General features: G+C 46.5%; 54 protein-coding genes (2 of these 54 running past the window's edge). 19 read left to right on the top strand and 35 right to left on the bottom strand.

Features of this window, described 5'->3' with window-relative positions; all coding sequences use genetic code 11:
• The 4 genes from arsJ to J4N45_RS02375 form a co-directional block, all read right to left on the bottom strand.
• Positions 1-521, bottom strand: partial view of an organoarsenical effux MFS transporter ArsJ gene (gene arsJ / locus J4N45_RS02390; protein ID WP_252013382.1) — the beginning only. Its footprint begins 700 nt before the window's first position; 521 of the gene's 1,221 nt are visible here — the first part of the coding sequence; it begins with the start codon at positions 519-521; the stop codon falls past the left edge of the window.
• A gap of 94 nt (positions 522-615) precedes the next feature.
• Positions 616-1,110: a cyclin-dependent kinase inhibitor 3 family protein gene (locus J4N45_RS02385; RefSeq protein WP_234496128.1), complete on the bottom strand. Its 495-nt coding sequence runs from the start codon at positions 1,108-1,110 to the stop codon at positions 616-618.
• Positions 1,111-1,112: 2 nt separating this feature from the next.
• Positions 1,113-2,117, bottom strand: a complete 1,005-nt coding sequence (locus J4N45_RS02380) for an ArsJ-associated glyceraldehyde-3-phosphate dehydrogenase (RefSeq protein ID WP_252013379.1) — start codon at positions 2,115-2,117, stop codon at positions 1,113-1,115.
• A gap of 47 nt (positions 2,118-2,164) precedes the next feature.
• Positions 2,165-2,494, bottom strand: coding sequence for a metalloregulator ArsR/SmtB family transcription factor (locus J4N45_RS02375; RefSeq protein WP_128647956.1), 330 nt, complete (start codon positions 2,492-2,494; stop codon positions 2,165-2,167).
• 214 nt (positions 2,495-2,708) lie between these two features.
• Between J4N45_RS02375 and J4N45_RS02370 the strand changes: the two genes are divergently transcribed.
• Positions 2,709-3,458, top strand: coding sequence for a metalloregulator ArsR/SmtB family transcription factor (locus J4N45_RS02370; RefSeq protein ID WP_252013377.1), 750 nt, complete (start codon positions 2,709-2,711; stop codon positions 3,456-3,458).
• Positions 3,459-3,473: 15 nt separating this feature from the next.
• Here J4N45_RS02370 and J4N45_RS02365 read toward each other — a convergent pair whose 3' ends face one another.
• Positions 3,474-4,142: an HAD-IA family hydrolase gene (locus J4N45_RS02365; protein WP_252013375.1), complete on the bottom strand. Its 669-nt coding sequence runs from the start codon at positions 4,140-4,142 to the stop codon at positions 3,474-3,476.
• A 533-nt stretch (positions 4,143-4,675) separates the two neighbouring features.
• Here J4N45_RS02365 and pykF point away from each other — a divergent pair.
• Positions 4,676-6,088, top strand: a complete 1,413-nt coding sequence (gene pykF, locus J4N45_RS02360) for a pyruvate kinase PykF (protein ID WP_042475922.1) — start codon at positions 4,676-4,678, stop codon at positions 6,086-6,088.
• A 154-nt stretch (positions 6,089-6,242) separates the two neighbouring features.
• The gene (locus J4N45_RS02355) at positions 6,243-6,926 is read left to right on the top strand and encodes a GntR family transcriptional regulator (protein ID WP_128647997.1); all 684 of its coding nucleotides are present in this window, start codon (positions 6,243-6,245) and stop codon (positions 6,924-6,926) included.
• Positions 6,927-7,382: 456 nt separating this feature from the next.
• Here J4N45_RS02355 and sspB read toward each other — a convergent pair whose 3' ends face one another.
• The 8 genes from sspB to zapE form a co-directional block, all read right to left on the bottom strand.
• Positions 7,383-7,874, bottom strand: a complete 492-nt coding sequence (gene sspB, locus J4N45_RS02350; RefSeq protein ID WP_252013373.1) for a ClpXP protease specificity-enhancing factor — start codon at positions 7,872-7,874, stop codon at positions 7,383-7,385.
• Between the two features lie 24 nt (positions 7,875-7,898).
• A complete protein-coding gene (gene sspA / locus J4N45_RS02345) occupies positions 7,899-8,534 on the bottom strand; it encodes a stringent starvation protein SspA (protein WP_042475917.1) in 636 nt (211 codons plus the stop codon).
• A gap of 86 nt (positions 8,535-8,620) precedes the next feature.
• Complete coding sequence (locus J4N45_RS02340; RefSeq protein ID WP_252013371.1) at positions 8,621-9,358, bottom strand: cytochrome c1; 738 nt, start codon at positions 9,356-9,358, stop codon at positions 8,621-8,623.
• Positions 9,355-10,620, bottom strand: coding sequence for a cytochrome b (locus tag J4N45_RS02335; RefSeq protein WP_042475912.1), 1,266 nt, complete (start codon positions 10,618-10,620; stop codon positions 9,355-9,357). Before J4N45_RS02335 ends, J4N45_RS02340 begins: the two co-directional genes overlap by 4 nt.
• Positions 10,620-11,210, bottom strand: a complete 591-nt coding sequence (gene petA / locus J4N45_RS02330; RefSeq protein ID WP_234494549.1) for a ubiquinol-cytochrome c reductase iron-sulfur subunit — start codon at positions 11,208-11,210, stop codon at positions 10,620-10,622. Before petA ends, J4N45_RS02335 begins: the two co-directional genes overlap by 1 nt.
• 464 nt (positions 11,211-11,674) lie before the next feature.
• Positions 11,675-12,067: a 30S ribosomal protein S9 gene (gene rpsI / locus J4N45_RS02325; RefSeq protein ID WP_042475909.1), complete on the bottom strand. Its 393-nt coding sequence runs from the start codon at positions 12,065-12,067 to the stop codon at positions 11,675-11,677.
• A 15-nt stretch (positions 12,068-12,082) separates the two neighbouring features.
• A complete protein-coding gene (rplM, locus tag J4N45_RS02320; protein ID WP_234494550.1) occupies positions 12,083-12,511 on the bottom strand; it encodes a 50S ribosomal protein L13 in 429 nt (142 codons plus the stop codon).
• 211 nt (positions 12,512-12,722) lie between these two features.
• A complete protein-coding gene (gene zapE / locus J4N45_RS02315) occupies positions 12,723-13,826 on the bottom strand; it encodes a cell division protein ZapE (RefSeq protein ID WP_252013368.1) in 1,104 nt (367 codons plus the stop codon).
• Positions 13,827-13,967: 141 nt separating this feature from the next.
• Here zapE and zapG point away from each other — a divergent pair, with 141 nt between their 5' ends.
• From zapG to degS, 3 genes are all read left to right on the top strand, one after another.
• On the top strand, positions 13,968-14,444 hold the full coding sequence (zapG, locus tag J4N45_RS02310) for a Z-ring associated protein ZapG (RefSeq protein WP_252013366.1): 477 nt from the start codon (positions 13,968-13,970) through the stop codon (positions 14,442-14,444).
• A gap of 116 nt (positions 14,445-14,560) precedes the next feature.
• The gene (locus J4N45_RS02305; protein ID WP_234496129.1) at positions 14,561-15,928 is read left to right on the top strand and encodes a Do family serine endopeptidase; all 1,368 of its coding nucleotides are present in this window, start codon (positions 14,561-14,563) and stop codon (positions 15,926-15,928) included.
• A gap of 232 nt (positions 15,929-16,160) precedes the next feature.
• Positions 16,161-17,225, top strand: coding sequence for an outer membrane-stress sensor serine endopeptidase DegS (gene degS, locus J4N45_RS02300; protein WP_252013364.1), 1,065 nt, complete (start codon positions 16,161-16,163; stop codon positions 17,223-17,225).
• Between the two features lie 68 nt (positions 17,226-17,293).
• Here degS and parC read toward each other — a convergent pair whose 3' ends face one another.
• The 6 genes from parC to nudF all read right to left on the bottom strand — a co-directional run bounded on the left by parC (position 17,294) and on the right by nudF (position 24,201).
• The gene (parC, locus tag J4N45_RS02295) at positions 17,294-19,570 is read right to left on the bottom strand and encodes a DNA topoisomerase IV subunit A (RefSeq protein ID WP_252013363.1); all 2,277 of its coding nucleotides are present in this window, start codon (positions 19,568-19,570) and stop codon (positions 17,294-17,296) included.
• Between the two features lie 2 nt (positions 19,571-19,572).
• Positions 19,573-21,453 (bottom strand): DNA topoisomerase IV subunit B, encoded by a 1,881-nt coding sequence (gene parE, locus J4N45_RS02290; protein WP_234494557.1) that lies wholly within the window; start codon positions 21,451-21,453, stop codon positions 19,573-19,575.
• A 222-nt stretch (positions 21,454-21,675) separates the two neighbouring features.
• Positions 21,676-22,263 carry an esterase YqiA gene (gene yqiA, locus J4N45_RS02285; RefSeq protein ID WP_252013362.1) on the bottom strand — a complete coding sequence of 196 codons (588 nt, stop codon included), beginning with the start codon at positions 22,261-22,263 and terminating at the stop codon, positions 21,676-21,678.
• Positions 22,263-23,087, bottom strand: coding sequence for a 3',5'-cyclic-AMP phosphodiesterase (gene cpdA / locus J4N45_RS02280; RefSeq protein ID WP_252013361.1), 825 nt, complete (start codon positions 23,085-23,087; stop codon positions 22,263-22,265). The genes yqiA and cpdA overlap by 1 nt, the downstream gene beginning before the upstream one ends.
• A 31-nt stretch (positions 23,088-23,118) precedes the next feature.
• Positions 23,119-23,565: a DUF1249 family protein gene (locus J4N45_RS02275; protein ID WP_042475892.1), complete on the bottom strand. Its 447-nt coding sequence runs from the start codon at positions 23,563-23,565 to the stop codon at positions 23,119-23,121.
• A gap of 12 nt (positions 23,566-23,577) precedes the next feature.
• Positions 23,578-24,201: an ADP-ribose diphosphatase gene (nudF, locus tag J4N45_RS02270; RefSeq protein WP_252013360.1), complete on the bottom strand. Its 624-nt coding sequence runs from the start codon at positions 24,199-24,201 to the stop codon at positions 23,578-23,580.
• A gap of 236 nt (positions 24,202-24,437) precedes the next feature.
• Between nudF and tolC the strand changes: the two genes are divergently transcribed.
• The gene (gene tolC / locus J4N45_RS02265) at positions 24,438-25,757 is read left to right on the top strand and encodes an outer membrane channel protein TolC (RefSeq protein ID WP_252013359.1); all 1,320 of its coding nucleotides are present in this window, start codon (positions 24,438-24,440) and stop codon (positions 25,755-25,757) included.
• An 81-nt stretch (positions 25,758-25,838) separates the two neighbouring features.
• On the opposite strand, the gene hldE is transcribed toward tolC, so the two are convergent.
• The 5 genes from hldE to J4N45_RS02240 all read right to left on the bottom strand — a co-directional run bounded on the left by hldE (position 25,839) and on the right by J4N45_RS02240 (position 33,926).
• Complete coding sequence (gene hldE, locus J4N45_RS02260; protein ID WP_234494562.1) at positions 25,839-27,269, bottom strand: bifunctional D-glycero-beta-D-manno-heptose-7-phosphate kinase/D-glycero-beta-D-manno-heptose 1-phosphate adenylyltransferase HldE; 1,431 nt, start codon at positions 27,267-27,269, stop codon at positions 25,839-25,841.
• Between the two features lie 154 nt (positions 27,270-27,423).
• Positions 27,424-30,279, bottom strand: coding sequence for a bifunctional [glutamate--ammonia ligase]-adenylyl-L-tyrosine phosphorylase/[glutamate--ammonia-ligase] adenylyltransferase (gene glnE, locus J4N45_RS02255; protein WP_252013358.1), 2,856 nt, complete (start codon positions 30,277-30,279; stop codon positions 27,424-27,426).
• 116 nt (positions 30,280-30,395) lie between these two features.
• Positions 30,396-31,166: an ABC transporter permease gene (locus J4N45_RS02250; RefSeq protein WP_042476118.1), complete on the bottom strand. Its 771-nt coding sequence runs from the start codon at positions 31,164-31,166 to the stop codon at positions 30,396-30,398.
• A gap of 5 nt (positions 31,167-31,171) precedes the next feature.
• Positions 31,172-32,092, bottom strand: coding sequence for an ABC transporter ATP-binding protein (locus J4N45_RS02245; RefSeq protein WP_042475882.1), 921 nt, complete (start codon positions 32,090-32,092; stop codon positions 31,172-31,174).
• A 187-nt stretch (positions 32,093-32,279) separates the two neighbouring features.
• A complete protein-coding gene (locus tag J4N45_RS02240; protein WP_252013356.1) occupies positions 32,280-33,926 on the bottom strand; it encodes a SulP family inorganic anion transporter in 1,647 nt (548 codons plus the stop codon).
• A 233-nt stretch (positions 33,927-34,159) separates the two neighbouring features.
• Between J4N45_RS02240 and can the strand changes: the two genes are divergently transcribed.
• Entirely contained in the window at positions 34,160-34,819 is a 660-nt protein-coding gene (can, locus tag J4N45_RS02235; protein WP_128647944.1) for a carbonate dehydratase, read from the top strand.
• 78 nt (positions 34,820-34,897) lie between these two features.
• On the opposite strand, the gene hpt is transcribed toward can, so the two are convergent.
• Positions 34,898-35,428, bottom strand: coding sequence for a hypoxanthine phosphoribosyltransferase (hpt, locus tag J4N45_RS02230; RefSeq protein WP_042475879.1), 531 nt, complete (start codon positions 35,426-35,428; stop codon positions 34,898-34,900).
• Between the two features lie 525 nt (positions 35,429-35,953).
• Between hpt and J4N45_RS02225 the strand changes: the two genes are divergently transcribed.
• Positions 35,954-36,574, top strand: coding sequence for a LuxR/HapR/OpaR family quorum-sensing transcriptional regulator (locus J4N45_RS02225; RefSeq protein ID WP_042475876.1), 621 nt, complete (start codon positions 35,954-35,956; stop codon positions 36,572-36,574).
• 76 nt (positions 36,575-36,650) lie between these two features.
• Here the strand turns inward: J4N45_RS02225 and lpdA are convergent, their stop codons facing one another.
• From lpdA to ampD, 5 genes are all read right to left on the bottom strand, one after another.
• Entirely contained in the window at positions 36,651-38,078 is a 1,428-nt protein-coding gene (lpdA, locus tag J4N45_RS02220) for a dihydrolipoyl dehydrogenase (protein WP_042475873.1), read from the bottom strand.
• 278 nt (positions 38,079-38,356) lie between these two features.
• The gene (gene aceF / locus J4N45_RS02215; RefSeq protein ID WP_252013354.1) at positions 38,357-40,270 is read right to left on the bottom strand and encodes a pyruvate dehydrogenase complex dihydrolipoyllysine-residue acetyltransferase; all 1,914 of its coding nucleotides are present in this window, start codon (positions 40,268-40,270) and stop codon (positions 38,357-38,359) included.
• A 30-nt stretch (positions 40,271-40,300) separates the two neighbouring features.
• The gene (gene aceE / locus J4N45_RS02210; RefSeq protein WP_252013352.1) at positions 40,301-42,964 is read right to left on the bottom strand and encodes a pyruvate dehydrogenase (acetyl-transferring), homodimeric type; all 2,664 of its coding nucleotides are present in this window, start codon (positions 42,962-42,964) and stop codon (positions 40,301-40,303) included.
• A gap of 56 nt (positions 42,965-43,020) precedes the next feature.
• Positions 43,021-43,788, bottom strand: coding sequence for a pyruvate dehydrogenase complex transcriptional repressor PdhR (gene pdhR, locus J4N45_RS02205; RefSeq protein WP_042475867.1), 768 nt, complete (start codon positions 43,786-43,788; stop codon positions 43,021-43,023).
• A 410-nt stretch (positions 43,789-44,198) separates the two neighbouring features.
• Positions 44,199-44,780 (bottom strand): 1,6-anhydro-N-acetylmuramyl-L-alanine amidase AmpD, encoded by a 582-nt coding sequence (gene ampD, locus J4N45_RS02200; RefSeq protein WP_252013350.1) that lies wholly within the window; start codon positions 44,778-44,780, stop codon positions 44,199-44,201.
• Positions 44,781-44,914: 134 nt separating this feature from the next.
• Between ampD and nadC the strand changes: the two genes are divergently transcribed.
• From nadC to yacG, 8 genes are all read left to right on the top strand, one after another.
• Positions 44,915-45,805: a carboxylating nicotinate-nucleotide diphosphorylase gene (gene nadC, locus J4N45_RS02195; protein ID WP_234494573.1), complete on the top strand. Its 891-nt coding sequence runs from the start codon at positions 44,915-44,917 to the stop codon at positions 45,803-45,805.
• A gap of 261 nt (positions 45,806-46,066) precedes the next feature.
• The gene (locus J4N45_RS02190) at positions 46,067-46,498 is read left to right on the top strand and encodes a pilin (RefSeq protein WP_252013347.1); all 432 of its coding nucleotides are present in this window, start codon (positions 46,067-46,069) and stop codon (positions 46,496-46,498) included.
• An 8-nt stretch (positions 46,499-46,506) separates the two neighbouring features.
• Entirely contained in the window at positions 46,507-48,192 is a 1,686-nt protein-coding gene (gene pilB / locus J4N45_RS02185) for a type IV-A pilus assembly ATPase PilB (RefSeq protein WP_503056846.1), read from the top strand.
• A gap of 12 nt (positions 48,193-48,204) precedes the next feature.
• Positions 48,205-49,431 carry a type II secretion system F family protein gene (locus J4N45_RS02180; RefSeq protein ID WP_252014637.1) on the top strand — a complete coding sequence of 409 codons (1,227 nt, stop codon included), beginning with the start codon at positions 48,205-48,207 and terminating at the stop codon, positions 49,429-49,431.
• Positions 49,432-49,473: 42 nt separating this feature from the next.
• Positions 49,474-50,346 (top strand): prepilin peptidase, encoded by an 873-nt coding sequence (locus J4N45_RS02175; protein ID WP_252013343.1) that lies wholly within the window; start codon positions 49,474-49,476, stop codon positions 50,344-50,346.
• Complete coding sequence (gene coaE / locus J4N45_RS02170; protein WP_252013341.1) at positions 50,346-50,954, top strand: dephospho-CoA kinase; 609 nt, start codon at positions 50,346-50,348, stop codon at positions 50,952-50,954. The genes J4N45_RS02175 and coaE overlap by 1 nt, the downstream gene beginning before the upstream one ends.
• 31 nt (positions 50,955-50,985) lie before the next feature.
• A complete protein-coding gene (gene zapD, locus J4N45_RS02165; RefSeq protein ID WP_234494579.1) occupies positions 50,986-51,726 on the top strand; it encodes a cell division protein ZapD in 741 nt (246 codons plus the stop codon).
• A 36-nt stretch (positions 51,727-51,762) separates the two neighbouring features.
• The gene (yacG, locus tag J4N45_RS02160; RefSeq protein WP_128647938.1) at positions 51,763-51,957 is read left to right on the top strand and encodes a DNA gyrase inhibitor YacG; all 195 of its coding nucleotides are present in this window, start codon (positions 51,763-51,765) and stop codon (positions 51,955-51,957) included.
• A 254-nt stretch (positions 51,958-52,211) separates the two neighbouring features.
• Here the strand turns inward: yacG and rplS are convergent, their stop codons facing one another.
• The 5 genes from rplS to ffh all read right to left on the bottom strand — a co-directional run bounded on the left by rplS (position 52,212) and on the right by ffh (position 55,843).
• On the bottom strand, positions 52,212-52,565 hold the full coding sequence (rplS, locus tag J4N45_RS02155) for a 50S ribosomal protein L19 (protein ID WP_006074418.1): 354 nt from the start codon (positions 52,563-52,565) through the stop codon (positions 52,212-52,214).
• A 42-nt stretch (positions 52,566-52,607) separates the two neighbouring features.
• Positions 52,608-53,357 (bottom strand): tRNA (guanosine(37)-N1)-methyltransferase TrmD, encoded by a 750-nt coding sequence (trmD, locus tag J4N45_RS02150; RefSeq protein WP_252013339.1) that lies wholly within the window; start codon positions 53,355-53,357, stop codon positions 52,608-52,610.
• A gap of 35 nt (positions 53,358-53,392) precedes the next feature.
• Positions 53,393-53,923 carry a ribosome maturation factor RimM gene (rimM, locus tag J4N45_RS02145; protein WP_042476112.1) on the bottom strand — a complete coding sequence of 177 codons (531 nt, stop codon included), beginning with the start codon at positions 53,921-53,923 and terminating at the stop codon, positions 53,393-53,395.
• Between the two features lie 46 nt (positions 53,924-53,969).
• Complete coding sequence (gene rpsP, locus J4N45_RS02140; RefSeq protein ID WP_042475851.1) at positions 53,970-54,218, bottom strand: 30S ribosomal protein S16; 249 nt, start codon at positions 54,216-54,218, stop codon at positions 53,970-53,972.
• A 239-nt stretch (positions 54,219-54,457) separates the two neighbouring features.
• Positions 54,458-55,843 carry a signal recognition particle protein gene (ffh, locus tag J4N45_RS02135; RefSeq protein WP_042475848.1) on the bottom strand — a complete coding sequence of 462 codons (1,386 nt, stop codon included), beginning with the start codon at positions 55,841-55,843 and terminating at the stop codon, positions 54,458-54,460.
• 173 nt (positions 55,844-56,016) lie between these two features.
• Between ffh and J4N45_RS02130 the strand changes: the two genes are divergently transcribed.
• The gene (locus tag J4N45_RS02130; protein ID WP_128647936.1) at positions 56,017-56,811 is read left to right on the top strand and encodes a cytochrome C assembly family protein; all 795 of its coding nucleotides are present in this window, start codon (positions 56,017-56,019) and stop codon (positions 56,809-56,811) included.
• A gap of 97 nt (positions 56,812-56,908) precedes the next feature.
• Positions 56,909-57,671, top strand: the 5' portion of a protein-coding gene (locus J4N45_RS02125; protein WP_042475840.1) for an HlyC/CorC family transporter. The gene runs 506 nt beyond the window's last position; the window shows 763 of its 1,269 coding nt (coding positions 1-763); the start codon lies at positions 56,909-56,911; the stop codon falls past the right edge of the window.

Raw genomic sequence — 57,671 nt, 5'->3', positions numbered from 1 at the left:
GCTACGGCATACTGAAAGCCTAAGACCGACAGCAATAAGCCACCGATAAAGAAACCCGCACCTTTCAGTGCATTTTTAGAGCCAGTAAGAATCGCAACCCATTTATAAAGCGCCCCTTGCTGCTCATCAGGCACCAAGGTCTTGATGGCACTTTTCGCACTCATCTTGTTCAGGTCCTTAGCAATACCTGACAGCGCTTGTGCGGCCATGACCCATGGAATGGTTAGCCAAGCACTCGGAACGGCCAGCATTAACAATGCAAAGATCTGCATCCCAAGCCCGATATTCATGGTGCGATTAAGCCCTAAACGTGCTCCTAGCCACCCGCCAATGAGATTGGTGACCACACCGAAGAACTCGTAGAAAAGGAACAGGGATGCGATGGCGAGCGAGCTGTATCCGAGATCGTGGAAGTAAAGCACCACCAACATTCGCAATGCACCATCGGTAATGGTGAAATTCCAGTAGTTAAAGGTCACCAACATATACTGGCGAACGCTTTTGCTAAGGTTAGACAACATAATTCTTCTGCCTAATAACAAGGGATAAGTGTTGAGAAATAGAAGCCCTCATTTGAGGGCTTCTATTTAGGTTTACTCACGGCGAGTGCTGCGCCTAGAACGTCGCTGCAAGTTTTTCTACATAGTCAATTTGAGGCTGCTTAGTGAAAGCCCCCGGGCGTAGTGCCTGAACTTCACGGCGAATCGTCTCAAGATCCCAGCCTTTCTCAAGCAAAAGGTTTGCCGCAAGAAGACCAGTACGACCAGAGCCGCCCATGCAATGCATAGCAATTTTCTCGCCCGCTTCAAGCGCTTGATGAAGCTCTGGTGAGATAGCTTTCCAGCCTGCTGCAAACTCAGAACCAGGAGCGCGATCATCTTCAATTGGCGTTTGGAACCACTTGATGCCTAGAGCCTGTGCTTTTTCTCCAAGCTCAGCAACGCCTGCTTCTGCCATCTCGTGATTATCCAAAGCCGTCACGATTACCGTAACACCTTGCTCTTTAAGTTGCGCTAGTGAGTCATCTAATGATGCTTCTTTGGTACCTGGACAAGGCGTTAATACCAAGGCTGCATTATCTACGTTTAGTTCCCATGTTGGATGCATCATCATTACCCCGCTAGACCGACTTTACGAACCAATTCTGCTGTGCGTGTTGCATAGCCCATTTCATTGTCATACCACGCATAGATTTTCACCATTCGAGAGCCAACGACCATGGTAGATTGTGCATCAACGATGGTTGAGCGTTGGTCACCGCGATAATCGATAGAAACCAGCGGACGCTCTTCAAAACCAAGGATGCCTTTTAGCTCGCCTTGTGATGCTTCTTTAAGAAGTGCGTTAACCTCTTCAGCCGTGGTATCGCGCTTAACGTCAAAGATAATGTCAGTGAGTGATGCATTCGCTAGAGGTACACGTACCGCGTGGCCGTTAATCTTGCCTTTTAGCTCAGGGAAGATTTCAACGATAGCTGTTGCGCTGCCGGTAGTAGTTGGGATAAGGCTCATGCCGCATGCGCGAGCACGACGCAAATCTTTGTGCGGCGCATCAAGGATAGTTTGCGTGTTGGTTAGGTCGTGGATAGTCGTGAAAGACGACTGCTCGATACCCAGTTTCTCGTGAATCACCTTCACTACAGGCGCAATGCAGTTCGTGGTACAAGATGCCGCTGTCACGATTCGGTGAGCCGCTGCATCAAAGATTTCGTCATTCACACCGACAACGATGTTGGCAATGCCTTCTTCTTTCACTGGCGCAGACACCACGACACGCTTAACGCCTTGATCTAGGTATTTGTTTAGGAATTCAGTTTTACGGTGCACACCTGTTGCTTCAATGACAACATCACAGCCAGACCAATCGATCGCGTCGATATCGCGCTCTTGGGTCGTTTTAATGCGCTTACCGTTCACCACAAGCTCATCACCTTCAACGGCTACACCGTGATGCCAAGTACCTTGTACTGAATCGAACTCCAATAGGTGACCTAGTGTGGTTGCATCACCTGCAACATCATTAATCAAAACAAACTCAAGTTCGTCCCAATCAAATGCTGCGCGAAGCGCCAAACGGCCAATTCGACCAAATCCGTTAATGCCTACTTTAATCGCCATAACTCAATCTCTTAATTACGTAAAATTTTCGGTTGTACCGTCAAGCTTTAAGCATCGTTCGATGATGACACAAGCTCGTTAAAGTTTAATTGATAAGCACTTTGCAAACAGTTCGACTGTTCAAGCCCTTTCAATGTTCGATAGAGCCAACCAGGCAATCCTTCAGCTAAGCTGTAAAAGACGTGCTGCCCTTGCCTCGTATCCTTGAGCACACCTGCTTGTCTAAGCATAGCTAAATGTCTCGATACTTTAGGCTGGCTCTCTCCCAATGCCTCCACCAGATCGTTGACACAGACCGAGCCGTTGGCCGACACCCAAAGCAGGGTTCGAATACGGGTTTCATCAGACATCAATTTGAAAAACTCATGTGGAAGCATCTTTAAATACTCATATATGGATATGCGTATATATTAAAAAATATCACGAACGAGTCAAGGATCTTTTTGAACTGTCATAAAAGCTTCATACAGAATGTAGCCGATACTGGTTGAAACGATTTGGGGGCAACGGAGGGATACAATGCTTTCATTCGCACCGATAAGCTTTCATAATATTGTGTGCGCTAATACAAGCCGATTTGATGAGGACACCATGACAAAAAAAATACTCTTTGTTTGCAGAGGAAACTCGGCACGCTCGCAGCTCGCAGAGGCGATCGTCAACAGAGATTATGCGGACCAATACCAAGCATTTAGCGCTGGTAGCAATCCAAGTCATGTAGACAATAGAACGTTAACCACACTCAAAGAGTCTGGTTTTGATAGCGAGGGTCTGCGCTCGAAGTCGGTAGAAGAGTTCGACGGACAGCATTTTGATTATGTCATTACGCTATGTTCATCAGCGCACAAAGAATGCGGGGTATTTGAAAACAGCCAAGAGAGCCTTTTTTGGGATCTTCCCTCCCCCACCTCTTTATCAGAGACTTCTTTTGACGCCTCTTTATATGATCTGTACAAGCGAATCGAACTGTTTGTGGCCGTGCACAGTGACAGTAACGATTTAGATTTTGACCCACTGGTGATTCATAAGTGTCTGAGCGACCAAACAAGGCTTCTCATTACCTTAATGATATTTACCGAAGTGGAGCTCAGTGTGGGTGAGTTGTGCGACGCGCTGCAAGAATCTCAACCAAAGATCTCTAGAGCGCTCGGCGTACTTCGAAACTGTGGGGTAGTTAGCGATAGACGCCGAGGACAATGGGCGTTTTATTCCATCTCAGATAAGTTACCGCTATGGGCTATCGACATACTGGATGCATCCGTTGTCAGCATGCGTAGCAAGTTACTCGCGGCTAATCAGTTACTCAACCAATCTGCCAATCGCCCAGACAAGCACAACTAACCTATGCTTTTAAGATCATTGAACAAAGGCCAGCAATTGCCTCATATCGGAGATGTAGTGTAGGTAAGGGCTATCAATTTCAATCTTTTTATGAGGCTCTGCATGTGAGAAATACAAGGTGGTGACTTGTGCTCCTATGCCCGCTTGAACACCGACAAGAGAGTCATCAATAAATAGACACTCTTCTGCTCTCACTTGCATTTTATCCATGACAAAGTGCAGAAGTTTAGGGTCTGGCTTCCAGGCATGTGCATCTAATGCGCTGTACACCGTGCCCTCGAAATAGTGGTCGAGTTTTGTCAACGGTAAGGTAAACGCCATCTTTTCGTGAGGGGCATTGGACGCAATGCATATGGCAATGTTGTTGGCTTTGAGCTCATCTAAAACCTCATAGACGCCATCAATGACCGTGAGCTGCTCAGTGAACAGCTCCTGACAGCGCTGACGATAATGGCGAACAAGTCCTGTTAAGCTGTCATCACTAAGCAATGAGCTATCAGCGATAAGCTCGCCAAAGATCTTTTCAAGCTTTACCCCTTGGAACTGATCTTTCACCTTCTCATAATCAACATTAACGCCAACGCTCTCTAGTACTTCGACGATTGCCTGTATACATAAACGTTCGCTATCGATTAGCGTGCCGTCACAATCAAAAATCACACATTTGATGCGGTTTGAAGCCATATTTTACTACACCTCACGATTCCAACTGGCTATTTTTGAACAGTAAACAGCCATACTGAGTACACAATATCACCAGCAATGAGCCTCTTCAATGGACAGGATTCTGTACCGTATTGGTAACCATTTTGAAAAAAAGTTACCAAATGGTGTCGATTCATCCGGTTTATTTATTTTGATCCAAAAATTAAATCTTAAGCGCCGAAACCTTGCTCTAAAACAAGTTATGCACAGTGAAATCCGATCAATTCAGTGGTAGAATTCGTGCCCGAAAAGAAAATAAATTACAGAATTAGTGGTTATTTTTTTGTAATCTTACTGAATTATCTTAGTGAGAGCCCAAAAAAGTGGCCTAGAAAGCGCCTCAATCAGTCATAAAATGACTAAACTTGATGAAAGACTTTCATTTCTAGAAGAAGCGAAACTAGAGAAAAGATTGATAGCTCATGTGAATTATTTGTGGGCATCCCTAGCCTTCTAGAGAGACTAATACTAACTTTCAAATTGCAATTATATTTACTCGGAGAGTATCTTCCATGAAAAAGACCAAAATCGTATGTACGATCGGCCCTAAAACTGAGTCTGTAGAGAAACTGACTGAGCTAGTAAACGCAGGCATGAACGTTATGCGCCTAAACTTCTCTCACGGTAACTTCGAAGAGCACGCGAACCGCATCTCTAACTTCCGTGAAGTAATGGCAAACGTTGGCAAGCAACTAGCAATTCTTCTAGACACTAAAGGTCCAGAAATTCGTACTATCAAACTAGAAGGCGGCAATGACGTTGATCTAGTAGCTGGTCAAGAATTTACTTTCACTACTGACGCTTCTGTAGTTGGTAACAAGGACGTTGTAGCGGTAACTTACCTAGGTTTCGCTAAAGACCTATCTGCTGGTAACACTATCCTAGTAGACGACGGCCTAATCGAAATGGAAGTTATCTCAACAACTGAAACTGAAGTTAAGTGTAAAGTTCTTAACAACGGTGCTCTAGGTGAGAACAAAGGTGTTAACCTACCAGGCGTTTCTGTACAGCTTCCAGCGCTTTCTGAAAAAGACAAAGCTGACCTGAAATTTGGTTGTGAGCAAGGCGTTGACTTCGTTGCTGCTTCTTTCATCCGTAAAGCTGCAGACGTTAAAGAAATCCGTGACCTTCTTGACGCAAACGGCGGCGAGAGCATCCACATCATCTCTAAGATCGAAAACCAAGAAGGCGTTGATAACTTCGACGAGATCCTAGAGCTTTCTGACGGTATCATGGTTGCGCGTGGCGACCTTGGTGTTGAAATCCCAGCTGAAGAAGTAATCTTCGCTCAGAAGATGATGATTGAGAAGTGTAACCGTGCTCGTAAGACAGTTATCACTGCAACTCAAATGCTTGACTCTATGATTCAAAACCCACGTCCAACTCGTGCAGAAGCGGGTGACGTTGCGAACGCAATCATGGACGGTACAGATGCAGTAATGCTTTCTGGTGAAACAGCGAAAGGTAAGTACCCTGTTGAAGCGGTAACTATCATGGCTCAAATCGCTAACCGTACTGACGGTGCGCTAAAAGCTGAACTAGGTTCTCGTCTAGACAGCCCACGTCTACGTATCACTGAAGCAGTATGTAAAGGTGCAGTAGACACAGCTGAGAAGCTAGCTGCTCCACTAATCATCGTTGCTACTGAAGGTGGTAAGTCTGCACGTTCTGTACGTAAATACTTCCCAACAGCAAGCATCGTTGCACTAACGACTAACGCTAAGACAGCTGCACAGCTAGTTCTTACTAAAGGTGTTCGTCCAGTTCTTGTTGACTCAATCGACAGCACTGATGAATTCTACAAAAACGGTAAAGAGTACGCTCTAGAATCTGGTTTTGGTAAGAAAGGCGACATCGTAGTTATGGTTTCTGGTGCACTAGTAGCATCTGGTACAACGAACACAGCATCTGTTCACGTACTATAATTCCGACGAGTTATACAAAATATCTATAAAAAGAGGGCTTCTGCCCTCTTTTTTTTATAATTGCCTTGCCCATTTTTTCAACACGCTGTACTATCAAAAACAGGTTTACAACATGGCATACCGCCATAGTTTTCCAACTATTGTTTTTAAAGTTATGAGGTGCATCGTGTCTAGCCCAACATTGACAGACAAGGTCGCAAAATTGATCTGTCAGGACATTCTTTCTGGAGAACTTAAGCCAAACCAAAAACTGGTAGTAGCAGAGCTTAAGGAAAAGTATAACGTCGGAGCCTCTCCGATAAGAGAAGCTCTCATACAGCTTTCTTGGATTAAATACGTCAAGCTTGAGCCGCAAAAAGGCTGCTGGGTCGCTCCAATCTCGAAACTGGAGTTATATGATCTTTATGAGAGTCTTAAGGTGGTGTCTTCTGTGCTGCTTGAGAAGTCTATTCAGCAAGGCAATGAAGGCTGGGAGCTAGAGATCCTAACCGAGTTCCACAAGCTATCTCGATTCAAATTCCAAGGTGATAACTTTAATTGGGTTGAGTGGGAAGAGCGTCAAGAAGCTTTCTATAGTTCACTACTTAGTGGATGCTTTTCAAAGAACATGCTCGATTTCTTCAACGATATCATTCGCCAAGTTAAGCGCTACCGTCGCGTCTCATTAAGCCACTCGCCTAAGCCATTTGCCGAGCTATTTAATCTTGAAGAGCACGAAAAGATGATGAAGCTGACACTCGACAAAGACCTAGACGGCGCTCGTCAGCAGCTTACTCAATACCTCACCGATATGATGAAGGATATCGAATCAACGGTAAATGAGATTGAAATGAAATAAAAAAATCGGGGCTAGCCCCGATTTTTACCATCCAAAGAATTCTTTGTGATGTGTGTTGAGTAGCAGCACCATAGGCAAAAAGTATAATGCGCTCAACTTGATACCTAAAACGACTAATGCGCCGATGGTAAGCCTTACCAAAAAGTGATTGTACATAACAAACCTCTATCACCTAACTCATTGACATCCAAGATGATCTTGTCCAATCAAAGCAGAATTCCATTCTAGAGGAAGGGAAAAATGTGTACTAAAAAGTGTGACCTTTCTCCAAGAACGCCTAGTTTACTGATTACACTAAGATGGTCAAGTTTTAATCAGCATTAGACTAAAGTCTAATACAGTGGCACGTCTTTTACATGTCTCAGAATAAAGAAGAGATCAACTCAAGGCAGGATAGCGAGGAAGGTGTACCCTTGTTACGCATTAAAAAAGCCGCATATTAAATGCGGCTTTTTGTTATTTGACTACTCGAAGACTTGGTCGCCCTTTTGGTTTAGGCGGTTCATCGTCTCCGTTAGGCTCTTCATTGGTTTGCTCTGGCTGTTCCGTCTCAGCGGCAACAGACAAGCCTGTTGTCACTTCCGGCTGAGTGATGTCTTCTTCTTCTTCAATAGAAAGGTAAGCATCTTCAGGCTCGAACATAGTTCCAGCGCCGTTTTCACGGGCATAGATAGCTTGTACAGAGTACAGCGGAGCAATCACTGAGTGCGGTTTGCCACCAAAACGAGCGTGAAACGTAATCGCTTCGTTGCCCAGTTCCAGTTGTCCAACCGCTCTAGGAGCAATGTTAAGAATGATCTGACCATCCTGGACAAACTCCAAAGGAACTCTAACACCCGGCATGTTTGCATCAACAACAATATGCGGTGTCAGATCATTTTCAACAAGCCAATCATAAAATGCACGAAGCATATATGGTCGGCGAGGTGTCATTTTTTCAATATCCATCGTCTCAGGAGAAACCTATAAGGACTAGCGAACCAAACGCATCTCACGCTCAGCTTCTGTTAGAGAAGCTAGGAATGAATCACGTTCAAATACACGGTTCATGTACACTTTGATCTCTTTTGAGCCAGGACCAACTAGCTCGATACCCATTTCAGGTAGACGCCACAATAGTGGTGCTAGGTAGCAATCAATTAGGCTAAACTCTTCGCTCATGAAGTACTCATACTCAGCAAAAATAGGTGCCAGAGTCAGTAGGTCATTGCGAAGTTTATTACGAGCCGCTTCTGCTTCTTCAGCAGAGCCTTTCATTACTTTCTCAGCAAGTGAGTACCAGTTACGCTCAATACGATAAATCATCAGGCGGCTGTTACCACGAGCTACAGGGTATACTGGCATTAGCGGTGGATGCGGGAAACGCTCATCAAGGTATTCCATGATGATCTTTGAATCGTAAAGGGCTAGCTCACGATCGACCAAAGTTGGCACTGTCTTGTATGGGTTTAGTTCAGCAAGCTCAGCTGGGATGTTTACATCATCCACTAACTCGACTTCAACACTAACCCCTTTTTCCGCTAGAACGATTCGAACCTGGTGGCTATATAAATCAGTAGCACTGGAAAAAAGAGTCATCACAGAACGTTTATTGGCAGCTACAGCCATGGAGCCCTCCGGGATACTTACAAAAAACAATGGAGGCTGTGCCTCCATTGTGAACAAATTGGAATTAACGCGCTATGATAGCACAATTAGTGAACATCGCGCCAATACTCTTTCTTAAGCAGCACAACGACGATAGTAAAGATGACTAGGAACGCCATCACCCACCAACCTAGCGCATGACGCTCAAGCTTCACTGGGTCACCTGAGTATTCAAGGAAGTTGACGAGGTCACGTACTGCATCGTCATACTCACTTGAGCTCAGCTCACCACGACCATCGGTTTGAGTGCCAACAATCACTTGTACTTCCTCACCATCAACGATCTTAGTCTCGAAGATTGGTGTCGGGATACCTTGCAGCTCTTCAAGAACATGCGGCATACCCACATTCGGGAAGGTGGTATTGTTCACGCCAAACGGACGACTTGGATCGACATAGAAAGTACGTAGGTATGTGTATAGCCAGTCTACGCCGCGAACACGAGCAACCAAGGTTAGATCCGGTGGCGCTGCACCAAACCAAGCCGCGGCTTGTTTCTGAGGCATAGCGTTAACCATCAAATCACCGATCTTAGCTTCTGGGTCGAACACTAGGTTCTCTTTTGCAAGATCAACCGGGATACCCAAGTCAGTCGCCACACGCTCATAGCGTTGATACTGCGTCGAGTGACATGCAAAGCAGTAGTTCATAAACAGCTTGGCACCGTTTTGAAGCGACGCTTTGTCCGTCAAATCATTGTTTGCTTTATCAAGATTTACATTGCCACCAGCCGCTAGTGCTAGAGATGGCAGCAATGCGAAAAGTACTACAATCCACTTTTTCATTTGAATGTCACCCTCTCTGGCAATGGCTTGGTGTTCTCATTTTTACTGTAGAAGAACAGCAGAACGAAGAACATGAAGTAACCTAAACTGAAGATCTGAGCCAGTAGCGTGTACGTCGGCGTCGCTGGTAGCGCCCCAAGAATACCCAAAGCAATAAAGCTAATGGTGAACTGGATGATGTTGATTAGGTGAATCTTACTTCTGTAGCGATAAGAGCGAACTTTACAGCGATCGAACCAAGGAAGTAGGAATAGGAACACAATCGATAGACCCATTGCTACCACACCCAACAGCTTGTCCGGAACCGCACGCAGAATCGCGTAGAACGGCGTGAAGTACCATACCGGAGCAATGTGCTCAGGAGTCTTCAGCGGGTTCGCTGCTTCAAAGTTAGGTGGCTCAAGGAAGTAACCGCCCATCTCTGGGTTAAAGAACAACACATAACAGAACAGGAAGAAGAAGCCAGCCACACCAACAAGATCTTTTACCGTACCGTAAGGATGGAAAGGAATCGAATCAATGATGTCGTATTTCTTACTGTAGTAATCGTGGAACTTGAACTGCGTCTTGTAGTCGTCGCCCATGCTGCCTTTAGGAAGCTTAGTCTCAATACCATCAGGGTTGTTTGAGCCTACTTCGTGTAGAGCGAGTACGTGCAAGACAACAAGAAGTAGCAGCACGATTGGCAGAGCAATCACGTGAAGCGCGAAGAAGCGGTTAAGCGTTGCACCAGAGATAATGTAATCACCACGGATCCAAAGCGTTAGGTCATCACCGATAACGGGAATAGCACCAAAGAGCGAGATGATTACCTGTGCACCCCAGTAAGACATTTGTCCCCAAGGAAGTAGGTATCCCATAAATGCTTCTGCCATCAACACAAGGAAGATCAGCATGCCGAATACCCACAGCAGCTCACGCGGCTTCTGGTAAGAACCGTAGATAAGACCACGGAACATGTGAAGGTAGACAACAACGAAGAAGGCCGAGGCGCCCGTTGAGTGCATATAGCGGAGTAGCCATCCGTATTCCACATCACGCATGATGTATTCAACAGAGGCAAATGCACCTTCGCCAGAAGGTACGTAGTTCATTGTTAGCCAAATACCCGTTAGGATTTGGTTAACCAGCACTAGCATGGCTAGTGAGCCAAACAGATACCAAAAGTTGAAGTTTTTTGGCATTGGGTATTCGGATAGATGCTTTTTATAAGCATTCATCGCGGGTAGACGTTTTTCTACCCAATCAAGTAACACTTGCATTATGCATCCCCCTCATCAACACCAATAAGGATTCTGGTATCGCTCAAGTACATGTGTTTAGGAATGACAAGGTTGAGTGGCGCTGGTACGTTTTGGAAAACACGACCAGCCATATCAAACTTAGAACCATGACACGGGCAGAAGAAACCAGACTTCACACCTTGAACTTGTTCACTAAAGGAATCAGCAAGATAGGTAGGCGAACAACCTAGGTGGGTACAGAAACCAACGGCAACAAAGTACTCCGGTTTAATGGAGCGGTACACGTTTTGTGCATACTCTGGCTGTTGTTCTTCAGCGGAGTCTGGGTCACGTAGCTGATTGGCTAGGTTGCTTAGGTTGTCCACAACAGATTGCGCGCGACGCACAACCCATACCGGCTTACCCTGCCATTCAACACGAACCATTTGACCTTCTTCAAGCTTGCTGACGTCCACTTCAACAGGGGCACCAGCAGCTTTTGCTTTGGCACTTGGGTTCCAAGATTTAATAAAAGGAACGGCGACTGCAGCTGCTCCCAAACCACCGACAACCGCAGTTGTCGCAGTAAGGAAACGCCTGCGACCGTTATTTAAAGGCGCATTGCTCATCCAACATTTCTCCCATTTGCTCCTTTGGGTCAACACTGAGCGAATCCAAGTTGCTCTTTTAGATGGAATAACCCATTGGGGAACCATTCCTTGGGCTATTTTCCTTCAAATTGAACGAGCCAATAGTACTAATTATTTTGGCTACTTGAGTCTGCTCAGACATCGATTCCGACCAGTAGAGCATGGCTAACAAAATACGAATTTTAGTTGTATTTATTTGATAGCAAATGATAAAGAAAACCCTACTTTTTGACAAGATAAAGCTACCTTTTCGTAACATCTATAGCAGGAAATCGCTTGCTAGTTCACAAAAGGAGGGAAAAGGAGAGAGTGAAGATCAGAGTTTCTGAATTTAATGAGGTTATTGGACGTATAAATACAAAAAAGCCCAGCCGAAGCTGAGCTTTTTGATTCCACGTTCCAGCATAAAACTGGAAAGCATAATCTTCTCGGTAAGGAGAAAATTAACGCTTAGAGAACTGTGGACGACGACGTGCTTTACGTAGACCAACTTTCTTACGTTCAACGCAACGAGCGTCACGCGTAACGTAGCCAGCTGCACGTAGAGCAGGACGTAGAGTCTCATCGTATTCCATTAGCGCGCGAGTGATACCGTGACGGATAGCACCTGCTTGACCAGAAATACCGCCACCTTTTACAGTAACGAATAGGTCTAGCTTCTCAGTTAGTTCAGTTAGCTCAAGAGGCTGACGAACTACCATGCAAGAAGTTTCGCGACCGAAGTAAGTTTCTAGTTCACGCTTGTTAACTACGATATTGCCAGTGCCTGGTTTGATGAAAACACGAGCAGCTGAGCTTTTGCGACGGCCAGTGCCGTAGTATTGATTCTCTGCCATTTTCGAAATCCCCGATTAGATGTCTAGTACTTGTGGTTGTTGAGCAACATGGTTGTGCTCAGCGCCAGCGTAAACTTTAAGCTTACGGTACATAGCACGGCCTAGAGGACCACGTGGTAGCATACCTTTAACCGCTAGCTCAAGAGCCATTTCAGGCTTACGATCGATCAGCTTTTCAAAAGTGATTGATTTTAGGCCGCCTGGGAACTCAGAGTGACGGTAGTAAACTTTGTTCTTAGCCTTGTTACCAGTTACAGTAACTTTCTCAGCATTAACAACGATGATGTAATCACCAGTGTCAGTGTGAGGAGTGTATTCAGCTTTGTGTTTGCCACGTAGGCGAGATGCAATTTCACTTGCTAGACGGCCAAGAGTTTTACCTTCAGCGTCTACAACGTACCAGTCGCGTTTTACAGTTTCTGGTTTAGCAACGAAAGTTTTCATGCTAATAATAACCCGTTAATTAAATTTACACTTAAGGAGCTTTCGCTCCCACTGTCTAAGAGCCCATACATCACCCCTTCGAGTGTTGAAACTCTCGGCATCGTTCCTCAAAAAGTTTGAAGAAACTCGCCTGCAGTAACGGTGGGTCGCAGGATTATAGAGAAGCTCGAGGAAAAAATCATCTATTTTTTGGACAAATTTACCAAAAACATCAAGGTAGATGCTCTGAAGCTAAATAGTCATGGCTTTGCATCTCTGTAAGACGCGAGATACAGCGCTTGAACTCAAACTCCAACTGACCTTGGGTGTACAGCTCTTCCAGTGGTACCTCTGCAGAAATAATCAGTTTTACCCGTCTTTCATAGAATTCATCCACTAAGGCAATAAACCGCCTCGCAGCATCATCCAGTTTGGCATCCATCTGCTTAACATCGGCTAACAGCACTGTGTGGTAGATTCGAGACATCTCAATGTAGTCATTTTGACTGCGCATGGTCTGGCAAAGCTGCGCGAAACTAGCAAATAAGACGTCATCGGCAGCGGCAAAGACTTCAATATCGCGATGATTGATATCAATTCTTGCTTCGTGAACGCGATCGTCCACCACCAGTTGATTGAAGTAACGCTCTAGGTTTTGGTTTGCGGCTTCATCTAATGGGAAATGGTAGATTTCGGCCTGTTCCAGGGTTCGAAGCCGATAATCGATACCACTATCTACATTCAGCACCACACATTGACTCTGAATAAGGGTAATTGCAGGCATGAATCGAGCGCGCTGCAGGCCATTACGATACAGATCTTCAGGAGGGATGTTAGAGGTAGCGACCAGTACAACACCACGCTTAAAGAGTGCTTGTAACAACGTCGCCAAGATCATGGCGTCCGTTATGTCCGAAACAAAAAACTCATCAAAACAGATAATCTTCGCTTCAGCTTCAAACCTATCGGCAACTTTCTCAAGTGGGTTTTCCACATCACCAAGCTGTTTGAGTTCATCGTGAACTCGATACATAAAGCGGTGAAAGTGGACACGCATCTTTTTCGTGGTCGGTAAGCTGTCGAAAAACGCATCCATCAAGTAGGTTTTACCGCGCCCTACTCCTCCCCAAAAATAGAGACCTTGCGGTGGCGTCGCTTCTTCAGGCTTCTTACCTAGCAGTTTTTGCATCATCGATAGCGCAGGCGCTTCAAACTGTAAGTAATCGTTAAACTGATGATGCAACCTATCTAAGGCTTCCACAGCAGCCCGCTGGGCTGGGTCTGCTTGAAAACCATTCATTTTTATATCATGTTCGTATCTTTCTATGGGCGTCATGGATTACTCGCAACACTGATCCAAGGGCTGGAGAGCACGTATTTTTGCTTTATTGGCTCTAAATCTCATAGTAACATGGCTAAACGACGTGTGTAACCGCTTGGTAACGCGCATGTTAATAATCATTATAAAGGAGCTGTTATGCCTTGGATATATGCCATTGTCGGCTTGCTAGTTGGTGCTATTCTCGGAATCGTAATTTCCCGACTAACTACTCCACAATACAAGAAACAAAAGACGCTACAGAAAGACCTTGAATCCGCAAAGTTTGCACTTGAGCAGCAACGTCAAGAACTCTCAGACCACTTTGCTCAAACCGCAGAGATGCTTGATACACTGGGTAAGGATTACACAAAACTGTATCAACACATGGCAAAGACCTCGACTGAGCTGATGCCTAACTTGCCAGAGCAAGACAATCCTTTCGTTAAGAAGATTGCCGAGCATAATGTGGAAACTATCGAAGCCAACGCTGAGGTTGAGCATCCACCGAAAGATTATGTCAACGGTGCAACTGGACTTCTTACTGAAGAAAAGAAAGAAGTCGTTGAAGCGCCCGAAGCTGTCGGGCAAGAATCTGTTGTACAAGAACCCATGACAACAGCAAAAGCGTCTTAGTAGACAAGTTACCACGGCCAGTAATTGAACAAATTACTGGCCGTTTTTACATTCAGGATGAACTTTACAACTTTCGTTGAGTCATAAACCTTACTGATCCAAAGAGGAGTTTTATGATGAAAAAACCAGTACTTGCATTAACTGTCCTTTCGTTAAGTCTGAGTGCAATCATCGCCCCGCTACCTGCAACCGCTGCATTACCGCTGTCCGTAAACGGCGAACAGCTCCCTAGTCTAGCCCCTATGCTGGAAAAGGTGACACCCGCTGTCGTCAGTATTGCAGTGGAGGGTACACAAGTTTCTCGACAGCAATTGCCAGAGCAGTTTCGCTTCTTCTTCGGCCCTGACTTCCCAACCGAACAGCTTCAAGAGCGACCGTTTAGAGGTCTCGGCTCTGGTGTCGTTGTCGATGCGGACAAAGGCTATATTGTCACTAACTACCACGTGATTAATGGTGCGGAAGAGATTCGTATCAAACTTGGCGATGGACGTGAGTTCGATGCTGAGCTGGTTGGCGGCGATGAAATGTCAGACGTCGCGCTGCTAAAGGTCGATGGTGCCAAGAACCTCACCGAAATTAAGGTCGCGGACTCTGACGAACTTCGCGTCGGTGACTTTACCGTTGCAATTGGTAACCCATTTGGACTCGGTCAAACAGTTACCTCAGGTATCGTTTCAGCCCTTGGGCGCAGCGGGCTCAACCTAGAAAACTTTGAAAACTTCATTCAAACAGATGCTGCGATCAACAGTGGTAACTCAGGTGGCGCGTTGGTGAACCTTAATGGTGAGCTCATCGGCATCAACACTGCGATTCTCGGTCCTAACGGTGGTAACGTGGGGATTGGCTTTGCGATTCCATCTAACATGATGAAAAACCTCACAGACCAAATCATCGAATTTGGCGAAGTGAAACGTGGCATGTTAGGTGTACAAGGCGGAGAGGTCACCTCTGAGCTCGCTGAGGCGCTGGGTTACAACTCCAGTAAGGGTGCGTTCGTTAGCCAAGTGATTCCTGACAGCGCTGCGGACAAAGCGGGCCTTGAAGCCGGTGACATCATCGTCTCTGTTAACGGTAAGAAGATCTCTACCTTTAGCGAGCTTAGAGCAAAAGTCGCCACCTTGGGTGCTGGCAAAACCGTGACGCTAGGTATCGTTCGAGACGGCAAAGAGAAGTCTTACGATGTGACATTATCAGAGGCAGCGAAGACCATCACCAAAGCCGACAAACTTCACGAAGGCTTAACGGGTGCAGAGTTTGCTAACACCGACAGCAGCGACCCAGTTGAGGGCGTCAAAGTGAAATCTGTCGAGGAAGGCTCAGCGGCCGCTCAATATGAGTTGCAACAAGGTGACATTATCATCGGTGTTAACCGCGCTCGAGTGAAAAACGTGGGTGAACTGCGTAAGATCCTAGAGAAGAAACCTGGTGTACTTGCTCTAAACATACAGCGTGGTGACAGAACCATTTACCTCGTTGTGCGTTAACGATAAATAGACTGAGTTAATTTTGTGTCATAGAGCAGCCGAATAGAGGCTGCTCTTTTATTATCTGCAGCAGAAATGATATCCTTTGCACCACAGCTGTGCTTATCAGAACTTTTTCGGTTAGTATCAAAAAATTATCTCGTTTTGACTGTCAGATAATACTAAGTTAAGAAGGTAACCGTTTGCGAATTCCGACATAGCGGCTCAAATTCCGATTCAACTAGAGGGAACAATGCTGAACTTTCTCATCCGCTCTGTATCTATGGGTCTCATTACAGCGCTACTCGTGCTACTTGCGGTGCCTTCCCTCAGACAAAACATCATACCGAATAATCTCGCTTCTCAACCCGAGTACGATACGAACCAACAGATCTCATTTAACCAGGCAGTGCGAAAAGCCGCTCCTGCCGTGGTCAATATCTACAGTCGTCAGTATAAAGAGAGTGACCGCACTACGCTCGCGACTCAAGGCTTGGGTTCAGGGGTTATTGTCAGCGACAAAGGGTACATCATTACCAATTATCACGTTGTCGCTAACGCAGACCAAATCATCGTCGCGCTGCAAGATGGACGCGTGGCAGCGGCCCAGCTAGTTGGTAAAGACCAGCGTACCGATATCGCCGTGTTACGAATAGAGGGCGGTAACCTGCCCGTTATCCCGCTAAACCCTAGTTACTCACCTAAGGTAGGCGATGTGGTTCTCGCCATTGGTAACCCCTATAACCTCGGGCAAACGACCACATTTGGCATCATATCGGCAACAGGTCGCTCTTCGATTAGCGCAGGTGGCATTCAAGCCTTTATCCAGACTGATGCCGCGATCAACCAAGGCAACTCCGGTGGCGCTTTAGTTAATACACGTGGTGAACTGGTTGGCATAAATACCGCTTCATTCCAGCAAGCCACTGACCTTGAGACCTACGGCATTTCTTTCGCTATTCCCTATCAGCTCGCAAGCAAGATTATGGAAAAGATCATAGCGGATGGACGTGTGATTCGTGGTTACATTGGGGTTGATGGGCAAGACATTAATTCTGTTACGGCTCGCCTGCTAGGAAACGAGCATATCGGTGGCATTATCGTACTAGGCCTAGATCCCGAAGGACCTGCAGCAAAAGCGGGTATTCAGGTTCAGGATATTATCTTGATGATTGATGGCAATAAGCTTAACGGACGTCAGGGTGTGCTCGATTTGGTTACCGATTTAAGACCGGGTACCACAGTAGAAGCCAAGCTGCTTCGTGATGGTAAAGAGATTACCTTACCGATCACGGTAGGCGAAGACAGCCGAGAATAGGCCGAGTATAAAGCTATAACCATAAAAAAACCTCCGACAAGTCGGAGGTTTTCTATTACCTACTGAATTTATTCTTCAGTCGGCGTCTCTTGTGCGTCATTGCCTTCAACTTCAATACGAGTCACGCGCTGCAGACCCCTTGGTAGCAAGCCGCCACGACGACCGCGTTCGCCACGGAAGTTATCCAGGTCACTTGGTTTCAACCCTAACTTACGCTTACCGGCATACAAGGTGATTGATGTACCTTGAGGCAGCGCCATCAGATGCGAAACAAACTCTTCGCGCGCCTTAGCCTTCGCAGATGGAATGTTGATGATCTTGTTGCCCTTACCCTTGCCAAGCTGTGGCAAGTCTTTAATTGGGAACAGCAGCATTCGACCTTGGTTGGTAATCGCCAGAATTTCATCAGACTCAAGATCGCCAACCATTGCAGGTGTCATTACTTCCGCCGCTTGAGGCAAGGTCACTAACGCCTTACCACTGCGGTTTTTCGACAATAAGTCACTGCCTTTACAGACAAAACCGTAGCCCGCGTCTGAGCCGACCAACCAAAGCTGGCTCTCTTCACCCATCACGACCTGACGAATACTTGAACCCGCATTGATGTTTAGTCGACCTGTAATTGGTTCGCCTTGGCTACGCGCTGACGGTAGAGAGTGTGACTCGAGCGAGTAGCTTCTGCCATCACTTCCGAGGAAGACCGCTGGCTGATTACTCTTACCTCTTGCAGAGGCAAGGTACTTATCACCCGCTTTATAGTTGAGGCCACTCGCATCGACATCATGGCCTTTAGCGTGGCGAATCCAGCCTTTTTCAGACAGAACAACCGTGATTGGTTCACTTGGTACCAAGTCACGCTCAGTCATTGCTTTCGCTTCTGCACGCTCAACGATTGGAGAGCGACGGTCATCACCGTACTTATCCGCATCCGCTTGAATTTCTTTCTTAAGTAGCGTGTTCATACGACGCTCAGAGCCAAGCAGCTTCTCTAGCTTCTCGCGCTCTTTCTCAAGCTCTTCCTGCTCTCCACGGATCTTCATTTCTTCCAGCTTAGCCAGGTGGCGAAGCTTGGTATCTAAGATCGCATCCGCTTGAATGTCAGTGATACCAAAGCGCGACATCAACACCGCTTTTGGTTCATCCTCAGTACGGATGATTTCAATCACTTCATCTAGGTTTAGGTACGCAACCAACAAACCTTCAAGGATGTGCAAGCGAGCAAGGATCTTATCTAGACGATACTGAAGACGCTTACGCACTGTCTCACGGCGGTACTCGATCCACTCCGTTAAGATCTGTATAAGACCTTTCACTTGTGGGCGATTATCAAGACCGATCATATTGAGGTTTACGCGGAAGTTTTTCTCAAGATCCGTCGATGCGAACAAGTGATTCATCAACTGATCACAATCGATACGGTTTGAGCGCGGCACCACGACGATACGCGTTGGGTTCTCATGATCCGACTCATCACGAAGATCGTCCACCATTGGCAGTTTCTTCGCACGCATCTGGTTCGCTATTTGCTCCAGAAGCTTCGCGCCAGATACCTGATGCGGCAGCGCAGTAATGACAATCTCTGCACCTTCCTTATGCCAAACGGCACGCATCTTCACGCTACCACGACCCGTACGATAGATTTTCTCTAAATCGGCTTGCGGTGAGATGATTTCAGCTTCGGTTGGATAGTCAGGCCCCTTTACAAACTCCATCACCTCAGCAAGCTCAGATTTCGGCTTATCGATGAGATGGATCGTTGCATCAGCGATCTCACGCATGTTGTGTGGTGGGATATCAGTAGCCATACCAACAGCGATGCCCGTAATGCCATTGAGCAAGATATGAGGTAGTCGTGCAGGTAATATCTTTGGCTCTTTCATGGTGCCGTCAAAATTTGGCTGCCACTCAACCGTGCCTTGCCCAACTTCGCCAAGCAGTACCTCAGCAAACTTAGACAGTTTTGCTTCGGTATAACGCATCGCAGCGAACGATTTCGGATCATCCGGCGCACCCCAGTTACCTTGACCATCCACAAGTGGATAACGGTAAGAGAATGGCTGGGCCATCAATACCATGGCTTCATAACAGGCTGAGTCACCGTGTGGGTGATATTTACCTAGAACGTCACCAACCGTACGAGCTGATTTTTTGTATTTCGCCGATGCCGAAAGACCAAGCTCAGACATCGCATAGATAATGCGGCGCTGAACAGGCTTTAGACCATCGCCAATATAAGGCAATGCACGATCCATAATCACGTACATTGAGTAATTCAGATAGGCGTCTTCAGTGAACTTTCGCAGAGGCAGCTGTTCTACGCCATCAAAAGACATTTCAGTCGACATTGTTATACCTCAGCCATGTCACCGTTGTTTTGTAGCCAGCTACGACGATCGTCCGCACGCTTTTTACCAAGCAGCATATCCATCATTTCATTAGTAGCTTCGTCATCATCAATGGTCAGTTGCACCAAACGGCGTGTATTCGGGTCCATCGTGGTTTCGCGCAGTTGAAGCGGGTTCATCTCACCTAGACCTTTGAATCGCTGAACGTTGATCTTTGCTTTCTTCTTACTAAGACGCTCTAGAATGCCATCCTTCTCGTCATCATCGAGGGCGTAAAACACCTCTTTACCACAGTCAATTCGATACAGAGGCGGCATTGCCACATAGACGTGACCAGCTGCAACCAGAGAGCGGAAGTGCTTAGTAAATAGGGCACAGAGTAGCGTGGCAATATGCAGACCATCCGAGTCCGCATCGGCAAGGATACAGACTTTACCGTAGCGAAGACCGTCAAGGTTTTCGGTATCAGGGTCGATACCAAGCGCCACGGAGATATCATGCACTTCTTGTGATGCGAGCACTTGGTCAGCCGAGACTTCCCAGGTATTAAGGATTTTACCGCGCAGCGGCATCACCGCTTGGAACTCACGATCACGTGCCTGTTTGGCACTACCACCCGCCGAGTCACCCTCCACGAAGAATATTTCGGTGCGGTTAAGATCTTGCTGTGAACAATCAGTCAGCTTACCTGGCAGTGCAGGACCTGAAGCGACCTTCTTACGAACCACCTTTTTACTGGCACGCATTCGGCGGTGGGCATTAGCAATACAGACTTCAGCAAGCTGCTCTGCAAGTTGAGGCTTTTCGTTTAGCCATAGGCTGAACGCATCTTTAACCACACCAGAGACAAACGCTGCGCATTGGCGTGACGAGAGGCGCTCTTTGGTTTGACCCGCGAACTGTGGATCTTGCATCTTGATAGACAAGACATACGAACAACGTTCAAAAACATCATCACCCGTGAGCTTAACGCCACGAGGCAGCAAGTTACGGAACTCACAAAACTCACGCATCGCATCGAGCAAGCCCTGACGCAGACCATTTACGTGGGTACCACCCTGAGCAGTCGGGATCAAGTTTACGTAGCTTTCGGTGATCATCTCACCGCCTTCAGGCTGCCAAATGACCGCCCAAGTTGCCGCTTCCGTTTCCGCTGAGAATTCACCGGTAAACGGTGCTTCAGGCAGTACGGCATAACCTTTGACGCCTTCCGCTAGATAGTCTTTTAGACCATCTTCGTAGTACCACTTGTAGTCTTTACCATTCACTTTGTCGCTGAAGGTGATTTCTAATCCAGGACAAAGAACCGCTTTCGCTCTGAGGTTGTTAACCAGTCGAGTAACAGAGAAGTTAGCAGAATCGAAGTAGCTCGCATCTGGCCAGAAGTGAACACTGGTGCCGCGATTGCGTCGACCACAAGTGCCAGTGACCGTCAGCTCTTGAACCTTATTACCGTTCTCGAACGCCATCTCATACACTTGCCCGTCACGACGTACGGCAACTTCAACGCGCTTTGACAATGCGTTGACTACAGAGATACCAACACCGTGCAAGCCGCCCGAGAATTGATAGTTCTTGTTTGAGAACTTACCACCAGCGTGCAACTTACAGAAAATCAGTTCAACACCCGAGATCTTTTCTTCAGGGTGAATATCGACGGGCATACCACGACCATCATCGATAACTTCTAACGATTGGTCGGCATGCAGAATGACTTGTACCTTAGAGGCATGTCCGGCTAGCGCTTCATCGACACTGTTATCGATAACTTCTTGGCCCAAATGGTTTGGGCGCGCTGTATCCGTATACATCCCTGGTCGGCGACGTACTGGCTCAAGACCATTGAGAACCTCAATGGCTCCAGCATTATATTGTTCTGTCATAATACGGAAATTTTACTCAAAATAATGATTGATACTTAGCAGCAAAAATAGTGTGCGATGGAAGATCGCAGTTCGCTCGGTGAATTGATACACAGTTCCGAGACTTACGCGCAAGTACAGACGTATCATAGTCTGGCTCAACGCCAGTGTTGTCAAGTTTCACGCAGAAGTTGGGGGGAAAATTATGACTGTCTCCTCAAGCGGAGACGAAAAAAGCATCGCTTACAGGGATAAGAAGCGGATTATCTGTTCAGGGAATCGCTCGAAGCCCACAAAGCTATGATCGCCATTTTCTTCAACAGTTTGCTTACTTTCACGATACTTACTCACCGCCTGGCGATAATCTAGCACCTCGTCACCTTCTTGCTGCAGTAGCCAAAAATCCTGTGGCGAAGTTAGCTCATTCACCTCTAGCGCTTTGAGTTCATCAATATGCTTGGCTTCTAGAAAGTAACGTTCATGTGTATAGGGGTTCTGCTGCTCACCAAGGTAATCCAACAACAGTTCATAAGGCTTTACGGCTGGGTTAATCAACACCGCTTTAAACCCATATAGATTATTTAGCCAAGTCGAGAGGTAGCCACCTAAAGAGCTGCCCACAAGCGCAATTTGATAATCGCTTTGATACGTTTCGATCAGTTGCTGCAGATACTCCGCCGCTTGCTGGGGAAAGCAAGGCATCTGCGGCACCACTACTTTAATATCAGGCCGATGCTCGCGACAGTAGTCCATCATGACTTGCGCCTTGAACGACTGTGGTGAGCTGTTAAAACCATGAATATAAAGCAGTAGTGGCTTTTTAGTAATCATTAGTAGCCTTCCGCATTAAAATCGGGACGGAATGAACCATGTGGTAAGCGTTTGACCTCTGTATTCACCGTACCATCTGCGCAAAGCTCGAGTTCACGCCAACCTGGTGCACGGGTATCAAGCGCAAACTCATTCGAGTTAGGCTTGAACTGCACACAGGTCGAAGGGGTTGCAAGCACTCGAACACCCCCTCGAATCACATCCATTTCCTGATGGATATGACCACACAATACAGCACGCACATTGTCATGCTTATCCACTACCTGCCAAAACTCGTGCGCATCTTTCAAAGAGTGCTGATCGAGCCACGCACTGTTTACTAACAGCGGATGATGATGCAGTAAGACCAAGGTGTGTCGGTTGGCATGCTCTGTTAGCTTACGCTCCAAGAAATCCAACTGACTGTCACTAAGTCGACCATGTGGGACACCGACTACTTGAGAGTCCAACAATATAACCTGCCAGTGCTCTCCTAACAGCGCATGGGTGACATCCTGAATGAGCGGTGTGCTTACCACACTGTTCATACACGGTTTGTAATCATGGTTTCCTGGTAGCCAATAGCAAGGCAATCCCAAAGGCTCAATACCAGCGACGAACTTTTGGTATGACGCTTCGGTATGGTCTTGAGAAATATCACCGGTGGCGAGCAGCGCTTCAAACTGAGTTCCTTGTTGAATCACCTCTGCCACAACGGCATGAAAACTGTCTTGGGTATTAACACTCAGCAAGCAACCATCATGAGGCGCAAACAGATGCGTGTCCGTTAATTGCAGCAACCTAACGCTACTTAACTGAGATTCATCACTGGGTGTTGTCTTCAAAATATTAAAAACCTGAACTTATAATTCTTCGTTAGCTACGATACATAATCGGAGCTCGACTAATGCCATTTTTTAAGCAAAACGTCAGCCAATCACTCAAAAACTGATTAAACTGAAACTTTTCATCCTTCTGATGCATTTTTGCATTGGGATAATCGTATCGTGCTTGAACTCGAGAAGCGTTTTCGCAATCACAGACTTCTGCAACCTTCGCATCGTGATAAAGCCTCACGGTCATTTTAGGCAAAGGAAAAACAGGAAGCTCATCATCTTGGAAAATTTCAACCAATGTTGTGTACTTCGTCACTTCTCTCACCTCTAACTGATAGGTGAGCGATCCAGCTTGATAACAGCGCACATCCCCGACTTCTGGAGCGGTTGGAATTAGACGATTAAGCTTTGCATAGTTCGTCTCATATATGCGCATTAGCTCTGCTAGATCAACATGATACGAATTAGTATCGACAACGCGAGCCATAAAAAATTCCCTCTACCATTGCTGTTTTAGCTTTTGATAGTTTAGTTGTAACCATTGTAGAGCGATGATGGACGCACCGTTTTCAATCTCGCCGCTCTCTATCATTTGATAGGCTTGCTCTCGAGATACGACACTGACACGAATATCTTCTCCCTCACTCTCTAAACCATGAACACCAGACGCCTGAGTCGCATCAACCTGGCCGACGAAAACCGAAATTCTCTCATTGCACCCACCCGAGGAAGGGTAGTATCGCGTGATCGGCACGAGGTTCTTTACATCGACACCCGCCTCTTCGACCGCTTCTCGACAAACGAGCTCTTCAATACTTTCTTGCTTATCGACAATACCGGCAACAATTTCCATCTGCCATGGGCTTTCATGTTCTAGAGCCCCAACCCGAATCTGTTCGATTAGGACCACTTGGTCACGAACGGGGTCGTAAGGGAGCATTGCTGCGGCTTCACCGCGAACAAACATTTCTCTGTCAATCACTGAACTCCAGCCGCCTTCAAAACGTTTATGCTTGAAGCGAAACTGCACCATTTCAAAAAAGCCTTTAAAAACGGTCTCTTTTGACACAATGTCGACATCATCGGGCGTATACTTATCACCAGACTGTAGTGCGTTTCTCATAGCGGACCTCAAGTTACAGTGAATCTTATAGTTTACTCAAGGAATACAACGACTACCAAGGACGCGGTTCAATTTTTTACGTAAAAATTCAAAATAAATTTGATTCTGGTTAATTATTTGTCTCAATTTTTGGTGTGGATGCGTAAAAAAGTGCAAAGTTTCGAGTGAATTACGGTCATTTTAAGTTAAACTGTGAATCATACCTTTATTAGTATTACTAGGCAGGATTAGGACAAATGAAAAAACTGCTTCCACTCTTTATTACAGCTGCATTAGGAAGCGTAAGTGCAGCGACATGGGCCGACTCCCTAACCGAGATCTACGATCAAGCTAAACAAAACGATCCTCAGTTGCTACGTGCAGCTGCTGAGCGTGATCGTGCATTTGAGGCGATCAATTCTGCTCGTGCAACTCTTCTACCACAAATTAACTTGACCGCAGGTTACGACTTTACTCGTGCGGACTACACAGGTGGAGATAGCGATAACCTAACGGCTGGCGTTGGCTTTTCTCAAGAGCTATACAACCGCACAAGCTGGATCACGCTAGACACTGCTGAGAAAACGGCACGTCAAGCAGACTCTCAATATGCAGCGGCGCAACAATCCCTAATCCTACGTACTGCGCAAGCATACTTTGAAGTGCTACGTTCAAAAGACAACCTAGAATCTGTTCGCGCTAACAAAGCAGCAGTTGCTCGTCAGCTAGAGCAAACTAAGCAGCGTTTTGAGGTTGGCCTATCGGCGATTACCGACGTACATGATGCTCAAGCTCAGTATGACCGAGTGTTGGCAGATGAGGTTGTGGCAGAAAACAACCTGTTAAACCAATACGAAGCACTGCGTGAGATCACCGGTCAAGAGCACAACAATATCGATGTCCTTGATACAGACCGTTTCGCTGCAGCTCGCCCAGAGCAAAACGTTAACTTCTTCCTAGAAGAAGCGCAGTCAAAGAACTTAGATCTACTGTCTGCACGTATCGGTCAAGATATCGCGAAAGACAACATTACATTAGCAAGTTCTGGCCACCTACCTAAGCTTACGCTTGATGGTGGTTATGGATACGACAACGAGCGTAACTCAAGCAACACTCGTGTTTTAGGCGGAAATGATACAACCAATGTATTCAACGCCGGCATCAACCTATCTGTACCGCTATATACTGGTGGTAACATTACCTCGCAAACCCGCCAAGCAGAGTTTGCGTACGTTGAGGCAAGTGAGCAGCTAGAGCAAACCTACCGCTCAGTGGTTCGTAACGTTCGTGCGAATAACAACAACATCAACTCATCTATCGGTGCAATCCGCGCATTTGAGCAGACAGTAATCTCTGCTGAATCCGCGCTAGAGGCAACGAAAGCAGGTTTTGATGTAGGTACACGTACCATCGTTGACGTTCTAGAAGCAACTCAGGCGCTGTACGACGCAGAAAGCAACCTATCTGATGCTCGTTACGACTACATCGTGAGTGTTCTAAACCTACGTCAATCAGTAGGCACCTTGAGTGAGCAAGATATCATCGATATCAACGCTGGTCTTAAAAAAGCAAACTAACTCACTTGTTAGCAAACTAAAAAGGGACGCTTCGGCGTCCCTTTTTGTTATCTGTGTAACTGACAGCATGTAAGAGGCGCTTTACCCCTTACCACCTTTAATCGCTTCGATGATTTCGGTCGTTGAACAGCCATCTTCAAAGTTAAGTACTTTGACTTCGCCACCAGCGGCAATCACTTCTTTACCACCTGCAATCTCTTCTGGTTTGTAGTCTCCACCTTTAACAAGCAGAGACGGCAGTACTTCGGAGATCAAACGGCGCGGTGTCTCTTCAGAGAAAGGCACCACCCAGTCAACAGCACCAAGACCAGCCAATACCGCCATACGGCGATCTGTTGGGTTAACAGGGCGACCTGGGCCTTTCAGCTCACGCACTGATTCGTCTGTGTTTACAGCAACGATCAAGCGATCACCAAGCTCTGCGGCGTGATTGAGATAAGATACGTGACCTGCGTGTAAGATATCGAAGCAGCCATTAGTCATAACCACCTTCTCACCTTTTGCGCGCGCCTTAGCAACAGCTTCGATAAGCGCTTGCTCAGTGATCACTCCGTAATCTGTATCTTGGCTGCCGTGTACGGCTTCCGCGAGTTCAATCGTTGAAAGCGTTGAGGTACCCAATTTACCAACCACAACACCCGCAGCCGCATTTGCCAGCGCACACGCTTCATCAAGTGGTTTACCCGCAGCAACAGAGGCAGCAAGTACAGAGATTACCGTATCACCAGCACCCGTTACGTCGTACACTTCTTTTGCTTGAGTTGGCAGGTGGAAAGGTTCTTGATCGCGACGCAGTAGCGTCATACCGTGCTCACTGCGAGTCACAAGTAGCGCTTCAAAGTCGAACTTCTCGATGAGTGCATGACCCTTTTCAATCAACTCTTCTTCATTTTTTACTTTACCAACAACATGTTCAAACTCGGCCATGTTTGGGGTTAGCAAAGTCGCACCGCGATAACGCTCAAAGTCTGCACCTTTAGGGTCAATAAACACTGGCACACCAGCGGCTTTTGCCTTCTGGATATAGCTTTGAACATGCTCAAGGGCACCCTTGGCATAATCAGAAAGGATCACAGAGCGCACGTTGGGCAGGGCTTGCTCCATCTTAGCAAGCACTAGCTCAGGGTCGGTGTTTTCGAATTTGTCTTCAAAGTCCAGACGGATTAACTGTTGCCCGCGACTTAACACACGCAATTTAGTGATCGTCGGATAGTCTGGAAGCGCAACAAAGTCACACTTTACCTTGAGAGACGTCAGAGTCTCTGTCAGTACTTTTGCTGGCTCATCCATACCAACCAAGCCGATGGTATGAGCGTGACCACCCAGTGACGCGATGTTCATTGCCACGTTAGCCGCACCGCCAGGGCGTTCTTCGTTGTTTTCTACTTTCACTACAGGTACAGGCGCTTCTGGTGAAATTCGTCCTGTCGGTCCATACCAGTAGCGGTCAAGCATGACATCGCCGACAATCAATACGCCAGAATCACTGTAATTCGGTAGGATGGGTTTCATTTCTTCACTCCAATTGAGTATGAGAAGGCGCCGCTGCCCCTTCTCATTCATTATCTATTTATGGCTTTTTCTGACTAAGCCTTTGATGGGATAGTAGCACAACTCTTGGTTTCACTACTAAAACATGGCGTTTTACTCAAAGACATTGATTCAATTATTTTGAACCTAGCCAGGCATTCCAAGCCTGAACCACAATCGCCTTTTCGGATTCAAACTTATCCTCTGCCACATCGGCATCGAGATTCAGTAAGTTTCGGTGATGGATTTCATCACGCAGCGTGGTATAAGCCCGCGTTAACGCCATTGCTTGCTCTTCTTCCATGACGCCTTGTGCCATCATCGACTCAAAAATACGCACGTTGTCTGACCATCGTGTAAGCTTAGGCTTTTCGTGGCTAAACTGTAGAACGAGATACTGAGCCAAAAACTCAATATCTGTGATTCCACCAGGGTCCTGCTTGAGCATAAAGCGCCCAGCTTTTTTACCGCCTAGGTGGTCACGCATTTTTACACGCATATCGACGACTTGACCTATGAGCGTCTCTTTGTCGCGTACTTTACGTAGGATGTCATTGCGCGTCCCACTAAAAGCCTGCTCAAGGGCCTGATCGCCATAGATCATGCGCGCTCTTACCAAGGCTTGATGCTCCCAAGTCCACGCATCGTTGTGTTGATACTCATCAAACGCATCGGTTGGGCTCACCAAAAGACCCGAAGCGCCTGAAGGACGAAGTCGAGTATCCACTTCATAGAGAATACCTGACGCCGTTCTCGTTGAGAAAATATGGATGATTCTCTGCGCCAGCCTCAGATAGAACTGACGACCATCGATCTCTTTCTTGCCATCGGTATACACGCTGACAGGACAATCGTGCATAAAGACGATATCAAGATCCGAGTTGTAACCTAGCTCCCAGCCGCCGACTTTTCCGTAGCCAATCACAGCAAAGCCTTTGCTGCCGCGATCTTTAAGGTGAGTAGGCTCTCCATATTTCGCCGCCATTTGCTGCCAGGCCTGATTGATCCCCGCTTCAACGATGGCTTCCGCCAAATAGGTCAAGTGATCGCTCACCTTCATGACGGGTAGCACGCCTGCAATGTCTGCGGCAGCAATCCGTAAAATACAGGTCTGTTTGAATTGTCTTAGCGCCTCCATCTGCTGCTCCATATCCTCTTCAGGAATACGAGCTAGATAGTCACGCAGCTCCGTCTTATAAGATTCAAGCGGGACTGGATTATAGAGATGGGCCGGATCAAGCAGCTCATCAAGCAAGATAGGATAACGCCCAAGTTGCTCGGAGATCATTGGACTCGCCGTACACAAGCGAACTAACTGAGTTAACGCCGCAGGGTGCTCATCAAGTAGCTCTAAGTAGGTTGTGCGAGTGACGATACGGTGCAGAACATGCAGTACTCGTGGCAAGCCAAACTCCGCATCTTTGTTACTGTAAATCGCACTGAAGATCTTTGGCATCAGCCTATTGAGAACCTCACGACCTCGAGGGCCCAGTGTTTTCTTGGCAAGATCGGCTTTAAACTGAAGGATCACATTTTGCTTTTCTTCGGGATTTTCCACTTGAAGATCGTGCTCAAGGATATGCGCAATCACGCCCTCACGCCCAGCCATGTCCCAGAGTTCATGGAAGTGCTTGGCAATAGGATCCGCCTCTTCGTCATCTTCTTCTTCACCGATCAAGTTAGCGAAGACATGGTGAACATTGAGCATGTGCTGCTCAGTCTGCTTGAGCATGGTATCCCACGATTCAAACCCCATTGCAAAGGCAAGTTTCAATTGCTCACGTTGACAATCTGGTAGCGTCTGGGTCTGTTTATCCGCCATAGCCTGCAATAAATTCTCTTGGCGACGTAAGAAACGATACGCCTGTTGCAGATGCTCAACTTCCTTTGCATCAAGCAGCTTGAGGGTGTTTATCGCCTCTAGCGTCTCCAAGAGACCGCGACCACGTAAGCTTGGCTCACGTCCCCCGCGAATGAGCTGGAACACTTGCGCGATAAACTCCACCTCACGAATACCACCAGCACCGAGTTTGATATTGTTGCCCAAGCCACGACGACGTACTTCGCTGCTGATCATCGATTTCATTCGGCGCAGCGACTGAATCGCGCTAAAATCGATATAGCGGCGGAACACAAATGGCCGCAGCATTTGACGAAGCTCTTGATACTCAGGGTACATTTCTCTACCCATGACGCGCGCTTTGACCATGGCATAGCGCTCCCAATCGCGCCCTTGCTCTTGGTAATAGTCTTCTAGTGCTGCATAGCTCATCACGAGCGGGCCGCTCTCTCCAAACGGTCTCAAACGCATATCGACACGATAACAAAAGCCATCAAAGGTTTGCTGATCAAGCGCTTTAATGATGCGCTGGCCAAGACGAGTAAAGAACTGCGCATTGGCAATCGATCGTCTTGCTCCTTGCGTCTCGCCATTTTCTGGGTAAGTAAAGATGAGATCGATATCCGAAGAAAAATTGAGCTCACCACCACCAAGCTTACCCATACCAATAATCAGCATTGGTTGAGCCTCACCCGCACTATTGCAAGGCGTCCCCCACTCCTGGCAACACGCTTTATATTGCCATTGGTAGGTTTCAAAAATCATCGCCTCTGCCAGCATAGAGAGATGGCTAAGGCTTTCATCAAGTGTCCAATCATTTAAGAAATCACGCCAAGCGATGTACGCCATCTCACGATTACGGAATCGGCGCAGCACCCGATGACCATCGGCTTCTACATCACACGATTCCAACTCACTGGCAAGGCGATCACGGTAATGCTCTTCGCGACTTGTGTGGGTAAGCATCTCTGGAAAAGATTGAAACAGCGCCTCATCTTTTTGCAATGCGTCTTTCACAAACTGACTCATCGCGACAACTTGCTTGAGTTGAGCTTGCTGTTGCTCAGACCATTGAGAAAAATCAGAATAAGTTTCTTGTAACTGTGTGAACGCCTGTTGAGCGCTTTGTTGTAGTTCTGCGGGCAGTTGCATTTGTCGTCCTTGTCTCGACTCATAACAAAAGTGGCGGCCTAGGCCACCACTTATCGTTGACTTGCTGCTAGTCTCTGGTCACTAAGATAATCAACCAAAGCCTATCGCAATCTCGCTTAGCTTCTTAGGCCAATACCTTTTGTTACCAGATGGTGGGCTACTCCATAAAGTACCACGATAAACACCAAGAGTACGCCAAAAGATGTCACAATCCCCACATCCGACACACCAAGAAAACCGTAACGAAATGCATTGACCATGTAGACGATAGGATTGATCTTGGATACGCCTTGCCAAAACTCAGGAAGCAGACTTATCGAATAGAACACCCCACCCAGATAAGTTAGAGGCGTCAGCACGAACGTTGGAATAATCGAGATATCATCGAAGGTCTTCGCAAAAACGGCATTGATAAGCCCACCCAACGAAAAGACCACTGAGGTTAAAAATACTGTCGCAATGATAATGCCCCAGTGCTCTACTTGCAGGTCCACAAAGAACAAGGACACCAAAGTTACGATAGCGCCGACCAACAGACCACGAACCACGCCGCCCATAACGAAGCCAGCAATAATAATATAGTTCGGGACAGGTGCGACCAAGAGCTCTTCTATGTTGCGCTGAAACTTAGCACTAAAGAATGACGAAGCCACATTCGAGTAGGAGTTAGTGATGACCGACATCATGATCAGACCCGGCACAATGTACTCCATGTAGCTAAAGCCATTCATCTCGCCGATGCGAGAGCCAATCAAGCTACCAAAGATAATAAAGTATAGGGTCATAGTGATTGCAGGTGGCACCAGTGTTTGTACCCAAATACGCGTAAAGCGATTGATTTCTTTGGTAAGTAGGCTCTTAAACGCTGTCCAATACAAGCCGTACATATTCATTATTTCGTCTCCGCCTGTTCACGAACAATAGAGACAAACAGCTCTTCAAGTCGGTTCGCTTTGTTTCTCATAGATAGCACCTTGATGCCGGCAGCCGATAGCTGAGTGAAGATGTGATTGAGACCTTGCGTCTTTTCAATCTCGATCTCCAACGACCCGTTGACGACCTGCTGTGCATTAACGCCTTCTAACTCAGGCACTGGCACATCCGCTTCAATATCTAGAATGAAGGTTTCTACATGTAGCTTGTTCAGCAGAGCTTTCATTGAGGTATTCTCAATCAATTCACCACGCTGAATGATGCCGATGTTTCGACAAAGTAGCTCCGCCTCTTCGAGGTAGTGCGTCGTCAAAATAATGGTAATGCCTTGACGGTTGATCTCTTTAAGAAAGTCCCACATTGAGCGGCGCAGTTCGATATCCACACCCGCTGTTGGCTCATCAAGAATAAGCAACTTAGGCTCATGCATTAACGCACGCGCAATCATCAAACGACGCTTCATGCCTCCAGAGAGATTACGTGCACGCTCACTGCGTTTTTCCCAAAGATCGAGCTGCGACAGGTATTTCTCAGCGCGCTGCTTTGCCACATCTTTAGGAACACCATAGTAGCCAGCTTGCTGAAGCACGATTTGCTCAACGGTTTCAAACTGATTGAAATTGAACTCTTGTGGCACCAAGCCCAGTTGCTGTTTCGCCAACTCCAGTTCTTTGTCGATATCGTGCCCGAATACGGTCACCTTGCCGGAAGTCTTATTTACCAGTGACGTAATGATGCCAATCGTCGTTGACTTACCTGCCCCATTGGGCCCCAAGAGAGCATAAAAGTCCCCTTGTTCCACCGTTAAACTGACACCTTTGAGTGCTTCAAAGCCACCAGCGTATGTTTTTCTGAGCTGCTCTATTTCTAACGCGACCATACCTGACCATACCTACCGCTAAGATCTGACTCATCGGAAAGTTTGATATTTCCAATGATGTCGAAAAGTTATCTGATGGTACTACACATGATGCTGAAATCACCACTTTTCAAGTCAATTAGAAAAAATGAATATAAAAAAGCGAGTGCTGATAACAACACTCGCTCTTGTTCATCCACCTTATTGATTAAGCGGTGGCGTTATAGGCCGCTTCTAGCGCTTTTTCTCGCTCACTATAGATGTTGTTGTCTGGTACGAGATCAATCACGTGGAACTTATCTAACTGCTGCTTAATTTTGTCGGTCGGACACAATAAGTAAACATGGCAATTAGCATCCTGTGCATCCTTGATCGCATTCTCTAGAGCCAGACCAACGGTCACATCAATCATAGGTACGTCCGTCAAATCTAGGATCATCGCCTGATAGTCTGAAATACTTGAGTGCTGCCTAGAGATCGCTTTCGATACACTGAAGATCATAGGACCAGACAGGTAGAAAAACAGTACTTTCCCTTGCGCCTGTTCCAATAGTCCACGTTCTCTGTCAGTCAATGGCACATCATCGTCATCCGCATCGCTGATCGCCTTCACTTGCCTTGCTTGCTCGCGACTCAAACGTTCAATGATAATGATATTGGAAATAAAGACGCCAAGCCCTACTGCTACGATAAGGTCAACAAACACAGTCAACAGCATAACGCCATACATAATCGCCATACCCGGGATGCTGACTTTGTGGGCGCGCTGAATAAAGCTCCAGTCAAGAATATTAAAGCCAACGTATACCGCAATACCTGCCAATACCGCCATCGGAATAGGTTCGGTTAATCCACTTGCCACCAGCACCACAAGTGCCAATACGAGCGCACGCACCACGCCAGACAGCGGAGAGCGAGCACCAACTTGGATATTAGTGACCGTACCCATCGTCGCGCCAGCACCAGGAAGCGCACCAAAGAGACCAGCAACCAAGTTCGCCAAGCCTTGCCCACGTAGCTCTTTATCTGAGTCGTGCTCTTTACGAGTCAAAGAGTCACCAATAACCGCCGTTAACAAGGTATCGATACAACCCAACGTGCCAAGCACTAGTGCATCGATAAGCATTTCAGTGAACATCTCTGCGTTGAAATGAGGTATCACTAGAGAAGGAAGCCCTGCAGGGATCTCGCCAATGCGTCTTATCGTTCCATCGTCAAAGAACACCACCGACAACAATGTCACTGCAACCAAAGCGACCAGTTGTGGCGGAACATGCTGGCGATACTTTTTAGGCAGCAAGAATAGAATCGCTAAGGTAAGAGCGCCAAGAAATAGTTCCGCGAAATCCACATTTGATAGTAGCTCTGGGAGCGCGGTAAGTGTGCCTACTACGCCTCCTGTTGGCGCAGCCTGTCCAAGCAAAGGGGCCAACTGAAGTATGATCAGAATAACCCCTATCCCAGACATAAAGCCAGAAACAACACTATAAGGCATGAGGGTGACGTACTTACCCAGCTTCAGTGTGCCGAGCAATATCTGAAACACACCTGCCATCATGACTACGGTGAACGTCATGGCTAATCCTGTTTCAGGATATTTCGCCATCATACTAGTCAATACCGCGGTCATGATTACGGTCATAGGACCCGTTGGTTCGGAAATCAGTGTGGAGGAGCCACCAAACAAAGCAGCAAATAACCCCACCATGATTGCGCCCCAGAGTCCAGCTTCAGCACCTGCTCCAGAGGCAACACCAAACGCCAGTGCGAGTGGTAAGGAGATAATTGCAGTGGTTACACCGCCAAACACATCCCCTTTTAGGTTAATATCTTCAAATCGACGTCCTAACTTCATTACTATCCCTGAGAAATAACCAAAAAATTGATTTAGGTTAACAAATGTGACGCCGAGTTAATATTTATTAAATGGAGTTTAAAATTCATAACTTATAAACAATTGTCACCAAATCGTTAACTAATTGATTTTAAGTGCATGAAGACGTCAGATGAGTACATTTTGACACCTTTTTTGCGAGATTCGATTTGTAACATTGTGTATAGTGTGGCGAATCATTGAAGGGAAGTACCATGCCGGAAATTAAACAACTTTTTGACAACAACTCAAAGTGGTCTCAGGAGATCAAATCTGAGCGCCCTGAGTATTTCGCCAAACTTGAAGAGGGTCAGAGCCCTGGCTTTTTGTGGATCGGTTGTTCAGATAGCCGCGTCCCTGCAGAGCGACTGACTGGATTGTACTCTGGTGAGCTTTTCGTTCACCGTAACGTTGCCAACCAAGTTATTCATACCGACCTCAACTGCTTGTCTGTTGTTCAATATGCCGTTGATGTACTCAAGGTTAAGCACATTATTGTGTGTGGGCACTATGGGTGTGGTGGCGTTAACGCCGCGATCGATAACCCACAACTCGGGCTTATCAATAACTGGCTACTCCATATACGCGATCTGTACCTAAAACATAGAAACTGGTTAGGCGAACTGCCTCGCGAAATGTGGGGTGATAAACTCTGTGAAATAAACGTTGCTGAGCAGGTATACAACCTTGGCAACTCCACCATCATGCAGAACGCATGGGAACGTGGACAAGATGTCGAAGTACACGGTGTTGTGTATGGCATCGGCGATGGTAAATTGCAGGACTTGGGTGTGCGCTGCTCAAGCCGAGAAAGCCTTGAGGTAAACTATCAAGCTGCCATGGCGAAGATTCTAAGTACTGAAGTGAGTAAGTAGTCTTAAAGTACAAATGACACAAAATAGCAAAATGCCCACCTCATTGAGGTGGGCATTTTTTAAATCAGCCTTAAGAGATTACTCTTGAGGAACGACTTTACCAATGTAAGGTAGGTGACGATATTTCTGAGCATAATCAATACCCACACCCACAACAAACTCATCAGGGATTTCAAAGCCAATCCATTTAACATCGACATCCACTTCGCGGCGAGATGGCTTATCAAGCAAGGTGCAGATCTCGATCGACTTTGGCTCACGTAGAGACAGGATCTCTTTGACCTTGTTTAGCGTGTTACCTGTATCAATAATATCTTCAACAAGCAGAATGTCTTTGCCTTTGATATCGTCATCAAGATCTTTAAGGATACGTACATCGCGAGAGCTTTCCATGGTGTTGCCGTAGCTAGAAGCCGTCATAAAATCCACGCAATGTGTCAAGTCGATAGCGCGAGCTAGGTCTGCCATAAATACAAACGAACCACGAAGCAAACCAACCATCACTAGGTCTTCGCTGCCTTTATAGTGTTCAGTGATCGCTTTACCCAACGCTTGTACGCGCTCATGAACTTCTTGCTCAGAGATCATGACTTCTACTGTATGTTTCATATCTATCTCGATGTTAGTAGGTTGATATAACAAACGTGGCCTCAGCCATGCGTCGCCTCATACAGTATAAAACATCAGAGACCAGCCGCTAAAACAGCACCACCTTGCCAATTAGCGCGCCATAGTATCACTTTCTTACACATGATAAAAATCGAGTACACGGGAATTTTTCAGTCATTAATCCCCCTCTTCTACTATTCAACTGTTAACGGCTTCTGTTGAAAGGAGTGGTTAATTTCACTGCAAAATGTGATACGCAGGTAATTTACTCGTAATTATCATAATTATCAGTGTATGACTATTGACCATCAACATATGCACCATTACACTTATCTGGAATTAGAAAAATAAGAGCAGTGGATTTCCATTTTGGAAATAACCTAACTCGCCCTATTTATTGACACGGTGACGTTAGGTTTATGTTGTTTTCCGCTTTGCGAGATAGCTGACTCTAAATAAAGCAGGGTAAAAAGGTAGATTCAAAAAGGATCACCAGCCCTAACTAACGTTGGCAAGGAAAATAATATGGACTCAATCGTAAAAAGACCTAGGACACGTCTGTCTCCGCAAAAGCGAAAGCTTCAGCTCATGGAGATAGCATTAGAAGTATTTGCAAAGCGCGGTATTGGGCGCGGCGGACACGCTGACATCGCAGAGATCGCTCAGGTATCTGTCGCTACAGTGTTTAACTACTTCCCTACTCGTGAAGACTTAGTGGACGAAGTACTTAACCACGTCGTATGTCAATATTCCAACTTCCTCTCGAATACCATCGATCTCGATGTCAATATCAAGGACAACCTGACGAATATCCTAGATAGCGTCGTGGATATGGTGATCGAGGATTGTCACTGGAATAAAGTGTGGTTTGAATGGAGCACGTCTACTCGCGATGAGGTATGGCCGTTGTTTGTAAGCTCAAACAAGACTAGCCAAGCTCTAGTAGAAAATATGTTTATCAGAGCTATCGAACGTGGTGAAGTCTGCCCGCATCATAACCCTAAACACCTAACAAGCTTATTCCACGGTCTTTGCTATTCGCTCTTCGTAGAAGCGATGCGCAATAATGATAGCGATGCGGTGAAATCATTGACGGATTGCTACATGGATATGGTGTGCATCTATAACAATGGCGACGCACACTAAAATTAGTCGATACAAAGCAAATCGAACACAAAAAAACGGCCAGTATCTCTACTGGCCGTTTTTCTTTATTCAGAAATTACTTCTTTTTCTTCGCTTTCGCATTTGGAAGGTCAGTGATTGTGCCTTCAAATACTTCTGCCGCAAGACCAACAGACTCGTGAAGCGTTGGGTGAGCGTGGATAGTCAGAGCGATATCTTCTGCATCACAACCCATCTCGATCGCCAGACCGATTTCACCAAGCAGTTCACCACCGTTAGTACCAACGATAGCACCACCGATAACACGGTGAGACTCTTTGTCGAAAATAAGCTTAGTCATACCGTCAGCACAGTCAGACGCGATCGCACGACCTGATGCTGCCCATGGGAATGTCGCCACTTCGTAGTTGATGCCTTCTGCTTTCGCTTCTTTTTCTGTCTTACCAACCCATGCCACTTCTGGCTCAGTGTAAGCAATTGAAGGAATAACTTTCGGGTCAAAGTAGTGCTTCTTACCAGAGATAACCTCTGCCGCTACGTGACCTTCATGCACACCTTTGTGAGCAAGCATTGGCTGACCAACGATGTCGCCGATAGCGTGGATGTGTGGAACGTTAGTACGCATCTGCTTATCAACATTGATAAAGCCGCGCTCATCCACTTCAATACCCGCTTTCTCGGCATCAAGAAGCTTACCGTTTGGCACACGACCGATAGCAACAAGAACGGCATCGTAGCGCTCTGCATCAGCAGGCGCTTTCTTGCCTTCCATTGAAACGTAGATACCGTCTTCTTTCGCTTCAACGGCCGTTACTTTGGTCTCAAGCATCAAGTTGAACTTGTTTTTAATGCGCTTGGTGTAGACTTTAACCATATCTTTATCCGCTGCAGGGATAAGCTGGTCAAACATCTCAACCACATCAACTTGAGAGCCTAGAGAGTGATAAACCGTTGCCATCTCAAGACCGATGATACCACCACCCATGATAAGCAGTTTTCCTGGTACTTCTTTCAGCTCAAGAGCGTCAGTTGAGTCCCAGATACGTGGATCTTCGTGTGGAATAAATGGCAGTTTGATAGGGCGAGAGCCCGCAGCGATGATAGCGTTGTCAAACGTTACTGTTGTTGACTCGCCTTCACCTTCAACAAGGATAGAGTTAGGACCAGTGAACTTACCGTAACCATTAACGATGTTCACTTTACGCATCTTAGCCATACCGCCAAGACCACCGGTAAGTTGGTTTACAACCTTCTCTTTCCAGATACGGATCTTGTTGATGTCTGTTTGTGGCTCACCGAAAACAACACCGTGTTCAGCCATTGCTTTGGCTTCTTCGATAACTTTTGAAACGTGAAGAAGTGCTTTAGATGGGATACAACCCACATTCAGACAGACACCACCTAGGGTGCTATAACGTTCGATAAGTACCGTTTCAAGACCTAGGTCTGCACAACGGAATGCGGCAGAGTAACCAGCAGGACCAGAACCAAGTACAACAACTTGGGCTTTAATTTCTTTGCTCATTTTGACCTCTTGTAGTCATTATCCCTAACAGGCTGAGTGGGTATTGATTTTCTTTTTTATAAACTTCGCTTTGACGCCTAATGACAACGTTTATAGCGTAATGAGTTTAAATATTTATGATTTCAGACCGCCAACATTTTACAGAGATGTTAACGGTGTGAAAAGTAAATCAATTTAGCCTGTGAGCTAGACAACAATTCAATGGGAATTGTTGTATGAATTTGGTTTTTTACCCCTCTAGCTTCCCGGTTGGGGGAGGCTAGAGGGATCAAACTGCCTTAAAGTACCAAGCGACGAATATCGCTCAAGCAGCTGTTTAGATAAGTAATGAAACGTGCACCTTCCGCACCGTCAATCACACGGTGATCGTACGATAGTGAAAGTGGAAGCTGTAGGCGCGGCTCAAATTCTTTACCGTTCCATACTGGCTTCATTTCAGACTTAGACACACCAAGGATACCAACTTCTGGCGCATTTACGATAGGTGTAAATGCCGTACCACCGATACCGCCTAGGCTTGAGATAGTGAAACAGCCACCTTGCATATCTGCAGCAGTTAGCTTGCCTGCACGTGCTTTCTTAGAGATAACCATTAGTTCTTCAGAAAGCTCGTAGATGCCCTTCTTGTTCACATCTTTAAATACAGGAACAACAAGGCCGTTTGGCGTATCCACTGCGATACCAACATTTACGTACTTCTTAAGAATGATGCTCTCGCCATCTTCCGATAGAGAAGAGTTAAATGCAGGGAAGGCTTCAAGTGCTTTCGCAACAGCTTTCATGATGAACACAAGTGGCGTGATCTTCATACCTGAATCTTTCTTCGCTTCGATAGCGTTTTGCTCTTTACGGAACGCTTCTAGAGCTGTGATATCCGCGTTATCCCACTGTGTAACGTGCGGGATCATTACCCAGTTACGGTGTAGGTTAGCACCAGAGATTTTCTTGATCTTAGAAAGCTTCTGAACTTCAGTCTCACCAAACTTGCTGAAGTCAACCTTCGGCCAAGGTAGTAGACCAAGAGCTGAGCCGTCACCGCCTTTGCCAGATGCCGCAGCACCAGACTCAAGACGCTTAAGTGCATCTTTAACGTAAGCTTGAACGTCTTCTTTCAGTACGCGGCTCTTACGACCCGTACCTTTTACTTTCGCTAGGTTAACACCAAACTCACGAGCTAGACGACGAACGACTGGAGACGCGTGCGCATACTCGTGGTTCTCTTGGAAGTCGTTAGCTTGTGGTGCTGCATCCGCTTTCGCTGCTGGAGCCGCCGACGCAGGTGCTGCTGCTGGAGCCGCTGCTTGTGCAGGTGCTGCAACAGGTGCAGGCGCTGCGCCTTCCACCGGAGTGCCGGCCACAACGAACGTCATGATTAGCGAGCCAGTCGTGACTTTATCGCCAGCTGCAATCTTGATTTCTTTAACTGTGCCAGCGAAAGGTGCTGGTACTTCCATAGAAGCTTTGTCGCCTTCTACAGTGATAAGAGATTGCTCTTCTTCCACTGTATCGCCAACCGCTACCATTACTTCAGTAACTTCAACTTCGTCACCGCCGATATCTGGTACGTTTACTTCTTTTTCAGCCGATGCCGCAGGAGCTGCTGCAGGTGCTGCAGAAGCTTCTGCTACTGGAGCTGCCGCACCCGAACCTGCAGTTTCGAATACCATGACAAGAGAACCAGTTGTTACTGAATCACCTTCAGCAATCTTGATCTCTTTAACCGTACCTGCAAATGGTGCTGGTACTTCCATAGAAGCTTTGTCGCCTTCTACAGTTAGAAGAGATTGCTCTTCTTCCACTGCATCGCCAACTTTAACCATGATTTCAGTAACTTCTACTTCGTCACCACCGATGTCTGGAACGTGAACTTCTTTCAGTTCTGCTGCCGCTGCTGCTGGAGCTGGAGCCGCTGCAGGAGCCGCTTCAGCCGCAGGAGCAGGTGCAGCAGCTGCTGCTGCACCTTCGGCTTCGAAAATCATAATTAGAGAACCCGTAGTAACAGAATCGCCTTCCGCTACTTTGATTTCTTTAACAATACCTGCTTGAGACGCTGGAACTTCCATAGAAGCCTTGTCGCCTTCAACAGTGATTAGAGACTGCTCTTCTTCCACCTTGTCGCCAACGCTTACAAGAATCTCAGTAACTTCAACCTCATCCGCACCGATGTCAGGCACATTAATTTCGATTGCCATTGCTTATTTACCTTCTAATTAAGCGCTGTATTAAGCGTAAAGTGGGTTAGTTTTTTCAGTGTCGATGTTGAACTTAGCAATTGCTTCAGTCACAACAGACTTTTCAACATCACCGCGCTTCGCTAGTTCAGTTAGCGCTGCAACTACCACGTAGCCTGCGTTAACTTCGAAGTGACGACGTAGGTTCTCACGGCTGTCTGAACGGCCATAACCATCAGTACCAAGTACTTTGTAAGACTCAGTAGGCATGAATGCGCGAACTTGCTCAGAGTAGTTCTTCATGTAGTCAGTCGCCGCGATTGCTGGCTCAGTACCCATTACTTGTGCAATGTAAGGGACTTTCGCTTCTGCTTCTGGGTGAAGCATGTTGTAGCGCTCTGCGTCTTGACCGTCACGAGTTAGCTCGTTGAACGATGTTACAGAGAATACGTCAGAAGCGATGCCGTACTCTTCGCTTAGAATAGTCGCTGCTTTACGTACTTCGTTCATGATAGTACCAGAGCCCATTAGCTGAACTTTAGACTTGTCACCTGCGTAAGACTCAAGCTTATAGATACCCTTACGGATGCCTTCTTCAGCACCTTCTGGCATTGCTGGCATTGCGTAGTTTTCGTTCATCACTGTTAGGTAGTAGAACACGTTCTCTTGGTTCTCACCGTACATGCGACGGATACCGTCTTGCATGATTACCGCAACTTCGTAAGCGAAAGTTGGGTCGTAAGAGATACAGTTAGGAACCGTGTTCGCCATGATGTGCGAGTGACCATCTTCGTGCTGTAGACCTTCACCGTTTAGCGTTGTACGACCAGCCGTTGCGCCTAGTAGGAAACCGCGAGCTTGTTGGTCACCAGCCATCCATGCCATATCACCTACACGTTGGAAACCAAACATTGAGTAGTAGATGTAGAACGGAATCATTGGTAGATCGTTAGTGCTGTATGATGTTGCCGCTGCAACCCAAGAAGCCATTGAGCCTAGCTCGTTGATACCTTCTTGTAGAACCTGACCTGACGTTGCTTCTTTGTAGTAAGAAACGATACCTTTATCTTCTGGCGTGTATTCCTGACCGTGCGGGTTGTAGATACCGATCTGACGGAATAGACCTTCCATACCAAACGTGCGAGCTTCATCACAGATGATAGGAACAACGTTCTTACCAATGTTCTTGTTCTTAAGCAGGATATTAAGCGTACGAACGTATGCCATCGTCGTTGAGATATCACGCTTCTGCTCGCTTAGTAGCGGCGCGAACTCTTCTAGCTCTGGCACTTTGAATTCTTGAGTAAACTTAGGTAGACGCTGTGGCGTGTAACCTTTTAGAGCTTTACGACGAGCGTGCAGGTATTCATATTCCGCGCTACCTTCTTCAAGTTTCAGGTATGGAAGCTCTGCTACTTTCTCATCAGTTAGAATGTCTTGAAGACCTAGACGATCACGTAAGTGTAGAACGTGCGTCATGTCCATCTTCTTAACTTGGTGTGCGATGTTCTTACCTTCAGCCGCTTCACCCATGCCGTAACCTTTAACAGTCTTAGCTAGGATTACTGTTGGACGACCTTTAGTCTCTGCCGCGTTCTTGTATGCTGCATACAGCTTAGAAGAATCATGACCACCACGTTTAAGCGCGAAGATTTCGTCATCAGTCATGTCTGCAACAAGTGCAGCGGTTTCTGGGTACTTACCAAAGAAGTGCTCACGTACGTATGCACCATCTTTCGATTTAAATGTTTGGTAGTCACCATCTACAGTTTCGTTCATTAGCTGTAGAAGTTTGCCTGACGTGTCTTTCGCCAGTAGTGCATCCCAATTGTTACCCCAGATAACCTTAACAACATTCCAGCCAGCGCCTTTGAATAGACCTTCTAGCTCTTGAATGATGCTACCGTTACCCATTACAGGACCATCTAGGCGCTGAAGGTTACAGTTGATTAGGAAACATAGGTTGTCTAGTTTCTCACGCGCAGCGAAAGAAAGTGAACCACGTGATTCTGGCTCATCCATCTCACCGTCACCCAGGAAGGCATAAACACGCTGAGCTGAAGTGTCTTTTAGGCCGCGACCATTTAGGTACTTAAGGAAACGCGCTTGGTAGATCGAAGAAATAGGACCTAGACCCATAGATACTGTTGGGAACTGCCAGAACTCAGGCATCAGTTTAGGGTGTGGGTATGAAGGAATACCTTTACCGTCTACTTCTTGACGGAAGTTATCTAGCTGCTCTTCAGTCAGACGACCTTCTACGAATGCACGAGAGTAGATACCTGGTGAGATGTGACCTTGATAGTAAACTAGATCGCCACCGTCAGTCTCGTTAGGAGCACGGAAGAAGTGGTTGAAGCACACTTCATAAAATGCTGCTGCAGACTGGTAAGAAGCCATGTGACCACCAAGGTCTAGGTCTTTCTTAGAAGCACGCAATACGATCATGATTGCGTTCCAGCGAATAATCGAACGAATACGACGCTCAAGCGTTGTATCACCAGGGTAAGCTGGCTCTTGTGCTGCTGGAATAGTATTAATGTAGTTAGTGTTGATGCCTGTTGGCATATCAACGCCATCTAAACGAGCTTTCTCTAGAACGGTTTCTAGTAGAAATTGTGCACGTTCTACACCTTCTTCACGAACAACGGATTCAAGTGCTTGAAGCCAATCTTGAGTTTCCAGTGCATCTACGTCATGCTTCATGTCAGACATGGCGATCTATCCTTCTGTTGGTTGGATCTACTTAATTAAAGTAAGCGTTTCTAGTTTTAAGAATCACTATCTTGTTGAATTCGCCTCAAAGAGCGCTCACGACGAGACGCTTCTCGAGTCAAATCTAACAATGTTTCTTCGATGTAAGCTAAATGCGAATGCGACATCTCACGCGCCTTTTCTGGCTGACCAGCGACGATCGCTTCAACGATATTAGCTCGGTGTTTACTGACTTTCTCCACCACCTCAGAGCGGCGGTGTAATAGCTCTAAATTCTGTAGAACATTTTGCTCAAGTAACGGTGCTAGGCTTCGAACAATGTGCAGCAACACAACGTTATGTGCAGCTTCTGTTAGTGCCACAAGAAATGCCATGACCGCGGAGGCTTCAGCCTCAACGTCGCCGGACTCTTGTGCTGTCCGAATATTGCCTAAACATGCTTCAATCTGAGCAAAATCTTCATCGGTGCCACGCAATGCAGCGAAGTAAGCAGAGATACCTTCCATAGCATGACGAGCCTCAAGCAAATCTAGCTGAGTCTCGTTGTGAGAAGATAGGAGGTCTAACAAGGGATCAGAGAAACTTTTCCAGATGTTCTCGCTAACGAACGTGCCACCGCCTTGACGACGGGTTAGAAGCTTCTTCGCTTCAAGTCGCTGAATTGCCTCTCGAATAGAAGGTCGAGAAACATCAAATTGCTTTGCCAGCTCACGTTCAGGTGGAAGCTGCTGCCCTGCTGAAAGCGTTCCTTCAACAATCAAGCGTTCCAATTCTTGCTCGATAACATCCGAAAGTTTCGGCTGACGGATCCTTTGATAAGCCATAACTATTATTCTTTTATTCTTCTACTTTCTAGAGCTGTTAATTGGTATTACCAATTTATAAGTTAGGGTAAAAATTAACACATTTAAAACACCAATGTCTAGTGAAAAATTGATTCACATCATAGAACCGGCCTTGCATTAACCGTTATGAAACATTTATAGATTAAAACATCAACACCCTTGGTCAGACCAATTACATACGAGAAACTTATCGGGTAAATGACGTGCTATGAAAACCCTTAAAAATCAATAAGAAAGGAGTTTATTTGTCAGACAAGGGAAATTGACCAATATCACGTAAAGAAGGAATAACCAGTGCTCTGGTTATTTATAATTTGAATAACAAAATAAATCGTGATGCTTAAAAAGCACCACGAATTCTGCTCAAATGGGCAGGAGTGAATCTTTTATTACAATGTATTTTTGAAACGCGACCAGTCAAAAACTAGACCTGGATCGCTCTTTCTTAGCGGTGCTATGTATTGATGACCAGTGATGCGCTCACGAGTGATCTGCGGATACCGAGCCATTAGCGATTGTGTAAGACGTTGTAAACTCGCATATTGAGCGTTGGTGTAAGCGACATAATCGGTTCCTTCTAGCTCTATTCCAATCGAATAATCGTTACACCTTGCACGCCCTGCAAAACTCGAAACACCAGCATGCCAAGCGCGGGCACTGAAGGGAACAAACTGCACTACCTCCCCGTCACGGCGTATCAAACAGTGTGCGGAGACTTTCATCTTTTCAATCACCTTAAAAAAGGGATGACTCGATGCATCGAGCTGTCCGAGAAAGAAATCTTCTATATAGGGGCCGCCAAATTGTGCCGGTGGCAGGCTGATATTATGCACCACCAGCAGCGACACATCCTCTTCGTCTGGCCTCGCATCAAAATGGGGGGATACCACGCGTCGCGCAGCTTGATACCAACCTTGTTCGTCAATACCGGAAAAGCCCTGTGAACCATAAGGTCTATCTTGGTTTTGCATATATTTTGAGCCTATCTACATCGCTATCGCTTTGATTTTATCCGACAGCCAATAAAATGCGAGATTTGATGCTGAAATTCCGCACAAGCAGGAGTATCATGCCCACTTTGTTCCCCCACTAGACACGTTAAGCGATGAAAAACACACACAACAGCCAAGAACGTCTTGAATATCTAAAGCAGCAACTCCCTTCAGAAATTACTCGTGCCGTGGCAGACACGCTACGTGAAGACTTAGGTGGGACACTGGATGTGAGCGCAGACATCACGGCAAGCCTTATCCCGGCTGAGACTCAAAACGTCGCAACGATCATCACTCGTGAGCATGGTGTGTTCTGTGGTCAAATGTGGGCAGACGAAGTATTCAAACAGCTTGGTGGCGAAGTCCGCATTGAATGGCACGTTCAAGACGGTGACAAAGTAGAGCCAAACCAAGTGCTGTGCACCCTAACGGGCCCGGCTCGCATTTTGCTGACTGGAGAGCGTAACGCGATGAACTTCATCCAAACGCTATCTGGCTGCGCGACAGTGACCGCTGAATACGCAGAGAAAATCGCACACACGCAGTGTCGTCTACTAGACACACGCAAAACGATTCCTGGTCTTCGCAGTGCACTAAAATACGCAGTCGCCTGTGGCGGTGGTTACAACCATCGTATTGGTGTCTTCGACGCTTACCTTATTAAAGAGAACCACATCATCGCTTGCGGTGGCATCACTAAAGCCATCGAGACGGCGAAACAGCTAAACCCAGGAAAACCTGTCGAAGTCGAAACTGAATCTCTTGAAGAGCTACAACAAGCCATAGATGCTGGCGCGGATATCATCATGCTCGATAACTTTACGACGGATATGATGCGTCAAGCGGTAGAGTTGAATGCTGGACGCGCTGCGCTTGAGAACTCGGGCAACGTAACCATGGAAACCATCGCTGAATTTGCAGAAACAGGTGTTGACTACATCTCGGTTGGCGCTCTCACCAAACATCTTAAAGCGATGGACTTATCGATGAGATTCAAAGACTAATCCCTAGGTTCTGATCAAATCATTGCAGTAAAAAGCGAAGCTATGAGCTTCGCTTTTTTGTGTTCCCTCATCCGACGATTTTCCCTCTTAATCAACCGCGCTAGTCCTTATCCTTCAGAGTCAGTCGCACCCAAAATGCAACGACATGCAATGGGCCTTCATTTTTTAGAACCTGTTCTAGGCGTTAACCCATTAACTTTATTGGGTTAAATCTCAGGAGTATGTTCGCTAAGTGCAACTAATTTAGTTAAGGGAATACAAATGAACAAAGCAAACAAGCAACAAGGTTTTACCTTGATTGAGTTAATGATTGTCGTCGCGGTGATCGGGGTACTGGCTGCAGTGGCACTACCTACTTACCAAAACTATATTGCAAAAAGTGAAACATCGTCTGCCCTTGCAACTTTGTCTGCATTAAGAACGCCTATTGAAACGGAAACCTTATCAAATGGTCAGTTTCCGAATCCAGCAAGTGCCGCAAGCTATGGCATTCCCCAATCCTATGCTCTGGGTACTATTACCTTAACGGGCAACAGCGGAGCAGCAGGCACCATTCGCGTAAGTTTTGAGACCGGAAAATCAAGCCCTAAGGTGGCTGGAAATACCCTAGACCTTGTGAGAACTGTCGAAGGAAGCTGGAGCTGCCAAGCAGCAAATATTGATAGTGAATTGCTTCCAAAAGGCTGTAACTAGCTTTGAGCATAAGTAGGCTACCTAGCGTTCTTGCTGAAGCTCAAATTATTTCAGAGAGTCAAAAAGATCGTCTAGTAGAATGCACGCAATCAAGTATGGAGTCTGTTCCATCAATCATTGTGGAATTGGGCTGGCTGACAGCCCAAGACTTAACTTCGGCTTTAGAGAAACTATTTGCTCTGCCCGCTAAACAACTGCATGACTACGACTACATAGAGCTGTGTCGAACAGCAGGACTACGCGAGCTAATTGTAAAAAACCACGCAATTCCGCTCAAGCAAAGTAGCCACACCCTCTCTATCGCAATATCCGACCCGAGCATTGTCGAGTTAGAAAACGATTTTCGTTTTGCGACCGGACTACAGATAGAGCTCGTCATCTGTGATTGCCTTGATATCACATCGGCCATTAAGCGTCTTTATGGCGAAAACCATAAGGGCATCAATCCTAGCTTTAGAGAGCTGACTTCTGAAGCACTAAGCAACCTAGTCCCAATCAGCGATTCGGAGCTCGAGAACGTCGAAGACCTCTCCCAAGATGACTCTCCTGTAAGTCGCTTTATTCATCAGGTATTGACGGATGCCGTGCGCAAAAAAGCCTCGGATATTCATTTCGAACCTTATGAGCACTCTTATCGAATACGGCTACGCTGTGATGGCATATTGATAGAGACTCACCAGCCTGCGACGCAGCTTAGTCGTCGATTGGCAGCTCGGATTAAGATCTTGGCTAAACTTGATATCGCCGAAAGGCGCTTACCGCAAGACGGTCGACTGAAACTGAAACTCTCTGAAGCAGCCTCTATCGATATGCGCGTTTCAACCCTACCCACAGTGTGGGGTGAGAAAATCGTGTTAAGACTTTTGGACGCCGATGCCACCCAGCTCAACATTGATCAGCTAGGTTATACCGAGCAACAAAAATCGCTTTACCTCACCGCACTAAAAAAGCCCCAAGGTATGATCCTAATGACAGGCCCCACTGGCAGTGGAAAAACCGTTTCGCTATACACTGGACTTAGCATTCTCAATACCGCAGAGCGTAATATTTCTACTGCTGAAGATCCGGTTGAGATTCATCTTGAGGGCATCAATCAAGTTCAGATCAATCCAAAGATCGGCTTTGATTTCTCTACCGCCCTTCGATCTTTTTTAAGACAAGATCCCGATATTGTCATGCTCGGCGAAATCCGAGATATCGAAACCGCCGAAATTGCAGTCAAGGCCGCTCAAACGGGCCACCTTGTGTTATCTACACTGCACACCAACTCGACCACAGAGACCGTCATTAGGCTCAAAAACATGGGTGTCGACGCTATCAACCTGTCGTCCTCTCTATCGTTGATCATTGCTCAGCGCTTAGCACGAAAGCTGTGTGAGTGTTGTAAGATACCAGACCCAATGTCCCCTCAACTTCGTCACTCCCTCAACATTCCCAATGAGTCGATAGTCTACCTCGCCAACGAGCAAGGCTGTAATCATTGCAATCATGGTTATCTCGGAAGGACCGGCATCTATGAGGTAATGGCGTTTACCCATGAACTCGCCAGCGCGATAGTTGCTAGCGCAAGCCTAAATGAGATAGAAGCTATTGCTAAGGCTCAGGGAATGAAGACGCTAAAGCAATCTGGTGTGGAAAAGCTAATCGCTGGTATTACTAGCTACAGCGAGCTGCAACGCGTGCTCTACTTTTAGTATCGGGAGAATATAGTGGGTAAGACTGAGCCAACACTAAGCGCATTCCACTGGAAGGGAGTGAACAACCAAGGTAAAAAAGTCTCTGGACAAACGCTCGCCATCACCGAGATGGAAGCTAGAGCGTCGCTAAAGCAGCAGCATATCCAAGTCCGAAAGATAAAACGCCGTAGCCTATCTACTTGGACAAGACTGACTCAACGCATCAATAGTAAGGACATTACGGTACTCACTCGACAACTGTCGACCATGCTCAGTACTGGAATACCGATTGTCCACGCCATTAAGCTCATCGCAGACAATCAATCTAAAGCCGAAATGAAGTCTGTACTATCACAGATCAGTAAAGGGCTTGAGGCAGGCACACCGATATCACGAGTCATGCAAGTCGCTAGCCGCCATTTTGACAGCTTTTACGTTGATATGGTCGCTACGGGAGAAAACTCAGGGAATCTCGCAGGGGTATTTGAACGCTTGGCCGATTATCGGGAAAAACAAGAAATGCTACGCTCAAAAGTTGTAAAAGCCCTTATCTATCCTGTGATGATTCTTTTGGTCTCACTCGGAGTTACCTATCTCATGCTAACCACGGTAGTACCTGAGTTTGAATCCATGTTTCGCGGCTTTAATGCTTCACTGCCATGGTTTACGGTTCAAGTCCTTAATCTATCAAGATGGTTTCAGGAAAATGGATTCTTAGTCGTTAACCTAGTCATTATTAGCACCTTAGGGCTAAAAGTCGCGAGGCAACGAAGTTTCGCCATTCGTCTATCAACCAGCCGTTTAGCCCTTACTGTTCCTATTATCGGACAGGTGATTACCAAGGCATCCATTGCTAAGTTTAGCCGCACACTCTCTACTAGCTTTAGTGCAGGTATCCCAATCTTATCGAGCATCCAAACCAGTGCAAAGACGGCGGATAACCTTTTCTACCAGCAGGTCATCACATCGATCCACACTGATATTGTTGCGGGTGTTCCTATCCACTTAGCGATGCGGCAAGCCAATGCTTTCCCAGAAATGGTGTTGCAGATGGTGATGATAGGTGAGGAGTCTGGCACATTGGATGATATGTTGAATCGCGTTGCATCCATCTACGAAGCAGAAGTCGACAACACGGTGGATAACCTCGGTAAGATTCTCGAGCCTTTTATCATTGTCTTTTTGGGAACCCTAGTCGGTGGACTTGTAGTCGCAATGTACCTTCCCATCTTTAACTTAATGACAGTAATAGGCTAACATAGACATTAACTTATTGATTTATTGCCAGTGTAACCCTAAATGGACGTGTTGATTTATTATCCTTGGTTGTTCGTTGTCTTCGCCACCATTTTTGGTTTGATTATGGGCAGCTTTCTCAACGTCGTGATTCATCGCTTGCCTATTATGATGGAACGCGGTTGGCGAGAGGAATGTGCCGAGGCTTTTCCAGAGTACAAAATCACGCCCCCAGAGGGACAGTACAATCTCAGCGTGCCACGCAGTGCTTGCCCTAAATGTAAGACGCCAATTCGCATCCTAGATAATATCCCCGTGTTGAGCTGGCTGATCCTAAAAGGCCGCTGTCGCCACTGCGATAACAAGATAAGCAGCCGTTATCCGTTAGTTGAACTGCTCACCGCCGCAATGTGTGGAATCGTCGCATGGTACTTGGGATTTAGCTGGTACAGTGTTGCGCTTATTGGTATGACCTTGGTACTCATCAGTGCGACATTTATCGACCTTGATACTATGTTGCTCCCAGATCAACTCACTGTGCCACTGCTTTGGGTTGGGGTCGCATTAGCCTTGTTGGGTATCTCTCCTATCTCACTTCAGGATTCTGTTATTGGCGCCATCGCGGGTTATCTATGCCTCTGGTCTGTGTACTGGCTGTTCAAGCTAGCAACAGGTAAAGAAGGGATGGGTTATGGTGACTTTAAACTGCTCGCAGCGCTCGGCGCATGGTTAGGCTGGCAGTATCTTCCTATGATTATTCTACTTTCTTCTGTTGTAGGCGTTGTGTTTGGTCTCATTCAGCTTAGAATGCAGAGCAAAGGCATCGATACGGCGTTTCCATTTGGCCCTTACCTTGCCATTGCTGGCTGGGTCAGCGCACTGTGGGGCAGCCAGGTTACGTATGCCTATCTTGCGATAACGACAGGAGTGTATTAATGGGGTTTGTTGTTGGTTTAACCGGTGGAATCGCAAGCGGCAAGACCACGGTAGCAAATTTGTTTCGTGATGAGTTTGGAATTGAACTTGTCGATGCCGATGTGGTCGCAAGAGATGTGGTTGATATCGGTTCTGAGGGATTAGCAGCGTTAGAGACACACTTTGGCACAGATATTTTGCAACCAGATGGCTCGCTCAACCGAGCTGAATTACGGACACGTATCTTTGCGAATGATGAAGAGAAAACTTGGGTGAACAACCTACTTCATCCAATGATTCGAGAGCAAATGCTAACAAGGCTTCAAGCCTCGACAAGTCCGTACACATTACTTGTTGTGCCACTGCTGATTGAGAACAACCTTCAAGGTATGGCGGACAGAGTGTTGGTCGTCGATGTTAATGCCCAGACACAAATTAACCGAACAATGACACGTGACGGGGTGCCTGAGGAACAGGTGCGTTCTATACTCAAAGCACAAGTCGATAGAGACACACGGCTAATGCATGCTGATGATGTGATTGATAATAATACTGACAACGCTCAACTTTTGCCCCAAGTCACACAATTGCACCAAAAGTACCTAGCATTATGCGGTAAAAATCGGTGAAAATAGCATGGAAGCGTTTAAAGGCTAGCAGATGATCACAAATAGATTCGAACACCCTCTTAATGAAAAAACAAGAATTTACCTAAGAGTTGAATCTCTACTGAGACAGCTACAACATTCCTCGTCTTTTTCAGATAGCAACCAGCACCAAATCTTCTTCAAATCCATATTTGATTTATTGGAGATCTTCGAACAGATCCAGCTAAAAAGTGAGTTGGCGAAAGATCTTGAGAAGCAGAGACAAACCTACCGTGCTTGGCTGAACGTCGATGATGTTGATCAAGAGATGCTGGGCTCTATTCTTCGTGACCTCGATGGTGTCCATCGCGAGTTGATGGCAGCTGAACGATTTGGACAATCTTTCAAAGAGGACCGATTCTTAAGCACCATTCGCCAACGATTTGGCTTGCCTGGTGGTTCATGCTGCTTTGATCTTCCGACTTTGCACTACTGGTTGCACCTACCGCTCGATAAGCGAATGCACGATGCGGAAAAATGGCTAAGTTCACTCAAGCCATTAATGGATGCCCTACACATGTGGCTCAAACTAACGCGCGAAACAGGTCGCTTTAAACCACAGATTGCACGCGCTGGATTTTTCCAAAGTGATGCCGAAGAAGCCAATATATTGCGACTCAATATTCCCATGCACTATGGCGTGTATCCAATGGTATCTGGGCATAAAAACCGTTTTTCAGTGAAGTTTATTGCCTTTGAGTCGGGGCAAGCCTACCCTAACGATATCGAATTTGAATTAGCGGTTTGTAGCTAGTTCAGCTTTACCTAATAGCCGCACTCAGGAACCATTATGAGTAAACCAACCGTTGTCCCGTGCCCACAATGTCAAAAAGACGTGGTATGGGGTGAAGAAAGCCCGTTTCGTCCATTCTGCTCTAAGCAGTGCCAAATGATTGATTTTGGTGAGTGGGCGGATGAAGAGAACACCATTCCGGGCGCACCAGACATGTCAGACAGCGATGGCTGGTCAGAAGATAGTTACTAACCCGCTGGATACCTCCCCTCATTAAATTTATCGTCATCCCTGCGTAGGCAGGGATCTTGTTGAAGCGCTCACCAAGCCTTGAGTAGATTCCTGCCTGCGCAGGAATGACGCACGCTATATGTACAACAACTCGTTTTTCTCCTCATCCATGCGCAGACGAGGGCTTTTTGAAGCGTTCTCACCATGACTTCAGACATAAAAAAAGCGGAGTCCGAGGACTCCGCTTAATATTTGAGAACGCTAGTAAAATAGCATTACTTCTTAGCAAGTTTCTCTTTGATACGAGCAGACTTACCAGAACGCTCACGTAGGTAGTACAGCTTGGCACGACGTACTGCACCACGGCGTTTAACTTCGATGCTATCAACCATTGGAGAGTGAGTTTGGAACGTACGCTCAACACCTTCGCCGTTCGAGATCTTACGAACAGTGAAAGCAGAGTGAAGACCACGGTTACGGATAGCGATTACAACGCCTTCGTAAGCCTGTAGACGCTCACGGTCACCTTCTTTTACTTTAACCTGAACTACAACAGTGTCACCTGGTGCAAATTTAGGTAGGCCTGATTTCATTTGCTCTTCTTCAAGAGCCTTGATGATGTTACTCATGTTCTTAAATTCCTAGAATAAACTGATACTAAATTAAATAGGTTACTTGCTGTTATTTCGAGTCTCTTTAATGAACTCGGCAAGTAATTGTTCCTGTTCGTCAGTCAGAGCTAGGTTTTCCAGGAGCTCCGGTCTTCTTAGCCAAGTACGGCCTAACGACTGCTGTAGTCGCCAGCGACGAATGTCCTTGTGGTTGCCAGACTTGAGGACACTTGGTACCTCTAAATCGTCTAGAACTTCAGGGCGCGTATAGTGTGGACAATCTAGTAAGCCATTTGCAAAAGAATCTTCTTCTGCTGAAGCAAAATCGCCTAGTACTCCCGGAACAAACCGTGAGACTGAGTCGATTAGCGTCATGGCCGGGATTTCCCCACCTGTCATCACAAAATCTCCAATTGACCATTCTTCGTCAACCTCAGTTTGGATGATGCGCTCATCTACCCCTTCGTAGCGTCCACAAATCAACACAAGGTTGTCGTTTTTCGCTAGTTCTTCTACCCCAGTCTGGTCGAGCTTACGACCTTGAGGAGAAAGGTAAATGACTTTCGTCTTACCCGGTGATGCCTGTTTGGCTGCGTGAATGGCATCGCGCAATGGCTGAACCATCATCAACATGCCAGGACCACCACCGTAAGGTCTATCATCGACAGTGCGATGTTTGTCGTGACTGAAATCACGAGGATTCCATGTCTCAATCGACAGTAGACCTTTTTTAACCGCTTGACCTGTTACTCCATAATCAGTAACGCTGCGGAACATGTCTGGAAAAAGGCTAATTACGCCAACCCACATCTGTTCTCTCGCTCTATTGAGTTACTAAAAATGAATTAGAATCCAGGATCCCAGTCAACTTCGATCCGTTGAGCTTCGCGATCAACTTTCTTGATCACTTGCTCTTCAAGGTACGGTACCAACCGTTCCTTTTGCCCAAAAGCATCTTTCAGATTTGCTTTCACAACCAAAACATCGTTCGAACCAGTTTCCATGATGTCAGTTACTTCCCCTAGGTCATAACCTTTCGTGGTCACTACTTTCATACCGAACAATTCGCGCCAGTAGAATTCATCTTCTGACAGCTCTGGTAGCACAGCTGGGTCGATTGCAATCTCGAAGTTGGTCAGTAGGTGAGCTTCTTCACGAACCTCAAGACCTTCTAGCTTACACACCATACCTTTGTTATGGCGCTTCCAACTTTCAACTTTGTACTCTACCCATTCACCCTTTTGGTTAATATACCAAGGGCTGTAATCGAAAATACTTTCAGGATTGTCTGTGTAGGTAAACACCTTAAGCCATCCGCGAATGCCGTAAGTAGAACCAAATTTACCTACAACAATTCTTTCGTCTTGATTGCTCATTGTGTCTTTACCTTTCATCGACGACATACTGCTTACTTAACTAGAATTAAGCCGCTTTTTGAGCGTCTTTAACTAGCTTAGCAACGCGGTCAGAAACTGTTGCGCCTTGACCAACCCAGTGGTTAACGCGCTCAAGGTCTAGACGTAGACCTTCTTCTTGACCTTTAGCAGTTGGGTTAAAGAAACCCACTTTCTCGATGAAACGGCCAGTTGCTGCATTGCGGCTGTCCGCTACTACGATTTGATAGAATGGACGCTTCTTAGCGCCGTGACGTGCCAAACGAATGGTAACCATATCGTCCTCTTTGCTTTCTCAATAATAAAAATGACCTCAGAAATGTTTCTCAAATGAGCAACCTGAGGTCTCGTGCCAAAATAAAGCCTCGGAATTTTACTCTTATTCCGAGGCATTGCAAGGGGTTTAGCTATTTTTTCACCAGTTTTTGGGCTCTGGTGAAGATGTGAGCTGGGTAACAGTTTGAAAGATCAATGAGTTGCTTTCAGTCGCTCTGTTACCCTTCGCGAATCGCGAGATTATCGGCCAAACGGATTGCCACCGCCGCCCATACCGCCCATGCCACCCATCATGCCCTGCATATTACGCATCATGCCGCGCATACCACCTTTCTGCATCTTCTTCATCATCTTCTGCATTTGGGTGAATTGCTTAAGCAGGCGGTTCACATCTTGTACCTGAGTACCAGAACCTGCCGCGATACGTTTTTTGCGAGAACCTTTGATAAGCTCAGGACGCTGACGCTCTTTCATTGTCATCGAGTTGATGATGGCTTCCATCTGCTTGAACATCTTGTCGTCAACTTTATCTTTGACGTTGTCTGGCAGGTTTGACATACCTGGAAGTTTATCCATCATGCCCATCATACCGCCCATGTTCTGCATCTGACCAAGCTGTTCGCGGAAGTCTTCAAGGTCAAAGCCTTTCTTCTCCTTGAATTTCTTCGCCATCTTCTCAGCTTTCTCAGTATCGACATTACGCTGAAGGTCTTCGATAAGGGAAAGAACGTCACCCATACCAAGGATACGTGAAGCAACACGATCTGGATGGAACGGTTCTAGAGCGTCAGTCTTCTCACCCACGCCCAAGAACTTGATTGGTTTGCCGGTGATATGGCGAACTGAAAGTGCCGCACCACCACGTGCATCACCATCCACCTTAGTCAGGATTACACCTGTTAGTGGCAGTGCATCACCGAAGGCTTTCGCCGTGTTCGCCGCATCTTGACCTGTCATGGCGTCAACCACGAACAGGGTTTCAACTGGGTTGATTGCCGTGTGAAGCTGCTGGATTTCATCCATCATTTCGTGGTCAACCGCTAGGCGACCTGCGGTATCTACAATCAATACATCGTAGAATTTCTTCTTAGCATGGTCGATAGCAGCATTAGCAATGTCGATTGGCTTTTGATCGGCTGTCGATGGGAAGAAGTCCACACCCACATCACCGGCTAGTGTTTCAAGCTGCTTGATTGCCGCTGGACGGTATACGTCGGCAGACACAACCAGTACTTTCTTTTTCTCGCGCTCATTTAGAAGCTTAGAGAGCTTGCCCACACTGGTGGTTTTACCTGCACCTTGTAGACCCGCCATAAGAATGACAGCTGGCGGCTGCGCAGCAAGATCAAGCGCTTCGTTCGATTCACCCATAACTTGCTCAAGCTCAGCTTGAACAATCTTGATGAACTCCTGACCTGGCGTAAGTGATTTAGACACCTCAACACCAACAGCGCGCTCTTTAACACCTTTGATAAACTCACGAACAACGGGCAGAGCAACGTCCGCCTCAAGTAGCGCCATGCGAACTTCGCGCAGCGTGTCTTTGATGTTGTCTTCGGTCAGACGACCTTTACCGCTGATATTCTTCAGCGTTTTGGATAGACGATCCGTTAAATTCTCAAACATTTCTTTCTCTTCGCTTCAAACTGGCGATCAATTGCAGTGAGTATACCTTAGCCAGCAGTGAGAGTCATATCTAACAAGATCAAATACGAGTCAATAGTTTTTACATCTGGCGTAGCCCAATAGGACGATGCAGGGTATAATTCGGGCTCTAAGCAATCGATTTTTTAGGAAAAATGGACAGTTTAATCGCAATTGCGGCCGCTATTCTTTATAGCTTGGCCATCGCAACAATCATCCCAGGCTTGGTCAATCAGGTCGGGATCCGTACGAAAACTGTTCTGGTTAGTGCTGTTTTAGCGCTGACTTTTCACGCGGTGTTACTCAGCGATCTCATCTTTAGTGGTGCAGGTCAAAACCTCAGTATTTTGAATGTCGCGTCTTTAATTAGCTTCATCATCTCGCTATTTATGAGCGTGGCTATGGTGAAAACACGTATTTGGTTTTTGCTTCCTGTTGTCTACAGCTTTGCTGCAATCAACTTATCAGCAGCGACCTTTGTACCAACGGCTTTCATCACTCATCTAGAGCACAACCCAAAGCTACTGATTCATATCTCGCTAGCACTTTTCTCATACTCAACGCTATCGATTGGCGCACTCTATGCCATTCAACTAGCTTGGCTTGATCACAAACTGAAGAATAAGAAAGCGCTCACCATCAACCCTAACCTTCCTCCATTAATGATGGTGGAAAGACAACTTTTCAAGATCATCTTGATTGGTACTGGGCTATTAACCGCTACCTTGGTCACAGGCTTTGTATTTGTGCAGGATATGTTTGCACAAGGAAAAGCTCACAAAGGTGTGTTGTCGTTTATGGCGTGGGTTATCTACACCGTGCTTCTATGGGGTCACTATCAAAAGGGCTGGCGCGGCAAAAAAGTCACTTGGTTTGCGGTTGCTGGGGCCACACTTCTCACACTCGCTTACTTTGGCAGCCGCTTTGTAAGAGAGATCATCTTGAACTAGGCGACTTCATCAACGCTCTACGACCAAAGGCGCGTTGACAACAAGGTTTAAGTAGTTCATAAATTAACCAGCTATTAACTAAAGGAATTCTAGGGCATTGGACGACATTTCGACCGGTATTTTATTTGCAATCCTTGCAGGTCTAATTGTAATTTCCGGCTATTTCTCGGGCTCAGAGACAGGGATGATGTCTTTGAACCGATACAGACTTAAACACTTATCCAAAACAGGCCATAAAGGTGCAAAGCGTGTTGAGAAACTGCTTAGCCGCCCCGACCGACTCATCGGCCTGATCCTTATCGGTAATAACCTAGTTAATATACTGGCGTCTGCAATCGCTACGGTACTTGGTCTGCGTTTGTTCGGTGACCTCGGTGTCGCGATCGCGACAGGTGCACTGACTATGATTATCTTGGTGTTCGCAGAAGTAACGCCAAAAACGCTCGCCGCTCTTTATCCTGAGCGCGTGTCGTTTATGAGTAGTATCGTGCTCACCATCTTGATGAAGCTGCTCTCGCCTCTTGTTATCCTGGTCAACTTCATTACCAACGGTTTTATCCGCCTGCTTGGACTTCGTGTCGACCATAACGATGAAGATCACTTGAGTTCAGAAGAGCTGCGAACAGTGGTAAACGAAGCGGGCTCGCTGATCCCTCGCCGCCACCAAGATATGTTGATTTCGATCCTCGACCTTGAGCACGTGACCGTAAACGACATCATGATTCCACGTAACGAGATCACCGGCATCAATATCAACGATGACTGGAAATCGATTGTTCGTCAGCTAACGCACTCGCCTCATGGCAGAGTGGTGCTGTATCGAGATCAAATCGATGAGGTCGTGGGCATGCTAAGACTAC

The organism is Vibrio sp. SCSIO 43140 (assembly GCF_023716585.1).
GTDB classification, from domain to species: Bacteria; Pseudomonadota; Gammaproteobacteria; order Enterobacterales; family Vibrionaceae; genus Vibrio; species Vibrio maritimus_B.
The sequence above is the reverse complement of the archived record's forward strand: the minus strand, read 5'-3'. Positions and strand labels throughout refer to the sequence as shown.

Bases quoted from the DNA above. Each gene is read 5' to 3' on its own strand.
- rimM (WP_042476112.1), bottom strand. From the start codon at position 53,923: ATGAGCAATCAAGACGAAAGAATTGTTGTAGGTAAATTTGGTTCTACT.
- can (WP_128647944.1), top strand. From the start codon at position 34,160: ATGCCGGAAATTAAACAACTTTTTGACAACAACTCAAAGTGGTCTCAG.
- rplM (WP_234494550.1), bottom strand. From the start codon at position 12,511: ATGAAAACTTTCGTTGCTAAACCAGAAACTGTAAAACGCGACTGGTAC.
- sspB (WP_252013373.1), bottom strand. From the start codon at position 7,874: ATGGATATTGAAAAAATGACACCTCGCCGACCATATATGCTTCGTGCA.
- J4N45_RS02385 (WP_234496128.1), bottom strand. From the start codon at position 1,110: ATGATGCATCCAACATGGGAACTAAACGTAGATAATGCAGCCTTGGTA.
- zapG (WP_252013366.1), top strand. From the start codon at position 13,968: ATGCCTTGGATATATGCCATTGTCGGCTTGCTAGTTGGTGCTATTCTC.
- J4N45_RS02380 (WP_252013379.1), bottom strand. From the start codon at position 2,117: ATGGCGATTAAAGTAGGCATTAACGGATTTGGTCGAATTGGCCGTTTG.
- J4N45_RS02245 (WP_042475882.1), bottom strand. From the start codon at position 32,092: ATGGTCGCGTTAGAAATAGAGCAGCTCAGAAAAACATACGCTGGTGGC.
- aceE (WP_252013352.1), bottom strand. From the start codon at position 42,964: ATGTCTGACATGAAGCATGACGTAGATGCACTGGAAACTCAAGATTGG.
- lpdA (WP_042475873.1), bottom strand. From the start codon at position 38,078: ATGAGCAAAGAAATTAAAGCCCAAGTTGTTGTACTTGGTTCTGGTCCT.
- J4N45_RS02335 (WP_042475912.1), bottom strand. From the start codon at position 10,620: ATGCAAGTGTTACTTGATTGGGTAGAAAAACGTCTACCCGCGATGAAT.
- J4N45_RS02355 (WP_128647997.1), top strand. From the start codon at position 6,243: ATGAGGTGCATCGTGTCTAGCCCAACATTGACAGACAAGGTCGCAAAA.
- J4N45_RS02190 (WP_252013347.1), top strand. From the start codon at position 46,067: ATGAACAAAGCAAACAAGCAACAAGGTTTTACCTTGATTGAGTTAATG.
- parC (WP_252013363.1), bottom strand. From the start codon at position 19,570: ATGTCGACTGAAATGTCTTTTGATGGCGTAGAACAGCTGCCTCTGCGA.
- trmD (WP_252013339.1), bottom strand. From the start codon at position 53,357: ATGTGGGTTGGCGTAATTAGCCTTTTTCCAGACATGTTCCGCAGCGTT.
- rpsI (WP_042475909.1), bottom strand. From the start codon at position 12,067: ATGGCAGAGAATCAATACTACGGCACTGGCCGTCGCAAAAGCTCAGCT.
- degS (WP_252013364.1), top strand. From the start codon at position 16,161: ATGCTGAACTTTCTCATCCGCTCTGTATCTATGGGTCTCATTACAGCG.
- J4N45_RS02130 (WP_128647936.1), top strand. From the start codon at position 56,017: ATGGACAGTTTAATCGCAATTGCGGCCGCTATTCTTTATAGCTTGGCC.
- aceF (WP_252013354.1), bottom strand. From the start codon at position 40,270: ATGGCAATCGAAATTAATGTGCCTGACATCGGTGCGGATGAGGTTGAA.
- tolC (WP_252013359.1), top strand. From the start codon at position 24,438: ATGAAAAAACTGCTTCCACTCTTTATTACAGCTGCATTAGGAAGCGTA.
- petA (WP_234494549.1), bottom strand. From the start codon at position 11,210: ATGAGCAATGCGCCTTTAAATAACGGTCGCAGGCGTTTCCTTACTGCG.
- rplS (WP_006074418.1), bottom strand. From the start codon at position 52,565: ATGAGTAACATCATCAAGGCTCTTGAAGAAGAGCAAATGAAATCAGGC.
- J4N45_RS02240 (WP_252013356.1), bottom strand. From the start codon at position 33,926: ATGAAGTTAGGACGTCGATTTGAAGATATTAACCTAAAAGGGGATGTG.
- sspA (WP_042475917.1), bottom strand. From the start codon at position 8,534: ATGGCTGTAGCTGCCAATAAACGTTCTGTGATGACTCTTTTTTCCAGT.
- zapD (WP_234494579.1), top strand. From the start codon at position 50,986: ATGATCACAAATAGATTCGAACACCCTCTTAATGAAAAAACAAGAATT.
- hldE (WP_234494562.1), bottom strand. From the start codon at position 27,269: ATGAAACCCATCCTACCGAATTACAGTGATTCTGGCGTATTGATTGTC.
- parE (WP_234494557.1), bottom strand. From the start codon at position 21,453: ATGACAGAACAATATAATGCTGGAGCCATTGAGGTTCTCAATGGTCTT.
- yqiA (WP_252013362.1), bottom strand. From the start codon at position 22,263: ATGATTACTAAAAAGCCACTACTGCTTTATATTCATGGTTTTAACAGC.
- pykF (WP_042475922.1), top strand. From the start codon at position 4,676: ATGAAAAAGACCAAAATCGTATGTACGATCGGCCCTAAAACTGAGTCT.
- J4N45_RS02175 (WP_252013343.1), top strand. From the start codon at position 49,474: ATGGACGTGTTGATTTATTATCCTTGGTTGTTCGTTGTCTTCGCCACC.
- ampD (WP_252013350.1), bottom strand. From the start codon at position 44,780: ATGCAAAACCAAGATAGACCTTATGGTTCACAGGGCTTTTCCGGTATT.
- J4N45_RS02375 (WP_128647956.1), bottom strand. From the start codon at position 2,494: ATGCTTCCACATGAGTTTTTCAAATTGATGTCTGATGAAACCCGTATT.
- J4N45_RS02225 (WP_042475876.1), top strand. From the start codon at position 35,954: ATGGACTCAATCGTAAAAAGACCTAGGACACGTCTGTCTCCGCAAAAG.
- J4N45_RS02370 (WP_252013377.1), top strand. From the start codon at position 2,709: ATGACAAAAAAAATACTCTTTGTTTGCAGAGGAAACTCGGCACGCTCG.
- yacG (WP_128647938.1), top strand. From the start codon at position 51,763: ATGAGTAAACCAACCGTTGTCCCGTGCCCACAATGTCAAAAAGACGTG.
- ffh (WP_042475848.1), bottom strand. From the start codon at position 55,843: ATGTTTGAGAATTTAACGGATCGTCTATCCAAAACGCTGAAGAATATC.
- J4N45_RS02250 (WP_042476118.1), bottom strand. From the start codon at position 31,166: ATGTACGGCTTGTATTGGACAGCGTTTAAGAGCCTACTTACCAAAGAA.
- zapE (WP_252013368.1), bottom strand. From the start codon at position 13,826: ATGACGCCCATAGAAAGATACGAACATGATATAAAAATGAATGGTTTT.
- glnE (WP_252013358.1), bottom strand. From the start codon at position 30,279: ATGCAACTGCCCGCAGAACTACAACAAAGCGCTCAACAGGCGTTCACA.
- nadC (WP_234494573.1), top strand. From the start codon at position 44,915: ATGAAAAACACACACAACAGCCAAGAACGTCTTGAATATCTAAAGCAG.
- nudF (WP_252013360.1), bottom strand. From the start codon at position 24,201: ATGAGAAACGCACTACAGTCTGGTGATAAGTATACGCCCGATGATGTC.
- J4N45_RS02275 (WP_042475892.1), bottom strand. From the start codon at position 23,565: ATGGCTCGCGTTGTCGATACTAATTCGTATCATGTTGATCTAGCAGAG.
- rpsP (WP_042475851.1), bottom strand. From the start codon at position 54,218: ATGGTTACCATTCGTTTGGCACGTCACGGCGCTAAGAAGCGTCCATTC.
- coaE (WP_252013341.1), top strand. From the start codon at position 50,346: ATGGGGTTTGTTGTTGGTTTAACCGGTGGAATCGCAAGCGGCAAGACC.
- J4N45_RS02365 (WP_252013375.1), bottom strand. From the start codon at position 4,142: ATGGCTTCAAACCGCATCAAATGTGTGATTTTTGATTGTGACGGCACG.
- pdhR (WP_042475867.1), bottom strand. From the start codon at position 43,788: ATGGCTTATCAAAGGATCCGTCAGCCGAAACTTTCGGATGTTATCGAG.
- hpt (WP_042475879.1), bottom strand. From the start codon at position 35,428: ATGAAACATACAGTAGAAGTCATGATCTCTGAGCAAGAAGTTCATGAG.
- J4N45_RS02305 (WP_234496129.1), top strand. From the start codon at position 14,561: ATGAAAAAACCAGTACTTGCATTAACTGTCCTTTCGTTAAGTCTGAGT.
- J4N45_RS02340 (WP_252013371.1), bottom strand. From the start codon at position 9,358: ATGAAAAAGTGGATTGTAGTACTTTTCGCATTGCTGCCATCTCTAGCA.